Annotated in this window: 35 protein-coding genes and 1 pseudogene; 4 read left to right on the forward strand and 32 right to left on the reverse strand. The window is 60.7% G+C overall.

Annotated elements, in window-relative coordinates; genetic code table 11:
- Positions 1–874: 874 nt before the first annotated feature.
- Positions 875–2,269, reverse strand: coding sequence for a uracil-xanthine permease family protein (locus tag ACTQWD_RS07255; RefSeq protein WP_441559630.1), 1,395 nt, complete (start codon positions 2,267–2,269; stop codon positions 875–877).
- A 351-nt stretch (positions 2,270–2,620) separates the two neighbouring features.
- Here ACTQWD_RS07255 and ACTQWD_RS07260 point away from each other — a divergent pair, with 351 nt between their 5' ends.
- Positions 2,621–3,277: a helix-turn-helix transcriptional regulator gene (locus tag ACTQWD_RS07260; protein ID WP_441559631.1), complete on the forward strand. Its 657-nt coding sequence runs from the start codon at positions 2,621–2,623 to the stop codon at positions 3,275–3,277.
- 244 nt (positions 3,278–3,521) lie between these two features.
- Here the strand turns inward: ACTQWD_RS07260 and ACTQWD_RS07265 are convergent, their stop codons facing one another.
- Entirely contained in the window at positions 3,522–3,899 is a 378-nt protein-coding gene (locus ACTQWD_RS07265) for a RidA family protein (protein ID WP_152077077.1), read from the reverse strand.
- A 299-nt stretch (positions 3,900–4,198) separates the two neighbouring features.
- Here ACTQWD_RS07265 and ACTQWD_RS07270 point away from each other — a divergent pair, with 299 nt between their 5' ends.
- Both ACTQWD_RS07270 and ACTQWD_RS07275 read left to right on the forward strand, forming a co-directional pair.
- The gene (locus ACTQWD_RS07270; protein WP_441559632.1) at positions 4,199–6,694 is read left to right on the forward strand and encodes a DUF3656 domain-containing U32 family peptidase; all 2,496 of its coding nucleotides are present in this window, start codon (positions 4,199–4,201) and stop codon (positions 6,692–6,694) included.
- 15 nt (positions 6,695–6,709) lie between these two features.
- Positions 6,710–7,369, forward strand: a complete 660-nt coding sequence (locus ACTQWD_RS07275) for an RluA family pseudouridine synthase (RefSeq protein ID WP_441559633.1) — start codon at positions 6,710–6,712, stop codon at positions 7,367–7,369.
- 444 nt (positions 7,370–7,813) lie between these two features.
- On the opposite strand, the gene ACTQWD_RS07280 is transcribed toward ACTQWD_RS07275, so the two are convergent.
- The 26 genes and pseudogenes from ACTQWD_RS07280 to ACTQWD_RS07405 all read right to left on the reverse strand — a co-directional run bounded on the left by ACTQWD_RS07280 (position 7,814) and on the right by ACTQWD_RS07405 (position 34,615).
- On the reverse strand, positions 7,814–8,560 hold the full coding sequence (locus ACTQWD_RS07280) for a DeoR/GlpR family DNA-binding transcription regulator (protein WP_427717633.1): 747 nt from the start codon (positions 8,558–8,560) through the stop codon (positions 7,814–7,816).
- A 3-nt stretch (positions 8,561–8,563) separates the two neighbouring features.
- Entirely contained in the window at positions 8,564–9,643 is a 1,080-nt protein-coding gene (locus ACTQWD_RS07285) for a Gfo/Idh/MocA family protein (protein WP_441559634.1), read from the reverse strand.
- Between the two features lie 579 nt (positions 9,644–10,222).
- Positions 10,223–10,528, reverse strand: coding sequence for a 50S ribosomal protein L24 (gene rplX, locus ACTQWD_RS07290; RefSeq protein ID WP_006235043.1), 306 nt, complete (start codon positions 10,526–10,528; stop codon positions 10,223–10,225).
- Positions 10,529–10,541: 13 nt separating this feature from the next.
- The gene (gene rplN, locus ACTQWD_RS07295; protein WP_117734331.1) at positions 10,542–10,910 is read right to left on the reverse strand and encodes a 50S ribosomal protein L14; all 369 of its coding nucleotides are present in this window, start codon (positions 10,908–10,910) and stop codon (positions 10,542–10,544) included.
- Between the two features lie 118 nt (positions 10,911–11,028).
- Positions 11,029–11,289 carry a 30S ribosomal protein S17 gene (gene rpsQ / locus ACTQWD_RS07300; RefSeq protein WP_006235040.1) on the reverse strand — a complete coding sequence of 87 codons (261 nt, stop codon included), beginning with the start codon at positions 11,287–11,289 and terminating at the stop codon, positions 11,029–11,031.
- Positions 11,290–11,305: 16 nt separating this feature from the next.
- Positions 11,306–11,521: a 50S ribosomal protein L29 gene (gene rpmC / locus ACTQWD_RS07305; protein ID WP_006235039.1), complete on the reverse strand. Its 216-nt coding sequence runs from the start codon at positions 11,519–11,521 to the stop codon at positions 11,306–11,308.
- A gap of 86 nt (positions 11,522–11,607) precedes the next feature.
- Positions 11,608–12,024, reverse strand: a pseudogene (gene rplP, locus ACTQWD_RS07310) (50S ribosomal protein L16); the annotation flags it as partial.
- Positions 12,024–12,734 (reverse strand): 30S ribosomal protein S3, encoded by a 711-nt coding sequence (gene rpsC, locus ACTQWD_RS07315; protein ID WP_441559635.1) that lies wholly within the window; start codon positions 12,732–12,734, stop codon positions 12,024–12,026. The gene rpsC and the pseudogene rplP, both read right to left, overlap by 1 nt.
- 6 nt (positions 12,735–12,740) lie before the next feature.
- Positions 12,741–13,112, reverse strand: a complete 372-nt coding sequence (gene rplV / locus ACTQWD_RS07320) for a 50S ribosomal protein L22 (protein WP_006235036.1) — start codon at positions 13,110–13,112, stop codon at positions 12,741–12,743.
- 14 nt (positions 13,113–13,126) lie between these two features.
- Positions 13,127–13,387, reverse strand: a complete 261-nt coding sequence (gene rpsS, locus ACTQWD_RS07325; RefSeq protein WP_006235035.1) for a 30S ribosomal protein S19 — start codon at positions 13,385–13,387, stop codon at positions 13,127–13,129.
- Between the two features lie 32 nt (positions 13,388–13,419).
- Positions 13,420–14,250 carry a 50S ribosomal protein L2 gene (gene rplB / locus ACTQWD_RS07330; protein ID WP_117583062.1) on the reverse strand — a complete coding sequence of 277 codons (831 nt, stop codon included), beginning with the start codon at positions 14,248–14,250 and terminating at the stop codon, positions 13,420–13,422.
- Positions 14,251–14,429: 179 nt separating this feature from the next.
- Positions 14,430–14,717, reverse strand: coding sequence for a 50S ribosomal protein L23 (rplW, locus tag ACTQWD_RS07335; RefSeq protein WP_006235033.1), 288 nt, complete (start codon positions 14,715–14,717; stop codon positions 14,430–14,432).
- Positions 14,718–15,344 (reverse strand): 50S ribosomal protein L4, encoded by a 627-nt coding sequence (gene rplD / locus ACTQWD_RS07340; protein ID WP_006235032.1) that lies wholly within the window; start codon positions 15,342–15,344, stop codon positions 14,718–14,720.
- A gap of 46 nt (positions 15,345–15,390) precedes the next feature.
- A complete protein-coding gene (gene rplC / locus ACTQWD_RS07345) occupies positions 15,391–16,011 on the reverse strand; it encodes a 50S ribosomal protein L3 (protein WP_089572481.1) in 621 nt (206 codons plus the stop codon).
- 459 nt (positions 16,012–16,470) lie between these two features.
- A complete protein-coding gene (locus tag ACTQWD_RS07350) occupies positions 16,471–17,091 on the reverse strand; it encodes a histidine phosphatase family protein (protein WP_441547204.1) in 621 nt (206 codons plus the stop codon).
- 39 nt (positions 17,092–17,130) lie between these two features.
- Positions 17,131–18,285, reverse strand: coding sequence for a cation diffusion facilitator family transporter (locus ACTQWD_RS07355; RefSeq protein ID WP_441559636.1), 1,155 nt, complete (start codon positions 18,283–18,285; stop codon positions 17,131–17,133).
- Between the two features lie 140 nt (positions 18,286–18,425).
- Positions 18,426–18,734 (reverse strand): 30S ribosomal protein S10, encoded by a 309-nt coding sequence (gene rpsJ / locus ACTQWD_RS07360; protein ID WP_427717612.1) that lies wholly within the window; start codon positions 18,732–18,734, stop codon positions 18,426–18,428.
- Between the two features lie 60 nt (positions 18,735–18,794).
- Positions 18,795–20,894 (reverse strand): elongation factor G, encoded by a 2,100-nt coding sequence (gene fusA, locus ACTQWD_RS07365; protein WP_154514697.1) that lies wholly within the window; start codon positions 20,892–20,894, stop codon positions 18,795–18,797.
- Positions 20,895–20,913: 19 nt separating this feature from the next.
- Positions 20,914–21,387 (reverse strand): 30S ribosomal protein S7, encoded by a 474-nt coding sequence (gene rpsG, locus ACTQWD_RS07370; RefSeq protein WP_006235013.1) that lies wholly within the window; start codon positions 21,385–21,387, stop codon positions 20,914–20,916.
- A 73-nt stretch (positions 21,388–21,460) separates the two neighbouring features.
- Complete coding sequence (rpsL, locus tag ACTQWD_RS07375) at positions 21,461–21,838, reverse strand: 30S ribosomal protein S12 (RefSeq protein WP_154514699.1); 378 nt, start codon at positions 21,836–21,838, stop codon at positions 21,461–21,463.
- 438 nt (positions 21,839–22,276) lie between these two features.
- On the reverse strand, positions 22,277–26,752 hold the full coding sequence (locus ACTQWD_RS07380) for a DNA-directed RNA polymerase subunit beta' (protein WP_370450532.1): 4,476 nt from the start codon (positions 26,750–26,752) through the stop codon (positions 22,277–22,279).
- A gap of 6 nt (positions 26,753–26,758) precedes the next feature.
- A complete protein-coding gene (rpoB, locus tag ACTQWD_RS07385; RefSeq protein ID WP_229770619.1) occupies positions 26,759–30,187 on the reverse strand; it encodes a DNA-directed RNA polymerase subunit beta in 3,429 nt (1,142 codons plus the stop codon).
- 559 nt (positions 30,188–30,746) lie between these two features.
- Positions 30,747–31,655 (reverse strand): UTP--glucose-1-phosphate uridylyltransferase, encoded by a 909-nt coding sequence (locus ACTQWD_RS07390; protein WP_368136490.1) that lies wholly within the window; start codon positions 31,653–31,655, stop codon positions 30,747–30,749.
- A gap of 313 nt (positions 31,656–31,968) precedes the next feature.
- Positions 31,969–32,346: a 50S ribosomal protein L7/L12 gene (rplL, locus tag ACTQWD_RS07395; protein WP_154514707.1), complete on the reverse strand. Its 378-nt coding sequence runs from the start codon at positions 32,344–32,346 to the stop codon at positions 31,969–31,971.
- Between the two features lie 103 nt (positions 32,347–32,449).
- Positions 32,450–32,971: a 50S ribosomal protein L10 gene (rplJ, locus tag ACTQWD_RS07400; protein WP_117646079.1), complete on the reverse strand. Its 522-nt coding sequence runs from the start codon at positions 32,969–32,971 to the stop codon at positions 32,450–32,452.
- A 507-nt stretch (positions 32,972–33,478) separates the two neighbouring features.
- Positions 33,479–34,615: a pyridoxal phosphate-dependent aminotransferase gene (locus ACTQWD_RS07405; RefSeq protein ID WP_441559637.1), complete on the reverse strand. Its 1,137-nt coding sequence runs from the start codon at positions 34,613–34,615 to the stop codon at positions 33,479–33,481.
- Between the two features lie 93 nt (positions 34,616–34,708).
- Here ACTQWD_RS07405 and ACTQWD_RS07410 point away from each other — a divergent pair, with 93 nt between their 5' ends.
- Positions 34,709–35,368 carry a hypothetical protein gene (locus ACTQWD_RS07410; RefSeq protein ID WP_441559638.1) on the forward strand — a complete coding sequence of 220 codons (660 nt, stop codon included), beginning with the start codon at positions 34,709–34,711 and terminating at the stop codon, positions 35,366–35,368.
- Between the two features lies 1 nt (position 35,369).
- Here ACTQWD_RS07410 and ACTQWD_RS07415 read toward each other — a convergent pair whose 3' ends face one another.
- From ACTQWD_RS07415 to feoB, 4 genes are all read right to left on the reverse strand, one after another.
- Positions 35,370–35,933, reverse strand: a complete 564-nt coding sequence (locus ACTQWD_RS07415; protein WP_441559639.1) for a uracil-DNA glycosylase family protein — start codon at positions 35,931–35,933, stop codon at positions 35,370–35,372.
- A gap of 3 nt (positions 35,934–35,936) precedes the next feature.
- A complete protein-coding gene (locus ACTQWD_RS07420) occupies positions 35,937–37,313 on the reverse strand; it encodes an alpha-amylase family glycosyl hydrolase (RefSeq protein WP_441559640.1) in 1,377 nt (458 codons plus the stop codon).
- Between the two features lie 153 nt (positions 37,314–37,466).
- Positions 37,467–38,663, reverse strand: coding sequence for an MFS transporter (locus tag ACTQWD_RS07425; RefSeq protein WP_441545444.1), 1,197 nt, complete (start codon positions 38,661–38,663; stop codon positions 37,467–37,469).
- 123 nt (positions 38,664–38,786) lie between these two features.
- Complete coding sequence (feoB, locus tag ACTQWD_RS07430; RefSeq protein WP_441559641.1) at positions 38,787–41,198, reverse strand: ferrous iron transport protein B; 2,412 nt, start codon at positions 41,196–41,198, stop codon at positions 38,787–38,789.
- Between the last annotated feature and the right edge of the window lie 376 nt (positions 41,199–41,574).

The following is a 41,574-nucleotide window of genomic DNA, read 5'->3' on the forward strand; positions in this document are numbered from 1 at the left end:
GGACGGAGAATCGAAATGCGGTGGGGTGCGCGGACATACCGGGCTGACCGCCGGCAGCGCGCCCGCAAGAGCCCGCGGATATTAGCTTGCCAGGCAAGCGTCGACTAAACGCGCAGCGTGCGCGGGCCCTCCCGACGGGAAACGAAAAAGCCCGGTTTAAAACCGGGCCCGAACAAACACGCCTATTGACAATGGCTTTCTCATATTAAAAGAGGGGTCGACGCCGTTAAGGCATTGACCCCTTGATCAAAGCAACGGCGCTGCCCAGCTATCACCCTTGGGCTGCCGTCGACTTTATTCTACCCACGGTTGCCAGGTTTAACAAATGAATTTTCAGTAACGAGGCCTCGGCGCCCGCTCCTGCGTTCGCTCAACTCGTCGCTCTACTCCAGCCACCACTCAACATCCACGGAGCACTCAACCGCAAATGCTAAAGACCACGCGATCGGGCAAAGCCCCGTCACCAACAACACAGGACGGACCCTCAGCTTCCTTTACGTTATAGCTAGCTATATTATACTTTCCGATAATATAGCTAGCTATAACGTAATTCGACAAGCGGCGCACGCAAAAGGGGCGGTACACCACCGCACACGGACCGTTCCGGAAGCTCCTGACCGCTCTGGTCTCGCTCCTCACAGCGCTCATCGGACTTTCCGAGGCACTCAAGCAGCGTACGAAGCAAAAGAAGAGGGGTCGACGCCGTTAAGGCATCGACCCCTTAATCTAAACAACGACACTGCCCAGCTCTTCACCACTTGGGCTGCCGTCAGCCTTATTTTACCCACGGGACAAGCCCTTTGAAGTGCGGCTTGGCGCCGCATGACGTCGGCGGACGAGGCGATGCGTCCGCCGACGAATAGCACCGAATTGGTTACTTCTTGCTCTCGGGCAAGACCAGATCCACGGCAGCGTCTTTGGCGGCATCGATGTGCTGAGCCACGACCAGCGTCTGCGGAAGGATCAGGTTGAGCACGATGGCCATGATGGCGGTGGGGGTTACGGCATTGGAGCCGATGACGGTGGACACCCAGGTGGGCATACCCTCGCCGGCAAGGCAACCGCTGGCCATCCAGATACCCAGGCCAAAGACGACGGAGGTACCGACGATGGTGGTAGTGCGCTGCGTAAGGCCCTCGCGGGTGAACATGCGCACGCCGTTCATGGTGATGGTGCCAAAGACGCCGACGGTCGCGCCGCCGATGACGGGCTGCGGGATGGCGGAGAGCACGGCAGAGAGCTGCGGGAACAGGCCGGCGATGGCAAAGACGGACGCGATGATCACAAAGACCCACTTGTTGACGACTTTGTTGGAGCAGATGATGCCCACGTTCTGGCCAAGGGCGCTGGTGGGAAGACCGCCCAGCAGGCCGCCGGCCATAGAAGTGAGGCCCTGGGACACGATGGCGCCGGAGAGCTCGCGCTCGGTGGGCATGCGGTCGATGGAGCCCAGGCAGGCGGCGGAGACATCGCCGATAACCTGGATGGCAACCATGGGGAACACGACGGCGAGGGTAATGCAGACCTCGGGATCAAACTCGAGTGCGTAGGGCATGAGCTTGGGAAGGGCGAAGACCTGAGCGGTGGCGACGCTGGAGAAGTCGATCATGCCAAAGGGAATGGAGACGATCATGCCAACGATCATGCCAAAGAACACAGATCCCAGCTTGAACGTGCCCTTGCCAAAGTTGGCGAGCGCGAAGACCACGGCGAAGGTGACAAGAGCGACGCACCAGGCCTGCGGGGTGCCCCACAGCGGCGTGCCCATACCGCCGGCCATATACTTGACGGCCGTGGGATACAGGGAGACGCCGATGGAGAAGATGACCGTACCGGTCACGACGGGCGGGAACAGCCACTTAATCTTGCTGTAGGCCAGACCAAAGAGGACCGCGACGGCACCGCCGACAATCTCGCCGCCCAGCAGAGCACCAAAGCTAAAGCCCGAGGCACCCATAGCCTGCAGGGCCGGCAGGAACGCGAACGAGACGCCCATGACGATGGGCAGGCCGCCGCCGATGCGGCGGAAGGGAGCGAAGGCCTGAAGGGCCGTGTCGATTGCCGAAAGAATGAGCGCCACCTGAATGATGTCGGTGCTCTGCTGGCTGTTAAAGCCGTAAACGCCGGCCATGATGACCGCCGGGGTAATGATGCCGGCAAACGATGCCAGTACGTGCTGAAGGGCACACGGAATCATTTCCTTAACGGGCGGCATGCCTTCGCGAGTGAACAGGGCTTCAGTGCCGTTCGTAACCGTCTCCTGGGCCATTTGACCACCAATCCTCGAAGTAGTTGTTTTCGCATCTAGCGCTCTATTGTGACGCAGTGCGGGGTTGAGGTTGTGCCTTCGGTGAATATCGTATTAAAGAATTTTCTCATTCTCAATAATAATTTTTTGTTATCAGACTATTTTTCAGCTGAGACAACTCATTTCCGCAGGTCAGGAAAGTGTCTGGTCAAAATAACATCTAACTTTTCTTTTGGTCGACCGCTTACCGCCAAAATCCTACCGTTCGTCTGTATTACGCAATGTACCTGCGAATATACGAGTCAATAGACACCGTGTTACCATGAGAAAAAATTGTTATGAAACTTCCGATTTCATCCAAAGGAGTTGCCCGTGAACGAGACTGTACGTCGCTTTTTGCCGATGGTCGATTTCCTGGAGCAGATACTCGGCAAAAACAGCGAAATCGTGCTGCACGATTTCTCGGATCCCGACCACGCCATCGTCGATATCCGCAACGGCATCGTGAGCGGCCGCAAGGTCGGCGGTCCCGCCACCGATCTGGCACTCAAGATCATGCACGATCCCAAGTATCGTGACCTGCCGTTTATTACGGGCTACGAGGGGCGCGGTGCCGGTGGCAAGACGTTGGAATCTGCAACGTACTTTATTCGCGAGGATAACGAGATCGTCGGCATGCTCTGCGTCAACACCGATCTTTCCACGGTACGCTCCATCAACGCCATGGCTCAGCAGCTCATGGCCTGCTTCGACGCTGCGCCAAGGCAGGCGGAGCCCGCGTCTATCGAGGTCGAAATTCTTTCGGAGTCTACACAGGAGCTCATCGACCGCAGCATTTCCGAATTGCTCGAAAGCCGCGGCCAGGATGTCGCCTCGCTTGGGCAGGCCGATCGCGTGGACGTTATTCGCCACCTTAACGGCAACGGCGTATTTATGCTCAAGGGCGCTGTTGCCTGCGCTGCCACCTCGCTGGGCATCTCGGAGCCCAGCGTCTACCGCTACCTGCAAAAAGTTCGCAAGGAGGGCTAACGAGCAAAATGGAGCGCGGGCAGTCTTTTTGGGACGGGGCTCTTTTAGCTACCCTCCCTCTGCCCACGATTTCGATGAGCCGCAAGTAAAATCAATCCTGCATATAGGGGTAGCTAAAATGGCCCCGTCCCAAAAAGACTGCCCTTGGTGGCTCCGCAAGCGATCCGTCACGTGACAAAAGACCCTGCAGCTCACACGCGCTGCAGGGTCTTTTTGCATGTCATGTTTAGTTGTTGCCAACGCCTTAGAGAGCGGCGACGACCTCGATCTCGACCAGACCGCCAGCCGGAAGAGCGGCAACCTGGAAAGCGCTGCGCGCGGGGAACGGGGCCTCAAACTTGGAGGCATAAATCTCGTTCACGGCGGCAAAGTCGGCGATGTCAGCCAGGTAGACCGTGGTCTTGACGACATCGGCAAACGTAGCGCCGGCAGCGGTCAGCAGGGCCTCGACGTTGGCGAGGGACTGCTTGGCCTGGGCCTCGATGCCCTCGGGCAGCTTGCCGGTCGCGGGATCGATGCCCAGCTGGCCGGACAGGAACACCATGTTGCCGGTCTGGATACCGGGGGAATACGGGCCGATGGCTGCGGGCGCGTTATCGGAAGACACGACGGTCTTGCTCATGTTTTTCTCCTTACGATCAAATAGAGAGCGTGAGCGCGGCGTTCGCACCGGGAGGCACAGTTCGGTCTGAATACCGCGCTTGATTGGGATAGTAGGGGATGATTTTGCCCGCTGCAAGATAATTATCAGAATGCGAGAATATTTTATCGCCCAACGGTTTCCCCGAACCGCTGAACGGTTCTCCACGGGGTCAGCCAGCCCAGGCTGCTGAAGACTTTGTCCTGCTTAGGCTGCGGGCATCGCCCATCGCGACGGTGCCACTATACTTTTGAGTATCTGAGCATTTTGAAAGGCAGGATATGACCGCAACCGCCAGCCGAACCACCAACCGCAGGCCCGAGCTTCTGGCCCCCGCCGGAGGCCCGGAGCCCTTTGCCGCCGCGCTCGCCGCCGGGGCAGACGCCATCTACTGCGGCATGGGCAGCTTCAACGCCCGCCGCAAGGCCACCAACTTTACCGATGAGGCCTTTGAGCAGGCCTGCCGCGCCGCGCACCTGGCCGGCTCGCGCGTCTACGTCACGGTCAACATCGTCATCAAGCAGTCCGAGATGAGCGATGCACTGCAGCTCATCCACCGCTGCTCCACGCTGGGCGCCGACGCTTTTATCATCCAGGACTGGGGCCTGTTCTTTGAGGTCAAGCGCACCATGCCCGGCATCGAGACCCATATCTCGACCCAAGCGAACATCCACGATGACCGTGGAACCATCTGGTGCCGCGAGCAGGGCGCCGACCGCGTGACCCTCTCGCGCGAGCTTTCCATCGACGAGATCGCCGCCATCCACGACGCCGCGCCCGACGTTGACCTGGAGGTCTTTAGCCACGGCGCCATCTGCTTTTGCTACTCGGGCCTGTGCCTGCTCTCGAGCTTTGCCATGGCGGGCCGCTCGGCCAACCGCGGCATGTGCGCCCAGCCCTGTCGCCTGCCTTACGAGCTAATTGACGAGAACGGCCGCACGCTCTCCCCCGCCGGTCGCGAGCGCGCGCTATGCCCGCGCGACACCAACACTTCACAGCTTGTTCGCCGCCTGTATGACGCCGGCGCCGCATCGCTCAAGCTCGAGGGCCGTATGAAGGCGCCCGATTACGTGTACTCCATCGTCGATGTGTATCGTCATCAGATCGATGACATGCTGGCCGGGGCCGTCGTAGATAAGGACGAGGACGCCGCTCGCCAGCGCCAACTCAAGCGCTGCTTTAACCGCGACTTTACGCACGCCTATCAGGACGGCACCTCGGGCGACGAGATGATGAGCTACGGGCGCTCCAACAACCGCGGCCAGATCGTGGGCACGGTGCTGGGCAGCCGTATGGCCAACCGCGACGTGCGCGGGCTCAAACCCGACGACCGTCGTCGCCGCGCCGCCATCGCCCGCATTGAGCTGTTTGAGCCCGTGGGCAAGGGCGACCTGTTGGAGCTTCGTCACGACGATGAGTTCGACCAATTCCTGACTACCATCGCCGCCGATGATGCCGCCGCCGGCGACATCATCGAGTGCCGCGTTCCCCGTAGTATGCCCGAGGGCTGCCGCGTGCGTGTGATTCGCAGCCAGCGCGCCATTGACGCTGCCGGCGCTGCGCTCAAGCGCGACGTGCTACGCCGCCGCGCCGTAGACGTGTCCGTCGTGGCGCGTCTGGGCGAGCCGTTTACCGTCACGCTCACCTGCTGCGACGACCCCACGCTCACCGCCACCGCCACCGGCTTTACCGTCGAGGCCGCCAAGACCCGCGCGGTTGAGGCGTCCGATCTGGTGGAGCACGTCGGCCGCATGGGCTCCTCGCCCTTTGAGGCCGCGAGCTTTGACGTGGCGCTCGATGAGGGCTGTGGCATGGGTTTCTCCGCTGTGCACAAGGTTCGCGCCGCCGCTTGCAAGGCGCTCGAGGAGGCCATTTTGGCGCCGTATGACGAGCGCGCCCACACGCTCGAGCTGCCGGCGATTGTCACCAGTGATTCCCGCCCCGCGCCCGAGCACTACCGCGATGAGCCGCAGATCTGCGCCACCGTCACCTCGCTCGAGGCCGCCGAGGCCGCTCGTACTGAGGGAGCCGTGCGCATCTATATGACCACCGACGCGCTCGATGCGGCCGAGCTCTCCCCCGCCGATGCGTTTGAGCAGGGTATTGTTCCCGTGCTCGATGAGGTCTGCCGCGCCGTCGACCACGCACGCGTCGACCCGTGGGTCGTTGCCGGTGCCACGGTCGCTATTGGCAACATCTCTGAGCTTGCCCTGGCCGCCCAGGTTGGTGCCACGGCCGAGATTCGCTCTTGCCTGCCCGTGCACAACACGCCTTGCATGGAGGCACTCTCCGAGCGCGGAGCCGGGGCGTTTTGGCTCTCGCCCGAGATCACGCTCGACGAGATTATCTCGCTTGGCACCTCCGCGCCCGCAGCCCTGGGCATCACCGTTTTCGGCCGCCCGCGCGTTATGACGAGCGAGCACTGTATCCTGCAGGTGGCCAACGGTTGTATCCACGATTGCGCCCACTGCCGCCTGCGCGCCCGCAAGCTGTCGCTCAAGAATATCGACGGCAAGGTCATGCCGGTGCGTACCGACATCCACGGCCGCTCGCGCCTGTACGACGCCTACCCCATCGACCTCACACCGCAGGTTCCACAGCTGCTCGACGCCGGCGTGCGCCGTCTCATGGTCGACGGAACCCTGCTCGAGGCCGATGAGATTGGCCGCGCCGTCGCACGCGTCCGTCGAGCCGTCGAGGCCGCGCAGGTCGGCCGTAAGCCCGCCGCCCGCCTGCGCGGCGCCACTTCGGGCTGCATGTTTGTGGGAATTAGCTAACCGAAAGGCTTACACGTGAACGAAGAACCTCAAGTCCTCTACTGCGACGCCTGGCTCATGGCCATCGATAAGCCCGCCGGCATGATCGTCCACGGCGACGGCACCGGCGAGCGCACGCTTACCGACTATGCCAGCGACCTTTTGCTGGCGATGGGCGACGGCTTTGCCGCGACCGACATGCAGCCGCTCAACCGCTTGGACCGCGACACTACCGGCGTGGTGTTGTTCTCGCTCGACAAGCAGACGCAGCCCGCCTTTGACCAGATGGTCATCGACCACGCCTTCGAAAAGCACTATCTGGCGCTCGCCGAGGGCAAGATCGACTGGAACGAAAAGCTCATCGACAAGCCCATCGCCCGCGACCGCCACGATAGCCGCAAGATGCGCGTCGGCGCCAGCGGCAAGCCGTCGCAGACGCACGTCAAGGTGCTCAAGCGCCTTAAGAGCCGTCGAGGCCTGCCCACCCGTTCGTATATCGATGTTGAGCTGCTCACCGGCCGCAAACACCAGATCCGCGTGCACCTGGCAAGCGAGCGCCATCCCCTGGTTGGCGACGACCTGTACGGAACGCCGCGCCCCTGTGGCCTCATGCTCCACGCCCACAGCGTATCCTTTACCCATCCCGTAACCGGCGAGCGCATCCACATCGAAGCCCCCTGCCCCTGGGAGCCCTAAAACCTGCCAAAAAGGGACAGGTTTATTTTGGCAGGTTTTATCTGGGCAAACGTCAAGCCGCCACGATGGCTCAGCCGCGGCGCCAAAACGTCTCGATCTGTAACAGTTAGAACCCATTTTCCGGTCTATCTGTTACAGATTGAGACATTCAAATCCCCCTCTAGGGAAAATCTCGATCTGTAACAATAACTCGGTAAAATCGGTCCCAGATGTTACAGATTGAGACAAAGGGATGGCGCGGTTCGGAAGTATCTCAATCTGTAACATCTAGCCCACTTTTAACGGTCCAGTTGTTACAGACTTAGACAAACCGGCGGACAACGAAAGCGGCAACGCCTGTGATGGACGTTGCCGCTTTTCTATTGAGAAAACTACTCGGTTTTCGTTACGAACCACCACAATGGGGACAGGCACCTTTGTGATGGTTTTGGCCTTGTCCCGTCGCTAGACCGTGATGACGTTGTCCATTGCCCGATACTTGGCGGGCACCTCGCCCGCGGTAATGATTGTAGCGTCGCGAAAGTCCGCGAACTTGACGGGCGCCACCATGCCAAATTTACTGGCGTCCGAGATTACAAAGCGTTTGGCCGTATGGCGCATCGAGATGCGCTTTACTTGCGCCTCCTCGATATCGGGCGCCGTGAAGCCCTGCTCGGCGGCAATGCCGTTAGAACCCCAAAAGCCACAGTTGAAGTTGTAGCGGTCTAAGGTTGCCAAGGCATCGGGGCCAACGAGTGCTTCGGTCTCGGGCTTGAGCTCGCCGCCCAGCACCACGGTACGCATGCCGCGCAAAGCGAGGTGCTGAGCATGGAGCACGGAATCGGTCACATAGGTGACATCTTCTAGGTGTGGAAGATGCTCGATGAGCTTGAGCGTCGTCGAGCCCGAATCGATGTACACAAAGCTCTCGGGCTCCACCAGCGCCGCCGCACGGGCGCAGATACGCTCCTTATCGTCGTTATGGAGGTCGCTGCGCTCATTGAGCGTTAGGTCGCGCGTCACGTGCGCACGCTCAAGACTTGTCGCTCCGCCGTGGACCTTGGCGATACGGTGTGCTCGATCGAGCGTCTGCAGGTCGCGCCGAATGGTAGACGCCGTTACGCCCAGGGTATCGGCAAGCTCTTGCACAGTAACCGAGCCAGCCTGCTGGACCATCGACACGATCGCGTTGAGCCTATCCTCCGCAAGCATCGCTTACTCCTCCTCGGGGTACACGACTCCCCAGTCGGCGCGGAGCTTGGTCATAAGCTCCATGACATCAGAAGCATAATCCAGAAGCTCGCGCTTCGAATCATCGCCGGCAACGGCCTTCTCCAGGTCGGCCATCTCGTAGCACAGAGCGTATGCCTCGGTGCCGGTGTGGACCTCCTCACGGTGCCCGTCCGCAGTCCACACGATGGTCGCGTGATCGGCGCGGGGATACTCGTTGACCTCGATATAGCACTTGTCAAAGCTGATGACCGAGCGCTTGGGCTGCTTGGAGTGAAGTGTAAGGCTCACCACGCCCAGCTGCTGCTCGGCATTACGGCAGACGATGCCACCCGCAACGTCAACGCCGGTCTCGCAGGTGTTGCCGAGCGAAACGACCTCAACAGGCTGGCTTGTCATAAAGAGGCGCATGACGGACAGGGCATACACGCCAATATCGAGCATGGCACCGCCGGCGAGACTACGGTTGTAGAACCGGTTGGTCAGGTCCCCGTATTCCTTGTAGCTGCCAAAGTTGAGCTGAGCGAGGTTCATGCGGCCAAACTCGCCGGCATCCATGCGGCGACGCAGCTCCCGATACAAGGGCATGTGGAGCACCGTGGTGGCGTCCATAAGGACCACGTTATGCTCGTCGGCAATGGCACGCGCTTCGTCGAGCTCGGCGGAGTTGAGGGTGACGGCCTTTTCGCAAAGCACGTGCTTGCCAGCTGCCAGAGCGGCGCGCAGGTAGGTGATATGCGTGTTATGCGGCGTGGTGATATAAACGGCGTCGATGTCGGGATCGGCGTAGAGGTCCTCAACCGTCTCGTACACCTTCTCGACGCTATACTGCTCGGCAAAAGCCTGGGCCTTGGAAAGCGTACGGTTGGCGACGCCCGCAAGCTTTCGGCCGGCAAGGGCGAGAGACTGGGCCATCTGGTTGGCGATAACGCCGCAGCCGATCACAGCCCAGCGAAGCTCGGGAGCCGTAAAGATGTCGTTAGGGAACGGCTTGTCCTGGACCGAGGCAAACGCCGCCTTAGCGGCTGCTTCGGCGTCGAGCGGAGCCTGTTTGGAATCTGTCATCATGTGCCTCCTGAGTCACCGGAAGTTCTTCATTTCCAACAGCCTTATATTCGCACAAATTTACGCGCATTTGCTTGTATTTGCGTGTTTATTTGTTTATCGGTTATTATTAAACCATAATTAGCAGATATTTGCGCGGCTATGCGCATTATCGCGCAAGACTCTGTGCGTAAATACGCATGCATCGATCGTTATGATGCAGAAAAAGGCGGAACACCAAAACCCCTAAAGGCAAAGCAGGCTGTCTTACTCTGCCCTCTAGGGGCATCAGACATCAAAAGACCATCCCTAACTGCCGGCACATAGGGACTGTCCCAGGCTGCCGAAACCTGGGGGCGTTTCCCGTACGACGCTTTCGTGGCAAGACTGTCCCCATCAACTAGCCGTTAAAGAACGTCCCCAACGACTAGTCATTTATGTCTGTCCCCAATGAGTATGGCCACTCATTTAAGTCTGTCCCCAATGAGTATGTCAGTATGTCTGTCCCCAATGAGTCTGTCCCCAATGAGTAGGGATAGAAAAAGGCCCGGGTGCCGTGGCATCCGGGCCTTTGCTAGCAACTTAGATGTTGCGGGCAGCTTAGAACTTGTGACCGCACTTCTTGCAGACGCGCAGCTTGTTCTTGCCGTCCTTCTCGTGACCGACGCGGGTAACCTTACCGCACTCGGGGCAAACGAGATTGACGTTGGAGGCATCGATAGGAGCCTCCTGCGAAACGATGCCGCCCTGCTGGTTGGCAGCGTTGGGCTTGACGGCCTTCTTGACGACCGAAACGCCCTCGACAACGACCTTGTTCTCGGCAGGGAGAGCACGCAGGACAACGCCCTGCTTGCCGCGATCCTTACCAGAGAGAACCTGGACCTTATCGCCCTTCTTGATATACATATATCTCCCCTAACTACAGGGTCTCGGGAGCGAGCGAGACGATCTTCATGTACTTCTTGTCACGAAGCTCGCGAGCGACGGGCCCGAAGATACGGGTGCCGACGGGCGAACCATCGTTGTTGATGACAACGCAGGCGTTATCATCAAAGCGAATGTAGGAGCCATCCTTGCGGCGGATCTCCTTAACGGTGCGAACGACGACGCAACGGACAACGTCCTTCTTCTTGACGTTGGCGCCAGGGGTAGCCTCCTGGACAGCACCGATGAACACATCGCCGATGCCTGCATAACGACGCTTGGAACCGCCAAGCACCTTGATGCAGCGAATCTTGCGAGCGCCGGAGTTGTCGGCGACGTTCAGCATGGTTTGCATCTGAATCATGGTAGATGTTCCTCCGAACTAAGAACCGAAGAGAGGTGCGCAGCCTTTATGCGGCCCGTGGTATGCAAGCCAGGCATACGCACATCTTCGGAAACGTACAAGTCGTAAGAGCGACTGCTTATTTAGCGCGCTCGACGACCTCGATGAGGCGCCAACGCTTCATCTTGGACATAGGACGGGTCTCCATAACGCGGACGGTATCGCCCACGCCAGCCGTGCACTCCTCGTCGTGAGCGTGCAGCTTCTTGGAGCTGGTCATCATCTTGCCGTACTTGGGGTGACGCTTGCGCTCGGTGATGGTGACAACGATGGTCTTGGCACCGGAGACGGAGGTAACGACACCCGTACGGACCTTACGCGAGTTACGCGAATCAGTCATGTTCTCTCCTTAGGTCCTACTCGGCGACAGCGGACTTCTCCGCTGCGATCTCGCGGGCGCGCTGCTCCGTGAGGACGCGAGCGATGTCCTTCTTCACGGTGTTGACGCGAGCGGTGTTGTCCAGCTGGCTGGTGGCCATCTGGAAACGAAGGTTAAAGAGCTCGGCGCGCATTTCCTTCAGCTTCTCAACGAGCTGAGCGTCCGAGAGCTCACGAATCTCTGCGGGCTTCATTAGTTCTCCTCCTTGGCGGCGGCGGCGTCCTCAGCAGCCCACTTGGTCTCGAGAGCGGCCTCCTCAGCCATCTCCTTCTCGATGCGCTGCTCGGCGTTCTTGGCAGCAACGATCTTGGTCTTGATGGGGAGCTTGTGCTGCGCAAGACGCAGAGCCTCGCGAGCGACCTCCTCGGGAACACCCTTGACCTCGAACATGATGCGGCCGGGCTTGACGACGGCCACCCACTCCTCGGGGTTACCCTTACCAGAACCCATGCGAGTCTCGGCAGGCTTCTTGGTGATGGGCTTATCGGGGAAGATCGTGATGTAGACACGACCGCCACGCTTCATGTAGCGGGTCATGGCAATACGAGCGGCCTCGATCTGACGGTTGGTGATCCAATGGGCCTCGAGAGCCTGGATACCAAACTCGCCGAAATGCAGCTCGGTATTACCCTTGGCCTGGCCCTTCATGGAGCCACGCTGCACCTTGCGGTGAAGAATACGCTTAGGGGCAAGCACTACTGACCCCTCCTCTCGGAGTTACGACGACGAGGACGGGAAGAGCCCTCGAGTGCAGGGTTGGGAACAGGCTGGCCCGGGAGCTTCTCGCCCAGGTAGATCCAGACCTTCACGCCGCAGGCACCCATGGTGGTGCTGGCGACAGCCGTGCCGTAGTCGATCTTGGCACGGAGGGTGTGCAGAGGCACGCGACCCTCACGGTACCACTCACGACGGCCCATCTCGGCACCGCCGAGACGACCGGAGCACTGGATACGGATGCCCTTAGCGCCGGCCTTGCGGGCGGACTGGACAGCCTTGCGCATAGCGCGACGGAAGGCAACGCGGCCCTCGAGCTGCTCAGCGATAGACTGAGCAACGAGGTTGGCGTCGAGCTCGGGGCGCTTGATCTCGACAACGTCGACGCAGAGCTGGCCCTTGGAGACGCCAGCGACCTTCTCGAGCTCGGTGCGGAGGGTATCGATCTCGGCACCCTTCTTACCGATGACAACGCCGGGGCGAGCGGTGAAGATGATGACCTTCACCTTGTCGCCAGCGCGCTCGATCTCAACGCGGGAGACAGCTGCGCGGGAGAGACGCTTCTCGAGGTACTTGCGGATCTCGAGATCGTTACCGAGGGTCTTAGCGTAATCCTTCTCTGCGAACCAGCGGGAGCGCCAGTTCTCGGTGATGCCAAGACGGAAGCCGGTGGGGTAGACTTTCTGACCCATACAGCTTTACGCCTCCTTTCGAGGAGCAACGACGACGGTGATGTGGGAAGTACGCTTCAGAATGCGAGAAGCGGAACCCTTGGCGCGGGGACGGATGCGCTTAAGCGTCGGACCCTCGTCAACATAGGCAGCAGCGACAACCAGGTTGTCGGCACGCAGACCGTTGTTGTTCTCGGCGTTCGCAACGGCGGAACGGAGAACCTTCTCGACATCCACGGCGACGGCGCGGTCGCAGAAGTGGAGGATGTCGAAGGCCTGAGCGACAGGCTTGCGGCGGATCAGATCGACCACCAGGCGGGCCTTGCTGGGGGAAACACGCACGTACTTAGCGACGGCGCGAACCTCGGTGGCCTCAGTTTCAATAGACTTAGTTGCCATTTACGGTTAACCCCCTATTTGGCCTTGTGGCCACGGAACGTACGAGTCGGCGCGAACTCGCCGAGCTTGTGACCAACCATGGACTCGGTAACATACACGGGCACATGCTTGCGGCCGTCGTGGACGGCGATGGTGTGACCAACCATCTCGGGGAAGATGGTGGACGCGCGGGACCAAGTCTTCACGACGTCCTTCTTGCCAGCCTCGTTCATCGCGGTGATACGCGAGAGAAGGCGAGTCTCCACGAACGGGCCCTTTTTGAGACTTCTGCTCATAAGTGCTTTCTCCTAAAACTCGGTATCCGAAATTACTTCTTACGGCGACGAATGATGTGCTGGTTCGAGACCTTCTTCTTCTTGCGCGTACGAAGGCCCTTCGTCGGCTTACCCCAGGGGGTAACAGAGGGACGACCAGAGGTGTGGTTCTTGCCCTCGCCACCGCCGTGCGGGTGGTCGACAGGGTTCATAACGGTACCGCGGACGGTCGGGCGCACGTTCATGTGACGCTTACGGCCGGCCTTGCCGATGACGATGTTGGCGTGATCAGCGTTGCCGACCTCACCGACGGTGGCGCGGCAGGTAACGAGGATGCGGCGCATCTCAGAGGAAGGCATACGGACGATGGCGTACTTGCCCTCCTTACCCATCAGCTGGCAGGAGTTACCGGCGGAACGGGCGATAGCGGCGCCCTTGCCCGGCTGGAACTCGACGGCATGGATGAGCGTACCGACGGGGATGTCGGCGAGGGGCAGAGCGTTGCCCGGCTTGATGTCGGCGTCAGAACCGGACATGACGGTCTGACCGACCTCGAGGCCCTTGGGGGCCAGGATGTAGCGCTTCTCACCGTCAGCATAGTGCAGCAGAGCGATGCGAGCGGAACGGTTCGGATCGTACTCGATCGTGGCAACCTTGGCGGGCACGCCGTCCTTGTTGCGCTTGAAGTCGATCACGCGGTAACGACGCTTCACGCCGCCGCCCTGGTGGCGGGTGGTGATGCGGCCGTTGTTGTTACGACCGGCCTTCTTGGGCAGGGGCTCGAGAAGAGACTTCTCGGGCTTGGTGCAGGTGATCTCGGAGAAGTCGGAGATCGTCTGCCAACGCCTACCAGCGGAGGTCGGCTTAAGGTGCTTTACAGCCATTACAATCCCTTTCAATAGGTATCCGTTAGCCATCGCAGACAGGGATTCGAGGTTCTGCCTCGGGTGCGATGACACCGGACGTATACACGGTTCCGGGCGTGTCCATTTTATACGCCCAAAACCTTGAGCTCTCGCCTCCCCTATTTGGGAGGCATGAGCTCACTCAACAGCAGCGAGTCTTAGGCCTGGTTGCCAAAGACCTCGATGGTGTCGCCCTCGGCCAGCGTAACGATGGCCTTCTTCCAAGAACGGGTCTTGCCGGCGACATAGCGCACGCGCTTGGTCTTGGGCTTGACCGTCAGGGTGTTCACGCGAACGACCTTGACGCCGAAGATCTCCTCGACAGCGTCCTTGATCTGATACTTGTTAGCATCCTTGGCGACCTCGAACGTGTACTTGTTCTGCTCCATGCCGGAGAAGGAACGCTCGGACACGATCGGACGGATGATGATCTCGTGGGCGGTCATTTATGCAAGCACCTCCCCGAAGTGAGCGGCGATGTCGGCGGGCATCAGCACAGCGTTGTTGTTGACGAGATCATAGGTGTTGGCCTCGTCGGCAGTGATGATGAACGTCTTGGGAATGTTGCGGAACGACAGGTAGGCGTTGACGTCCTCATCGCGAACGATGATGGTCAGACGCTTGCCCTCAAGGCCAAGAGCCTTGAGCATGGCAACGGCAGCCTTGGTGGAAGGCTTCTCGAAGCCGTAGTCGTCGACGAGCACGAGCTCGCCATCGGCCAGCTTGGCGGACAGCGCAGAGCGCATAGCCAGCTTGACCTCCTTGTTGTTCATACGCTTAGCGTAGGAACGGGGCTTGGGGGCGAAGACAACGCCACCGTGACGCCACTGGGCAGCACGGATGGAACCCTGGCGGGCACGACCGGTGCCCTTCTGACGCCAAGGCTTCTTGCCGCCACCGGAAACCTCAGAGCGGCCCTTAGCGGACTGGGTGCCCTGACGCCAAGAGGCCATCTGGCACTTGACGATGTGGTGCATAACGTGGATGTTCGGCTCGATGCCGTACACCTCAGCGGCGAGCTCGGCCTCGGCGACCTTCTTGCCCTCGCTGTTCTTTACTTCAAACTTTGCCATTTAAGTGTTCTCCTTGGTATGACGCTGGGCTAAATGGGCTGGGCCCTTAGGCCATACGGATGGCGACGAGACCATTCTTGGCACCCGGGACAGCGCCCTTGACCAAGATGAGGTTCTGCTCGGCATCGATGCGGACAACGGAAAGGTTCTTGACGGTAACGCGCTCGTTACCCATGTGGCCGGCCATCTTGACGCCCTTGAGGACGCGCGCAGGATAGGCGCACTGACCGATAGAACCGGGGTGACGCTGGAAGTGAGAACCATGCGTCATAGGACCGCGGCGCTGACCCCAGCGCTTGATGCGACCCTGGAAGCCCTTACCCTTGGAGGTACCGATGACGTCGACCTTCTCGACATCAGCGAAATCAGCGACGGTGACGACCTCGCCGACCTTGTGCTCCTCGCCGTTCTCGACGCGGACCTCACGAAGGAAGCGGACAGGCTCGACGCCGGCCTTGGCGAAGTGACCAGCCATGGGCTTGTTCACGTTCTTGGCCTTGATGTCGCCGAAACCGATCTGGACGGCGTCATAGCCGTCGGTTGCCTGAGTTTTAACCTGCGAGACAGCGCAGGGGCCAGCCTGGATGACCGTGACGGGAACGACGTTGTCGTTCTCGTCCCAAACCTGGGTCATGCCAATCTTGCGGCCGAGAATCATGCTGATCAAGATATGATCCCAACTCTCGCGTGGTCTTGGGACAATGCGTACACCACCGAGCGTACGCCCCTAGAGGACCACTACTTACACGACGTGCTCCCCAGCCTTGTATTGCGTCCGGACTACCTGACAACCCTATTAAGCAGGCATTTTGTCCAGCCAGAATACTCCCCTGGTTTCACACAGCTGTTTAGTATACACGGCTGCGGGCGTATCCATCGAGATTCATATTTCACTCACATTGTTTACGCAGGTAAAGCGCGTGGCACGTTCCCAGTGTGCGGCGGAGGGGGCGGGCCTGAGACATATTAAGTTTGCTGCTCTACAGTCCTGCGCAAGACGGAAAGCACATTTAGTGCTTTCCTTTGCGTGCGGAACTCGCGACAACCTTAATATGTCTCAGGCCCGCCCCCTCCGCCGCACACTGGGAACGCCACGTTGATGTCTGCTAAACCTTGCTCGCTCAGGCTAATGACTTTGTTGGGGATCCACAATTTGCTGCAAGGTGAACTTGCATTGGGGCGTATCGTCCTCTTCTCGCGCATCGTCGAAATCGAAGATCATAATGGCGCAGTTGGGGAGTTTTGCTGGGAGCTCGAAGCCCTCTGGAGCTGCAGCCTTGATGAATTGGCGGCTGGCGCTGCCGTGGCTTACTGCTAGAAGGGTTTCGATGCCCTCGGCGCCCATGAGATTGGTGAGGGTGTCTACCATGCGTTCTTGCAGCGCGCGGCTTCCTTCTCCTCCGAAGGGGACCAAATCCTCGCCCGGATCCCAAACGTCGGTAGGCAATGCGTCGTGCGGGCCTTCCTCAAAGGTCCCATAGCCGCGCTCGATGATGCCTTCGCAGGGCTCGACAGCCGCATCCGGACCGAGGATCTCGCATGCGACGAGACTTGCCGTGTCCATAGCTCGGCCTAAAGGCGATGAGACCACTTTGTCGGGGACGACGCCGTGGGCTTTGAGCCATTCGGCTGCCGCTTGGGCCTGTTGACGGCCCAAATCGGTAAGCGGTGAATCACAGCGACCCTGGACGAGCTTTTTGACGTTGAATTCCGTCTGGCCGTGGCGGAGCAGATACAGCCTCTTCATATTCTCCCCTTCTGTATAACGTGCTTTGCCGGCGCAGACCTACTCGTGGGTATGCCCTACGTAGTCATCGTCGATCGTAATCTTGGCAATCGACTTGGGAAATTCCGATTCGACCCTCTGGGCCAACGCGTGCTTGAGCTCATCGGACCCCATGCCCAAATCCGAGGGACGCACGCAGTCAAAGATCACGTTGGTGTGCGTAGGACCCGGCACACAGCGCAGGTCATGAATCGAAAGGCGGCTATCGATCTGTTGGGCCATGGCGTGAATGCGCAAGCGCATGCTCGCCACCTTGGGGTCATCGGTCACGATGGGATCGTAGTGAAGCGTGACAATCATGTCGTCTTCGTCCCTAAATGCCTGTTCAATGTTGTCGAGCGTGTCGTGACTTTCCAGCGGGCTGGCCTCGGCCGCCATCTCGGCGTGAGCGCTTGCGAACTTCCTGCCCGGGCCGTAGTCGTGAACCATTAGGTCATGAACGCCCAAAACGCCAGGGTAGCTCATGATCTTGCCGCGAATATATTCGACCAGCTTGGGATCGGGCGCCTGACCCAAAAGCGGGCTCACCGTATCCTGGATGAGCTCAAAACCGCTCCAGCCAATATAGGCGCCAACGGCAAGGCCGACCCAAGCATCAAGATTGATATGCGTCACCTGCGAAACAATTGCGCACGCTAACACGGCGCCTGTAGCAAGGACATCGTTCTTGGAATCCTGCGCGGTCGCATGCAGCGTCTCAGACTCAATACGGTCACCGAGCTTTTGGTTGAGGGCCGCCATCCACAGTTTAACAACCATCGAAAGCGCCAAGACTGCCACCAGGGCAAGCGAGAACTCGACGGGTTCGGGGTGGACGATACGCTCAAACGAGGACTTCACCAGTTCGAGACCGATGAGCAGCACGAGCGCCGCCACGACCAGACCCGAGAGATACTCGTAGCGGCCATGGCCGTAAGGATGCTCGGGGTCTGCCGGCTTGCCAGCCAGCTTAAAGCCAAGCACGCTCACGATGTTTGAGCTGGCATCGGACAGGTTGTTCATGGCGTCCGCCACAATCGAAACCGATCCCGACAGCACGCCAATTGCACCCTTCGCAGCGCATAGCGCCACATTGGCGAGAATACACACCACGCCCGCCAACGTGCCCACGCGCGCACGGTCGCCCTGCGCACGACGAACGATCCACTCGACCATCTATATCTGCCCCCAACAGTTTTACTCATACACCCGTTTGTCGAATAGCTCAGTAGTGTAGACCCTTTACCCCATCGATACAAAATAGGCCGCAACCCTTAGGGCTGCGGCCTAACAAATCGCACTATCGAGCAAAAAGCTTAGAGCTTGATGTCGATGTCGACGCCAGCGGGGAGGTCGAGACGCATGAGCGAATCAACGGTGCCCGAGGTGGGGTCGAGGATGTCGATGAGGCGCTTGTGGGTGCGCATCTCGAACTGCTCACGGGAGTCCTTGTCCTTGTGCGGCGAGCGGATGACCGTGTAGAGGTTGCGCTCGGTGGGCAGGGGGACAGGACCGGAAACGCGAGCGCCGGTCTTCTGAGCGGTCTCGACAATGAGCTTCGCGGACTGATCGACGACCTCGTGATCATAGCCCTTGAGGCGAATGCGGATCTTCTGGGTAGCCAACTTAAACCTCCAAAGAGTGCGAGAAATGTTCTCGCGGATTACGTAACAGGGAGCTCGAACTTAGGCGTTCTTGCTCATGACCTCGTCCACGATGGACTTGGGCGCAGGCTCATAAGAGTCGAACTGCATCGTGTAGGATGCACGGCCCTGGGTCTGGGAGCGAAGGTCGGTAGCGTAACCGAACATCTCGCCCAGCGGCACCTTGGCACGGATGAGCTTGGTGTTCTTGCGATCCTCCATGCCCTCGATCTTGCCGCGGCGACCGGAGAGGTTGCCCATAACGTCGCCCATGTACTGCTCGGGGGTCTCGACCTCGACAGCCATGATCGGCTCGAGCAGCTGCGGATCGGACTTCTTGAGGGCGTCCTTGATAGCCATGGAACCGGCGATCTTGAAGGCGGCCTCGGAGGAGTCGACCTCGTGGTAAGAACCGTCGAACAGGGTGACCTTAACGTCGAGGACCGGGAAGCCGGCGATAACACCGGTGTTCAGGGCCTCCTGGATGCCCTTGTCGATGGACGGGATGTACTCCTTGGGCACGACGCCGCCGACGATAGCGTTGACGAACTCGTAGCCGAAGCCCTCCTCCATCTTCTCGAGCTTGATGACGGCGTGGCCGTACTGACCGCGACCGCCGGACTGACGGACGAACTTGCCCTCAGCCCTCTCGACGTCGTGACCAGCGGTCTCGCGGTAGGCAACCTGGGGCTTACCGACGTTAGCGTCAACCTTGAACTCACGGAGCAGGCGGTCAACGATGATCTCGAGGTGCAGCTCGCCCATGCCGGCGATGATGGTCTGGCCGGTCTCGTGGTTGGTGGACACCGTGAAGGTCGGGTCCTCCTCGGCGAGCTTGGTCAGAGCCAGGGACATCTTGTCCTGCTCGGCCTTGGTCTTGGGCTCGATGGCAACGTCGATAACGGGCTTAGCGAACTCGATCTTCTCGAGGACGATCTCCTTGCCCTCGGCGCACAGGGTGTCACCGGTGGTGGAGTTCTTGAAGCCGACGCAGGCGACGATGTCACCGGCGCAAGCGTCGTCACGGTCGATACGCTCGGCGGCGTTCATCTCGAGGATGCGGCCGAGGCGCTCGCGCTGACCGTTGGAGGCGTTGACCACGTAGGAGCCGGACTCGGCGCGACCGGAATAAACGCGGACGTAGGTGAGCTTACCGACGAACGGGTCGGTCATGATCTTGAAGACCAGGCCGGAGAAGGGCTCGTCGAAGGAGGGATGACGCACGATCTCCTCGCCGGTTTCCGGATCGGTACCGGTGACGGCCTCAACGTCGAGGGGGCTGGGCAGGTAGTCGACGACAGCGTCGAGCAGCTCCTGAACGCCCTTGTTCTTGTAGGCGGAGCCCACAAAGACGAGGTTGAGCTCGTTGGCCAGAACGCCCTTGCGCAGAGCAGCCTTGAGCTCCTCGACGGTGAAGTCCTCCTCCATGAGGATCTTCTCCATGAGCTCGTCGTCAAAGCTGGCAGCGGCGTCGAGGAGCTCCTCGCGCTTGGTGGCAGCGATGTCGGCGAACTCAGCCGGGATCTCATCCATCGGCTCGGGGTAGGTCATGCCCTTCTCGTCGGCCTTGAAGTCCCATGCAGTCATGGTGACCAGGTCGATGACGCCCCAGAAGTTGTCCTCGGCGCCCATCGGGACCTGAGCGGCCACGGCGTTGGCGTCGAGACGATCCTTCATGGTCTCGATAGCGTTGAAGAAGTCAGCGCCCACGCGGTCATACTTGTTGATGAAGGCGATGCGGGGAACGTTGAAGGTAGAAGCCTGACGCCAAACGGTCTCAGACTGGGGCTGGACGCCGGCAACGGCGTCGAAGACGGCGACAGCGCCATCGAGGACGCGCAGGCAGCGCTCGACCTCGGCGGTGAAGTCAACGTGGCCCGGGGTGTCGATGATCTGGATGCGGTAGTCCTTACCGTCCTTGTTCCAGAAGCACGTGGTAGCAGCGGAGGTAATGGTTACGCCGCGCTCCTGCTCCTGAACCATCCAGTCCATGGTGGCAGCGCCCTCATGGACCTCACCGATCTTGTGGGTCTTACCGGTGTAGTAAAGAATACGCTCGGTCGTGGTGGTCTTACCGGCATCGATGTGGGCCATGATGCCGATGTTACGGGTATCGGAAAGCTTGTGCTTAGCCTTAGCCATATTAGTTCCTTACCTTAACTTACCAACGATAGTGAGAGAACGCGCGGTTGGCCTCGGCCATCTTGAAGACGTCCTCACGCTTCTTGACGGAAGCGCCCAGGCCGTTGGAAGCGTCCAGAATCTCGTTTGCGAGACGCTCAGCCATGGTCTTCTCCTTGCGAGCGCGGGAGAAGTTGACGATCCAGCGGATGCCCAGAGCGGTGGAACGACGGGAGTTGACCTCCATCGGGACCTGATAGGTAGCGCCACCGACACGCTTGGGCTTAACCTCGAGCGTGGGCTTGACGTTGTCCATAGCCTTCTTGAAGGTAGCGAGAGCGTCGCCACCCTCGGACTTCTCGGCAACGATCTCGAAAGCGGTGTAAACGATGCGCTCAGCGGTGGCCTTCTTGCCGTCAAGAAGGACCTTGTTGATGAGCTGAGTCACCAGGCGGTTGTTGTAAACGGCGTCAGGCTGAACCTCACGACGATTAGCTGCTGCACGACGCGGCATGTGAAATCTCCTTAAGTGTCTACCGTGCGGCGCTTAGGCGGCACACGGCGAAAGTATCAAAACGTTATCTGGCTTATTTGGCCTTGGGGCGCTTAGCACCGTACTTGGAACGGGCCTGCATACGGTTCTGGACCGGAGCAGCATCGTAGGCGCCACGGATGACGTGATAACGGACACCAGGGAGGTCACGAACACGACCGCCGCGGACGAGCACGATGGAGTGCTCCTGCAGGTTGTGGCCCTCACCCGGAATGTAAGCAGTAACTTCGATGCCGTTGACGAGGCGAACACGGGCAACCTTACGAAGCGCCGAGTTCGGCTTCTTGGGGCTCGTGGTGAAGACGCGGGTGCACACGCCGCGCTTCTGGGAGTTGTGCTGCAGAGCAGCGTTCTTGGACTTCTTGGGCGCGGAACGACGGCCCTGGCGAACCAGCTGGTTAATAGTAGGCAAAGCGTACTCCTTCTCGAATGATTCCAGCTTTCTGTAAAGTGCAACGGCTTGAATCGAGGGGTCAGCATCCCCCTACGAAACACGCAGTTCGATAGGATACGTGCCGTTAGCTGTGTCGTCAACAGACCACGCCGCCGGGCGTATCCTAAAATGGCCACATTTCCGCAAAGCCTACACAAAAGGAATCCCCTCCTGTGCGCGAGGGCGGATTTCCGGGACGGGCGGCCCAGGGGTTAAGTTTGCTGCTCTACAGTCCTGGCTCGCACGGAGGCCACATTAAGTGGCCTCCGGCTCGTGCGGAACTCGCGACAAACTTAACCCCTGGGCCGCCCGTCCCGGAAATCCTACGTGCTCGTCAGGGCAACGTTCCTCGACAAAAAAGACCCGCTTCCCTGTTGGGAAGCGGGTCTTTGGAAGGGCGGTTAACGTACTGGGAAATTACTCCCCGTCGTTATCCTTGGCCTCTTCGGCGTCGTCGGTGTCCACGAGCTGGTTGAGCAGCTCGTCGAGGGAAGCCATGTCCTCGTTGATGGCACCGTTGGCGGAAGCCTTCTTGTCGTCGATCGGGGCGCCCAGGAGCTCCTCGTCGGCATCGGCGTGATGCGTCGGAGCGGAGGTGCCCAGCAGGATGTCGTCCGGACCGTCGGGGCTAAAGACCATCTGCAGCAGCTGCGAGAGGTCTTCCTCGTCGGCAACGTCGTCGTTGTTCTCGAGGATGTAGAGCAGGTCGTGGGCCTCGAGGCCGTCACGGAGCTCCTCGATCGCCTTGGCACCGATGCCATCGATGCGCAGCAGATCCTCCTCGGACTTGCCAACCAGGTCGCCGACCGTCTCGATGCCGACCTCGCTGAACTTGTTGGTCCAGCGCTGCGACACGCCCAGGTCGTCGAACAGGTACAGGCGAGCCTTCTCGGCGGAGATGGTGTGGCCGTTGCGGGTGAACGAACCGTCAGCACCGCCAAACTCGTCGTAGCCGGCCCAGTCGAGCTGCTGTGGGAGCCGCTCGTCCAGGTCCTTGAGCTCCACGGGAGCCCACTCGGGCAGTGACTTGGCGTTGGGCGAAGCCGGACCATCGATGTCCACGTAGCCGTCGGCCGTGCGATACGTCAGCTTGGCGTTAGCGTACGGCTTGAGGCCGGTACCAGCCGGGATCTTCTTACCGACGATGACGTTGGACTTAAGGTCGAGCAGGTGGTCGACCTTGCCCTCAATAGCAGCCTCGGTAAGGACGCCGGCGGTACGGATGAACGAAGCGCTCGACAGCCAGGAGTCGATGTTGGACGCAACCTTGAGCGTACCCAAGATGACGGGCTCAGCCACGGGAGCCTGACCGCCCAGACGGGCAACGCGCTCGACCTCGTCGGCGAACTCGTAGCGGTCGACGTACTGACCAAGCAGGTACTTGGAGTCGCCGGGGTTGGTGATCTGAACGCGACGCAGCATCTGACGTGCGAGCACCTCGATGTGCTTGTCGTTCAGGTCGACGCCCTGGCTGGTGTAGACGTCCTTGACGCTCTCGACGAAGGTGTGCATCGTCGACTCGATGTCGGTCAGCTTGCGCAGGTTGCGGAAGTTGACGAAGCCCTTGGTGATCTGGTCGCCGGCGCGGACCTCGCAGCCGTCCTCGATCTCGGGCATAAAGCGCACCGAAGCGGGGACGCGACGCTCGTCGAGGACACGGGTGTGATCCTCGGAGTCGGTGAGCGTCAGCACGTACTCGGACTTCTCGGGCTTAATCGAGAGGTGGCCGGAGTACGGAGCAAGCTCGGCCTCGCGACCCAGGATCTTCTCGTTGACGTTGCCGACGATATCGAACATACGGCTGACCGTAGGCAGACCCTGCGTAATATCGTCGACGCCAGCGACGCCGCCGGAGTGAATGGTACGCATCGTAAGCTGCGTACCGGGCTCGCCGATGGACTGGGCGGCAATAATGCCGACTGCGGTACCGATGGCGACCGGACGACGGGTGGAAAGATCCCAGCCGTAGCACTTCTGGCACACGCCGTACTTGGAGCGGCAGGTGAGCAGCGCGCGAAGCTTGACCTTCTTAAGGCCCGCATCGACCATCTTCTGGATGTCGGCGACCTTCTCGATATAGCCGTCCTGCTCAAAGAGCACGGTGCCATCGGGAGCCACGACGTCCTCAATAAAGCAACGGCCGACAAGATCGGTGTTGAGGTCGGTGGTGCCGGGGATGATGAGGTTGTAGGTGACGCCCTCGTGCGTACCGCAGTCCTCCTCGCGGACGATGACGTCCTGGGCCACGTCGACCAGACGACGGGTCAGGTAGCCAGAGTCCGAGGTGTGGGATGCGGTATCGACCAGGCCCTTACGGGCGCCGTAGGTCGAAATGAAGTACTCGAGCGGCAGCAGGCCCTCGCGGAAGTTCGCCTTAATGGGAAGGTCGATCGTCTCGCCGGACATATCTGCCATCAGGCCACGCATGCCGCCGAGCTGACGCAGCTGGGTCTTAGAACCACGGGCGCCGGAGTCGGCCATCATGTACAGCGGGTTCTCCTCGTCGAACATGTCGAGCATGAGCGCTGCGACCTTGTCGGTACAAGCGGTCCACTCGTTAACGACTTCGATGTGGCGCTCCGTCTCGTTGATGAAGCCCTCCTCGAAGTACTCGTTGATCTGGTCGACGTTGGCCTGGGCGCGGTCGAGCAGCTCCTGCTTCTCGGCAGGGATGAGAGCGTCCCACACCGAGATGGTGAGGCCGGCGCGGGTAGCGTAGTGGAAGCCGGAGTACTTGATAGAGTCGAGGATCGGGCCGACCTTGGCCTCGGGGTAACGATCGCAGCAGTCGGCAACCAGCTTGGCCACATCGCCCTTGACCATCTTGTAGTTCATGAACTCGTAGTCTTCGGGCAGGCACTGGCGGTTGAAGATGATGCGGCCGATAGAAGTCTCGAAGCGTGCGGTCTTGTTACCGGTGACATCGTAGTCGACGAACTCGTTCTTGCCGTTCTTGACGCGGAAGATACGGGTACCGTCCTCGTTGATGACGTTGGCGTTCTCGGCGGACACGCGGACCTGAATCTTGGCCTGCATGTCGACTTCGGAGCGGCAGTCATAGGCGTGCAGCGCGTCGTCGAAGCTCGAGAACACGTGGTTCTCGCCCGGCAGACCGTCGCGGACCTGGGTCAGGTAGTACACACCAATGATCATGTCCTGCGAGGGGATGTTGACCGGCTTGCCGGATGCCGGCGAGCGCAGGTTGTTCGCAGAGAGCATGAGCACGCGGGCCTCGGCCTGAGCCTGGCTGGACAGCGGCACGTGGACAGACATCTGGTCGCCGTCGAAGTCGGCGTTGAAGGGCGCGCAGACCAGCGGGTGCAGGTGGATAGCCTTACCCTCGACCAGCACCGGCTCAAAGGCCTGGATGGACAGACGGTGCAGGGTCGGTGCACGGTTGAGCAGCACGACACGACCGTCGATGACCTCTTCGAGGATGTCCCACACAAAGGTGGCGCCGCGGTCGATAGCGCGCTTGGCGCCCTTGATGTTCTCGACCTTGCCAAGCTCGACCAGGCGCTTCATGACGAAGGGTTTGAAGAGCTCCAGCGCCATGGTCTTGGGCAGACCGCACTGGTGCAGCAGCAGCTTGGGGTCGGTAACGATTACCGAACGGCCGGAGTAGTCGACACGCTTGCCCAGCAAGTTCTGGCGGAAACGACCCTGCTTGCCCTTGAGGGCCTCGGCGAGCGACTTGAGCGGGCGACCACCACGGCCAGAGACCGGGCGCCCACGGCGGCCGTTGTCGAACAGGGCGTCCACGGACTCCTGGAGCATGCGCTTCTCGTTGTTCACGATGATCGCAGGGGCGTCCAGGTCGAGCAGGCGCTTGAGTCGGTTGTTACGGTTGATCACGCGACGATACAGGTCGTTGAGGTCGGACGCGGCGAAGCGGCCGCCGTCGAGCTGGACCATCGGGCGCAGATCGGGCGGAATGACCGGGATGACATCCAGAATCATGTTCGCGGGGCTGTTGCCGCCCTTCAGGAAGGCGTCAACGACCTCGAGGCGCTTGACGGCCTTCTCGCGCTTCTGCTTCTGGGAGTCCTCGTCGGCGATGATGGCCTTGAGCTTCTCGGCCTCGGAGGGGAGGTCGATGGCAGCGAGCAGGTCGCGGACGGCCTCGGCACCCATGCCACCCTTGAAGTACATGGAGTAGTAACGGGTCATCTCGCGGAACAGCGGCTCATCGGAGATGAGGTCGCGCTCGGTGAGCTTCATGAAGGCGTTGAAGGCGTCCGTGCGGAGCTGCTTCTCGTCCTTGCACTCTTCCTCGATGTCGACGATGCCGGAGGCGATCTCCTCGGGGGTCAGCGGCTCCTCGTCGGAGAACTCGTCAAAGTTCTCGGGGTTGCCCTGCTCCTTGAGGGACTCGATCTGGCGGGCGCACTCGGCATCGATCTCTTCCAGATCGGCGGCGAGCTCCTCACGCAGATCGTCAGCGTCGGCCTCGCGAGCCTCGTAGTCGACCTCGGTGATGATGTAGCTGGCAAAGTACAGAACCTTCTCGAGGTCCTTGGACTTGATGTCGAGCATACGGCTCATCGGGAAGCTCGTGGGGCTCTTGAAGTACCAGATGTGGGACACGGGAGCGGCGAGCTCGATATGGCCCATGCGGTCGCGACGCACCTTGGCCGAGGTGACCTCGACGCCGCAGCGCTCGCAGACGATGCCCTTAAAGCGGATGCCCTTGTACTTGCCGCAGGAGCACTCCCAGTCCTTGGCGGGACCGAAGATCTTCTCGCAGAACAGGCCGTCCTTCTCGGGCTTGAGGGTACGGTAATTGATGGTCTCCGGCTTCTTGACCTCACCGTGCGACCAGGAACGGATCTGGTCGGCGGAGGCAAGGGAGATCTTTACCGAGTCAAATTCAGTAGCTTCGAAATCTGCCACAGTCAACTACTCCTTATCAGTGGTCGTGGCGGCGACAGCCTCGGGTGCCTCGGCGGTCTCGGCATCCTGGGCCTCGACGTCGGCGTCAACGCCGGCGAGCGCAGCCAGGTCATCGAGGGCAGAGGTCTCCTCGGCGGTCACGGGGGCGGAGGCGTCCTCGTCGGCATCGCGCATGGGCTCGATGTCCAGTGCGAGGGAACGGATCTCCTTGACGAGAACCTTGAAGGACTCGGGGATACCCGGAACCGGGACGTTCTCGCCCTTGACGATGGACTCGTAGGTCTTGACGCGGCCCACGGTATCGTCGGACTTGACGGTCAGGATCTCCTGCAGGACGTTGGAAGCACCGTATGCGTACAGTGCCCAAACTTCCATCTCGCCGAAGCGCTGGCCGCCGAACTGGGCCTTGCCGCCCAGCGGCTGCTGGGTAACCAAGCTGTAAGGGCCAGTCGAACGGGCGTGGATCTTGTCGTCGACCATGTGACCGAGCTTGAGGATGTAGGACGTACCCACGGTAATGGGCTCGCGGAACTCCTCGCCGGTACGGCCGTCAAACAGGCGGGTCTTTCCGCGCTCGTCAAGCTGGGTGACAAACTCGGGGCGCATGTGATCGCCAAAGGCAGCGGTGGCCTTGTTGAGCATATTCTTGTTGGCACGACGGATGACCTCGGCGATCTCGTCCTCCTTGGCGCCGTCGAAGACGGGCGTCGCGGTAAAGAACGGACCGGGGACGTACTTGTCGGAATCGGCATCCTCGGTATCCCAACCGCAGGCAGCAGCCCAGCCAAGATGGCACTCGAGCAGCTGGCCGACGTTCATACGCGAAGGAACGCCCAGCGGGTTGAGGATAACGTCGATCGGGGTACCGTCAGCCATGTAGGGCATGTCCTCGACCGGCAGAACGTTACAGATAACACCCTTGTTACCGTGGCGGCCGGCAATCTTATCGCCCTGCTGGATCTTACGACGCTGGGCGACGTAGACGCGCACCTGCTCGTTGACGCCGGGGGCCAGGTCGTCGCCGTTCTCGCGGCTAAAGCGGACGACGTCGATGACGCGGCCGTAAGCGCCGTGAGGCATCTTAAGGGAAGTGTCGCGAACGTCATGAGCCTTGGCACCGAAGATGGCGCGCAGCAGGCGCTCCTCGGCAGTCAGAGCGCTCTCGCCCTTAGGGGTAACCTTGCCGACCAGGATGTCGCCAGGGCCGACCTCAGCGCCGATGCGGATGATGCCGTCCTCGTCGAGGTTGGCAAGCATGTCCTCGGAGAGGTTCGGGATCTCGCGAGTGATCTCCTCGGGGCCGAGCTTGGTATCGCGGGCGTCGATCTCGTGACGGGTGATGTTGATGGTCGTCAGCAGGTCCTCGGCCACCAGGCGCTCGGACACGACGATACCGTCCTCGTAGTTGAAGCCTTCCCACGGCATGTAGGCCACGGTGAGGTTCTGGCCCAGTGCGAGCTCGCCGTGATCGGTCGAAGGACCGTCGGCCAGAGGCTCACCCTGCTCAACGGTGTCGCCGACGCGCACGAGCGGGCGGTGGTTGATGCAGGTGGACTGGTTGGAGCGCTGGTACTTGGCCAGGTGATACTCGTCCATGCCGCCGGCATGCTTGACGATAATCTTGGAGGCGTCGGCAAAGATGACCTCGCCGGCGTTCTTGGCCAGGGTGACCTCACCAGAGTCCAGGGCGGCGCGGCGCTCCATGCCGGTACCGACATAGGGAGCGGCGGGGTGAACCAGCGGCACGGCCTGACGCTGCATGTTGGCGCCCATGAGCGTACGCTTAGCGTCGTCGTGCTCGAGGAACGGGATCAGCGTGGCTGCGACGGAGAGCATCTGGCGCGGCGAGACGTCCATGTAGTCGACGTCCTCGACGGGCACGTCGGCGGGAGCGCCGAAGGAGCCGTCGAAGTCGCGGGTACGGGCGATCACGGAATGCGGACGGACGATCTTGCCCTCGGCATCGGTCGTGATGAACTCGTTGGTCTTGGGATCGAGCGGCGTGTTGGCCGGCGCGATAACGTGCTTCTCTTCCTCGTCAGCGGTCATCCAGTCGATCTGGTCGGTGGCAACGCCGTTCTCGACGCGGCGGAACGGGGCCTCGATGAAGCCATACTCGTTGACGCGGGCGTAGAGGGCAAGCGAGCCGATCAGGCCGATGTTGGGGCCTTCGGGGGTCTCGATCGGGCACATGCGGCTGTAGTGCGAGTTGTGAACGTCGCGGACGGCCGTCGGCACGTTGGTGCGGCGGCTGGAGCCCGACTTGTGGCCGGCAAGACCGCCAGGGCCGAGTGCGGACAGACGGCGCTTGTGGGTCAGACCGGTCAGGGGGTTCGCCTGGTCCATGAACTGCGAGAGCTGCGAGGAACCGAAGAACTCCTTGATGGAGGCCACGATCGGGCGGATGTTGATGAGCGACTGCGGGGTAATCTCGTCGATGTCCTGGGAGCTCATGCGCTCACGGACGACGCGCTCCATACGGCTCATGCCGATACGGAACTGGTTGGCGACGAGCTCGCCGACGGTGCGGATACGGCGGTTGCCAAAGTGGTCGATGTCGTCAACCTTGAAGCCCTGCTCGCCGGCAGCGAGGGACAGCAGGTAGCGTAGCGTAGCGACGATATCCTCGTCGGTGAGCACCGTGACCTCTTCCTCGGTGGTGAGGTTGAGCTTCTTGTTGACCTTGTAGCGACCGACGCGGGCCAGGTCGTAGCGCTGCGGGTTGAAGAGCAGGCCCTCGAGCAGACTGCGGGAAGCATCCACGGTGGGAGGCTCGCCCGGGCGCAGGCGACGGTAGATCTCGATAAGAGCATCCTCGCGGGTAAGGGCGGTATCGCGCTCGAGGGTGCGCTTGATCACATCGGAGTTGCCGAGCAGCTCGATGATGTCGTCGTTGGTGACGGCGATACCAAGGGCGCGCAGGAACATCGTGGCGCTCTGCTTGCGCTTACGGTCGATGGAGACCATGAGCTGGTCGCGCTTGTCGACCTCAAACTCAAGCCAGGCACCGCGGGACGGGATGATCTGAGCCTTGTAGATCTGCTTGCCCGAATCCATCTCGGAGCTGAAGTACACGCCCGGGGAACGGACGAGCTGCGAGACGACGATACGCTCGGTACCGTTGATGATGAAGGTGCCCTGATCGGTCATCATGGGGAAGTCGCCCATAAAGACGAGCTGCTCCTTGATCTCGCCGGTCTCCTTGTTGGTGAGACGGACGTCGGTCAAAAGCGGAGCCTGATAGGTCATATCCTTCTCGCGGCACTCCTCGACGGTGTGCGCGGGGTCGCCAAACTGATGCTCGCCGAAGGTAACCTCGAGAACATGGTTCTGGCTCTGGATGGGGCTGGATTCCTTAAACGCCTCACGAAGGCCCTCGTCCTTAAAACGCTCAAAGGATTCCCTTTGAACAGAGATAAGGTTGGGGAGCTCCATGGCCTCCGGGATTTTCCCGAAGCTGACGCGCTTGCGCTCAGTGGCAGTGTATGCGTAGGTCACCAGGTTTTTCCTCCTTCACGGAAATGCTCGGTGGGTTGGCGAGGCATAGCTTCGCCAGTTATCGCAACCTAATAGTTTATCAGGTACCGACCGTTGGGCAAGAAAAGCCTTGACGCGATTGAGTTTTTGGAGTAGCAAAGTTTTTCGACAGAAAATGCGCAGGTAGATTGGTATGCATCGAACACCTGTTCATATATTTTCTGTGAACAGAGTTGCTGATGCGCGTCGCTGAATGGCGGAATGGCGGCGAAGGCTGATCGGGCGGAAACTGCGTCCCGTTTTGAGGCCTCAAACTGGGTCGTAGTTTCCGATTGAGCCCTGTTTGGGAAACTGTATCCCGTCCTGAGCCGATATTCTGGGATGCGCTTTCCGCTAGGGTCCTCAGCCGGAAAGCGCATCCCAGAATTCGATCAAATTGTGGGTCGCACTTTCCGGAGCTAAACGGCAGTTCGCAAAAAAACGGGTGCAGACCGAAGTCCGCACCCGTAAGCGCTGTTTACTTGCGCATCAAGCCGCCGCGCTCGTCGATGGCATCCCAGAAGGCATCGGCAAAGCGAGGATCGCTTGCGGCCATAAGGGCGTTGGTGGCCATCCAGCCAGAAGGCGTGCCGGTGTCGTAGCCCGACAGAGGGTCGATGACGACGGCGTACATGGCCTCGCGGTCGAGCGAACGGGCCATGGCGTCGGTCAGCTGGATCTCGCCGCCCTTGCCGGCCTGCTGGTCGGCAAGCAGCTCCATGACCAGCGGGCTCAGCAGATAGCGTCCGACGATGTAAAGGTTAGAAGGCGCAGCCTCGGGAGCAGGCTTCTCCACCAAGCCGCCGATACGCCACACGGCGCCCGGCTCGGCATCGCCAACGCCCTCAGCGCCCTCGAGGGAGCCCACGCGCTCGCCGGCGATAACGCCATAGCGGCTGACCTCCTCGGGAGCACACGCGGCAACAGCGATAACCGAAGCGCCGCCATGCTCCTTGGAGACGGCAAGCATCTTGTCGCAAATGTCATGGTTGGGCACAACATAGTCGCCCAGAAGAACCAGGAAGTTCTCCCCCGCCACAGCATCGGCCGCCGAGCGAATGGCATGGCCGAGACCCTTGGGCTCGTACTGATAGCGGAAGTCGACCGGCATACCGCCAGCGTGGGCGACGGCATCGGCATAGGCGTTCTTGCCGCGCTCGCGCAGCAGGTTCTCGAGCGAACGGTCGGGCTGGAAGTAGCTCAGCAGCTCGGGCTTACCGGGAGAGGTAACGATGATGGCGTCGTCGACCTCCTCGGGGTCGAGTGCCTCCTCAACGACATACTGAATGACCGGCTTGTCGAGCACCGGCAGCATCTCTTTGGGCGTGCACTTAGTGCCAGGCAGAAAACGCGTGCCAAGGCCGGCGGCGGGGATGATTGCCTTCATGTTATTCAAGGATCCTTTCGCAGGCGCAGAATGCGCCCTATGCGTGCGGCACGGCAGCCGCAGACCAAATTGCGATACCGAAGTATCTTACCGCCGGAGACATACGTCGCCGTAAGGCAAACGCAATTCTTCAGCAGGTCAACGCAAATTATTGCTCGAATGGTGCAATTTTATGCCCCAGCGGTAACGGGATTGGCACGGCGAAGACAGCGGTGTTCTGCGTGCCGAGCAATGGGAATGAGGGGCCAAAACAAAAAAGACGGGGCTCGCAATGCGAACCCCGTCTGCAAAGAAATCTGGCGAGAAAGCCTGATTACTTGAGGGTGACAGCAGCGCCAGCAGCCTCGAGCTTCTCCTTGGCAGCCTCGGCGTCCTCCTTCTTGGCACCCTCGAGAACAGCCTTGGGAGCGCTCTCGACGACCTCCTTGGCCTCCTTCAGGCCAAGGTTGGTGAGCTCACGGACGGCCTTGATGACCTGGATCTTGTTGTCGCCGAAGCCCTCGAGCACGACGTCAAACTCGGTCTTCTCCTCGGCCTCAGCGGCGCCAGCAGCGGGAGCGGCGACAACAGCGGCAGGAGCAGCGGCGGAAACGCCGAAGGTGTCCTCGATAGCCTTAACGAGCTCGGAAGCCTCGAGAAGGGTCATTTCCTTAAGAGCATCGATGATCTCATCGGTGGTAAGCTTAGCCATTTCTAAGTCCTTTCGGTTTCCGTGTCTGTGCACGGAGATCAGTTAAAACACGGCGCGAATGCGCCAGGGGGTGCGGCGTTGCCGCCGCGGGTGAAAACAGCGACTAGGCTGCCTTCTGCTCGGAGACCTGCTGAATCGAACGAGCGAGACCAGAGGAAACGCCGTTGACGCAGACAGCGATGTCGCGAGCGAAACCGGAGATGAGACCGGCAATCTGGCCGAGAAGCTGGTCCTTGGTGGGCAGCTCGGCGATAGCCTTAACATCATCAGCGGAAACGGCCTTGCCGTCGGAGATACCGCCCTTGATCTCAAGGACGCCCTTGGACTTAGCGGAGAAGTCCTTAAGGGTCTTAGCGGCCTCGACCGGCTCGGTCTCGTAGAACACATAAGCGACGGGGCCGGCGAGGATCTCGTCGAGCTCGGGCTGCTCCTGGTTCTTGAGAGCGATCTTGACCAGGTTGTTCTTGTAGACCTTCATCTCGGCGCCGCACTCGCGAAGCTGATGACGCAGCTCCTGAGCCTGCTTAACCGTCAGACCGTTGTAGTTGACGACGAACAGACCGGCATTCTCGGCGATACGGGACTCGATCTCTGCAACCTTGTCGATTTTGTACTGCTGGGGCATGAATTACACCTCCTCGAATTCTTTCCGGGCACGGTCCGCCACAAGGACGTGACGGGGGCATGTCCAAAAAGAAAGCCCCCGCGCTGCATGAGCGACGGGGGCGAGAAGACATATCTACTCGACCACCTCGGCTGGCGGGATATCCCATTGAGCTCGCGGGCAATGCCCGTTTGCACCGGCTGTCTCTGGCAGCGGATTCGTGCGTGAACCGAAAGTATTATGGCGGGGACCCCGACGTCGGTCAACGGAAAACCGGGCTGCACACAATTCCACCATCCGGCACGCTCCGCCGAAGGCCAGGCGCAAGGTTTCCGCTCGGTCAGGTCCTGGGCTCGCTCGGAAAGCACATTTAGTGCTCTTCGGCTCGTGCGGAATCTACGAAAAGCTTGCGCCTGGCCTTTGGCGGCGCGACCTGTGTTGACTTTGGGGCAGCCAGGGTTGCCGTTGGCCGACGCGCCCCACTCACAATCCTTATGTCGGTGGGCTGATGTGTTGCATCCCTGAGGACTACAAAGTCGAAATGAAGGTGGACAGGCGGCGGAGGCCTTCGTCCAGATCTTGGTCGGAGACGCAGTAGCTTAAGCGGATGTGGCCTTCGGTGCCGAAGCAGTCTCCGGGGACTAGGGCTACGTTGGCTTCTTTGATGGCTTTGATGCAGAAGTCTTCGCTTGTTAGGCCGAATTGTTTGATGCTGGGGAAAGCGTAGAAGGCGCCGGCTGGTTCCACTACGTCGAGGCCCATGGTGTCTAAGGCTGCGAGCACGCGTTCGCGGCGGGCTCGGTAGACTTTGAGCATGGGGGTTGGATCGACGGTCAGGGCTCGGGCCGCGGCGTCCATCTCAAAGGAGACGGCGCTCGATACTAGGTATTGGTGAGCTTTTGCGATCTCGGCGATGACGGGGGCTGCAGCTGCGAGCCAGCCCAAGCGCCAGCCGGTCATAGCCCATGGCTTGGAGAAGCTCTCGATGACCACCGTCTGCTCGCGTAGCTCCGGGTGGCGCTGGGCAAAGCGCTCATAGCCATCCACATAGACCAGGCGGTTATATACGTCGTCGCAGATTACGTAGATGCCCGCTTGCTCTGCCACGTGTGCCACGGCGTCGAGCGATGCCGCGTCGAGGATACAGCCCGTAGGATTGTTGGGCGTGCAGATGACGATGGCCTTAGTCGCCGGCGTCACGCAGGCGCGAAGCGCGTCCTCGTCAATCTGAAATTGCGCGGGCTCCGTATCCAAAAAGACCGCTTTGGCGTGGTTGGCCACGACGATGCTCTCGTACAGGCCAAAGGCCGGCGTGGGGATAATAACCTCGTCGCCGGGGTTGAGCATGGCCATAAATGTTGCCGACAGGGCCTCGGTCGCGCCGTCGGTCAGGATGACCTCGTCGGCCGAAAACGTAAGGCCCGCGTCTCCCATGTAGGTAGACAGCGCCTCGCGCAGGGCGGGACGGCCGTTGTTGGGCGGATAGTGCGTGTCACCACGGCCCAGCGCAGCGGTCACCTCGGCGCTAATCACATCGGGCGTGGGAAAATCGGGCTCGCCAAGCGCGAGCGCAATGCACCCCGGGTGCTGGGCGGCGAGCGCGTTGATCCGGCGAATGCCGGAGGGCTTAAGCGTGGCAAGCGAGGTGTTCATGGGCAGTCGCATGGCATTCCTTTCGTAAGGGTTGCACTAGGATAGCGCGCCCGCGCGCCACCAGACGGTGTAACCTAAACGGAAACCAACCGGAAAGGAGGCGGCATGGAGACGACCGCGCGCGGCGATGTACCAAAAACGCTGCAAACCATTGCATATATCAGTATTCCCGAGAGCGCCGATCTTGAGTTTTTGCTTTGGGACCTGCAGGATGCCATCGCCGCCTATGCTCAGCTTTCCGGCACCGCGCTCCCCCGTTCGGTCGATTTGGAGGCGGATGATGCCGGTGTAGTCGATGGCATGGTGTTCGCTGTTGATGACGCATTTGATGATGAGGCGATAATCGCTGTCGAGCAGATACTCGATCGTCTTGGAATCGCGGAAATACGCGTCTACGCCGTCGTTCTTGCTGGGTCCGAGGACGCCGAACGGGCACACGAAACCGCCATGCGGCTGCGCCGGGCCTGTCGTCTACGTGACCTGCCATGGTGCGGTGGCGTTGTCATCTGCGCCGGCAGCGGTATTGCGGCGCTTCGCCACTCCCCGCGTATGGGTCTCTTACGCCGGCCATTTTCCGAAGCGATGGATAAGCTTGTAGGCGCCGTGCGCATGGGCTGCTCCATAGAGCATGCGCAGCTGCTTGGTGGCGGCGATGCCGATAGTGTCGATGTCGACGGCATGGTGCGCGTCAAGCCCGCCGTGCCCGCACCAATCTGGCATGCCATCATCAAACGCCTCGGCGCCCATGCTCAATCAAGGATCTAGATTACCGTGCGGTCCAGTCAACTGCCTCGCGCCAGCGCTCGACAAGCCGCTCCAGGCGCCAGGCCGCGTTAGCGGGACTAGTTGACGGCAATACGACAGCGGACAGACCCGTCCGCTCCTGTAGATAGCGCTTATAGAGGCGCCCCGCCGTACCTCCGTTGCATACCACCCGCTCGATGGGCGCAGCTCCAGTGATGCGTTCGATATATGCCGGCACAACGTTTTTGATGCTCGCGTCGCTCGACCCCTTAATGTCGCAGCTCTCGACCACATCCCACAGGGCCACACCACCGTTCAACAGCATGGATCGCTTGGCGGCAATAGAGGCGTCGAGCGTCGCGGGCTCGCCGCCCACCAAAGGGTCGCCCTCGTTGGGTGGTACAGGCACACCAAGGCACGCGGCCATCACACGCCAAAAGCGATTCTGAGGGTTGCCGTAATAAAAGGCATTGGCGCGCGAAAGCACCGAGGGAAACGACCCGAGCACCAAAACGCGCGAGTGCTGGTCAAACACGGGTTCAAACCCATGCTCAATATGTTGATAGCCCTCGTCTGACACCGCCATGACCTAGGCCCTCAACAGATAGCGCACCTCGTAGGGCGCAAGTTCAAGCGCACCCGTCAGCTCGACCGTGGGTGCATCGTCGGCAAGTAGGTCGACGAAGGAGCCGTTGAGTTCGCCGGCTCCAAAGGTATAAGGCTCGTTCACGGCATTGACCGCCACGAGCACCGTCGCGTCGTCGCAGGCGCGCTCGAACAGCAGCTGCTTGTTCTGGATCACCACGTTGCGATAGGCACCGTAGCTGAGAGCGCGTGCCGCCGCGTCGTCGGCCGAGCGCAGGTGCGCAAGCTGTGTGATGAAGGCCGTCAGCTCGTTGGGCACAGGCTCATCGAGCGCAGGGCGCAGCGCCCAGTCGCCATCGGGGCCGCCCTTTTCGCCAGCAATTCCCCACTCGCTGCCATAGTAGATGCACGGGATGCCCGGCATGCCAAAGAGCATGCCGTAGGCGGGACGCAGGCACGACTTGTCGGTAAGGATGCTCGCCAGGCGCGGCACATCGTGGTTGTCGACAAACGACAGCAGGTGCTTGCCGCGGTAGATGCACCACGGGTCGCCGCCAAACTGACGGTGCAGCGAGTGGGCGATCTCGAACATGTTGATCGAGTTAAAGCTGGAGTACAGTCCCTTGTAACACTCGTAGTTGGTGCAGGAGTCGAGCATCTCGTCGTTGACGATCTGGTTGTAGTCGCCGTGGAGCGTCTCGCCGATCAGCACAAAATCGGGTTTGAGCTCACGGGCAAAGGCGTGCAGGCGGCGCATAAAGTCGCGGTCGAGCATATAGGCGACGTCCAGGCGCAGACCGTCGACGCCATAGACATCGGCCCAACGGCGCACGGACTCGAGCAGGTAATCGACCACGGCGGGGTTTTGCAGGTTAAGCTTCACGAGCTCAAAATGGCCTTCCCAGCCCTCGTACCAAAAGCCGTCGCCGTAGCACGAGTCGCCGTCAAAGCTGATGTGGAACCAGTCCTTGTAGGGCGAGTCCCACTTGCGCTCCTGCACATCGCGGAAGGCCCAAAAGCCGCGACCGACGTGGTTGAAGACGGCGTCGAGCACCACGCGGATGCCGTGGGCATGCAGCGTCTCGCACACGGCGGCAAAGTCGGCGTCCCCACCCAGGCGACGGTCGATGTGGCGCAGGCTGCGCGTGTCGTAGCCATGGCTATCGGACTCGAGCGGTGGGTTGATGAGCACAGCGCCAATACCGAGTTCCTGCAGGTAGTCGGCCCATTGGGCGATTTTCATGATGGGGGCATCGGGGTTGGGCGCGTCGTTGGCAGCCTGGGCAAGCTCATCCTCGGCAACGGGCGCGGCGTTTTCGCGCGGAGCTCCACAAAAGCCCAGCGGATAGATTTGATAGAACGTCGTCTCGTATGCCCACATAGCAGCCTCCCGGTAAGCTCAACACAACGACATCCATTGTATGCCCGGCTTGCATCCTCTTCCCCAAAATAAGTTGCGGTGAAATAGTTCCTGCTTGGGCCTTCAGGGGCCTTAAACAGGAACTATTCCACCGCAACTGATGAGGAAACGTGATTAGGCGACGGGCTTTGCGCGGCGTATGGCCGGGAACATCACCGTGATGGCGAGGATGACGCCCACGACGGCAATCGCCCCGCCCACAAAGCCGATCCAGGCGATACCGGGGCCCGAAACCACGGCGCCGCCGATCGCGGTGCCCGTGCCGATACCCAGATTAAACAGGCCCGAGAAGATCGACATGGCGACAGCCGACGAATCCGCGGGCGTGTACTTGATAAGCTCGGCCTGGAATGCCACGTTAAAGGCCGTGGCGCAGCAGCCCCACAGCACGCAGACGGCAAGCACTGCTGCGAGCGACGATGCGGCCGAACCTATGAGCAGCAGGGCCGCTGGCACGCCGGAGAGCGTGATAGCCAAAAACGGGAAGCGATGCCCGTCGAACAGGCGGCCAAACAGCCAGCTGCCCACCAGACCGGAGCAGCCAAACGCCGTCAGCGTCATGGTAATGGCGCCCGCGTCGACGTGCGCGACCTGCGCCAGGAAGGGCTCGATATAGCTGTAGCCTGCGTAATAGCCGGTCGCCATAAAAACCGTGACCGCGTAGAGCGCGATGAGGAACGGGTTCTTGAGCAGCTCGGGCAGCTGTTTAACGGCAAAGCGCTCGCCCGCCGGCATGGCCGGGAACACCGCTGCCTGGTACACCACCGCGGCGGCAGAAAAGGCCCCGACCACAGCGAATGTCATGCGCCAGCCCACGGCCAGGCCGATGGCGCGGCCGATCGGCAGGCCAAAGATCTGCGCGATGGACGAGCCCGTGGCGATCATGCTGATGGCGAGCGCCCCGTGACGGGTGTCGACCAGGCGCGAGGCCATAATCGAGGCGACCGACCAGAACACGGCATGTGCGCAAGCGACCACCAGGCGTGCACAGACCAAAATAGGATAGGTGGGCGCCACGGCGGACAGGAACTGACCCAGAGAGAACACGGCGAGCACGCCGAGCAGCATACGCTTGAACTCAAAGCGCGAGGCAAACACCATAAGCGGCAGCGACAGCAGCATGACGCCCCAGGCGTAGACCGAAATCATGATGCCTGCCTGGGCCTCGGTGAGCGAGAACGATACGGCAATATCAGTCAGAAGGCCGATGGGCATGAACTCCGATGTGTTGAACACGAACGCGCAGCAGGCGAGCCCGATAAGCGGGAGCCACTGCTTGAGCGAGATGCCATCTTGTCTTGCCTGAGTCATGTAGGAAACCTCTCCGATTGTCTTGGGCGGTGGGCGATTATATAGCAACGGCCCCGCATCCGTCAGTACAGATGCGGGGCCGCAATCAACTCAATACACAGAGGTTGCGCCGTCAATAAATAGCTAAGCCAACCCCAGCAATATGCCCGCCGAATGCACGACAAACGCCACAATCCAGGCGACCATCACCTGAAACGCAAACACGGCAACGGCATAGCGCGCGCCCAACTCGCTCTTGACGGCACCGATTGCCGCCACGCAGGGCGGGTACAGCAGCGTAAAGACCAAGAACACGTAGGCGGTAAACGGCGAAAACATGGTCGACAGCGCCGCGGGTGACGTTGCATCCAAAAGCACGGTGAGGGTCGAGATGACGCTCTCCTTGGCGATAAGTCCGGTGACGAGCGCCGTGGATGCACGCCAGTCGCCAAAGCCAAGCGGCGCCAACGCCGGCGCGAAGATGCTACCCAGACCGGCAAGTAGACTCTGCGACTGATCGGCGACCACATTAAAGCGGATGTCAAACGTCTGGAGGAACCAGATGACCACGGTGGCGGCAAAGATGATGGTAAAGGCCTTGGTAATAAAGTCCTTGGCCTTATCCCACGCCAGCATCACCGTCGTCTTGATGCTCGGCAGGCGGTAATTGGGTAGCTCCATGATAAACGGCACCGGGTCGCCCTTAAATGCCGTGCGGTTGAGCACCAAAGCCGCGATGCAACCGACCGCAATGCCAATCAGATAGAGCGAGACCATGGCTGGGACCGTCGCCTGCGGGAAGAATGCTCCGCACAGCAAGCCGTAAACCGGCAACTTGGCCGAGCAGCTCATGAACGGCGTGAGCATGACCGTCATCTTGCGATCATGCTCGGATGGAAGTGTACGGGTCGACATGATAGCCGGCACGGTGCAGCCAAAACCGACGAGCATGGGCACAAAGCTGCGGCCCGACAGGCCAAAGCGACGCAGCACCTTATCCATGACAAAGGCCACGCGCGCCATGTAGCCGGAGTCTTCCAGAATGGAGAGGAACAAGAAGAGCACGACGATAATCGGCAGGAAGGTCAGCACGCTGCCCACGCCCGTAAGCACGCCGTCGACAGCCAGCGAGCGCACCACGTCGTTGGTTCCGAACGCCTTGAGACCCGCATTGGCCGAGGCGATGATGACAGCGATGCCGTCCTCCATAAGTCCCTGCAACGCCGCGCCGATCACGCCAAACGTCAGCCAAAAGACGAGGCCCATGATCACCAGAAACGCCGGGATGGCCGTGTAGCGACCCGTCAGGATGCGGTCGATCTTAACGGAGCGCACGTGCTCGCGGCTCTCGTGCGGCTTCACCACGCAGCGCCCGCACACGTCGCCGATAAAGCTAAAGCGCATATCGGCCAGCGCGGACAGGCGGTCGGTGCCAGCCTCGCCCTCCATCTGGGTAATGATGTGCTCGATAGCGTCAAGTTCGTTGCGATCCAGGTGAAGTGCCTCGGTCACCAGCTCGTCGCCCTCAACCAGCTTGGTCGCCGCAAAACGCACCGGAATGCGGGCCGTCACGGCATGGTCCTCGATCAGGTTGGCAATGCCGTGGATGCAGCGATGCAGCGCACCGCCGTCCGGGCCATCGGGCGCGCAGAAGTCCAGGCGACCCGGGCGCTCGCGGAACCGCGCCACATGCAGAGCGTGATCCACCAGCTCGCCGATACCCTCGTTGCGGGCAGCGCTAATGGGGACAACAGGCACGCCTAACAGGCTCTCGAGCAGGTTGACGTCCACGGCGCCGCCGTTGGCCGTCACCTCGTCCATCATGTTGAGCGCGATGACCATGGGGCAGTCGAGTTCCATAAGCTGCAGCGTCAGGTAGAGGTTGCGCTCGATATTGGTGGCATCGATGATGTCGATGATGGCGTCGGGATGCTCGTCAAGGATGAATTGACGGCTGACAATCTCCTCGCCCGTGTACGGCGACAACGAATAAATACCGGGCAGGTCGGTAACGCTCGCCTCGGGGTGGTTACGGACAGTACCGTCCTTGCGGTCGACCGTCACACCGGGAAAGTTACCAACATGTTGGTTGGAACCCGTCAGCTGGTTGAACAGCGTGGTCTTGCCGCAATTTTGGTTGCCGGCGAGGGCAAAGTGCAGCGGCGCGCCCTCGGGCACGGCCGTTTTTGCCGCGCGGGGCGAATACGTCCCCTCACCGAGCGCCGGGTGCTCCGTCGTGCCGATTGCGGCGTTAACGCGCGGGCTCGTATCGGTGTCGTGAATACCCACGAGCTCAATGCGGGCAGCATCGTCTTTGCGCAGCGTCAACTCGTAGCCACGCAGGCGAATCTCGAGCGGGTCGCCCATGGGGGCGTACTTCATCATGGTGACTTCGGTGCCCGGCGTTAAGCCCATGTCCAAAATATGCTGTCGGAGTGCCTGGTCGTCCGATGCCACCGATGCGACAACGGCGTCCTTTCCAATCTCGAGTGTATCGAGCTTCACGTCCGTGTTCCTCCCCCGACGCCCACAGGGCGTTGCATTTATGTTCACCATTGCTAACCGTTTGCCATGGCTAACCAATTTTAACCATGCATGATAGCGCGAACATACAGCGACGTTCAATCAACAGATTGTTGCAATGGGGACAGATCGCTTTGCCCAATAGATGCGATGCGGAACAACCAGGCGCGGGAGGGGATTCCGGGACACGGTTTCCCAGACGGCACCCTTTCGGAAACCGCACCCCACTATTCAGGCGAATTCCGGGATGCAGTTTCCCGATGGGGGCTCCTGGGGAAACTGCATCCCACTCCGAAACGGGACTGCGGACGATTTCTTGGACCGTTACGCGGCCCTTCCCAGCGCGGCGCGGAACTCGGCCGGCGTGCGGCCGCCGAGCGCATCGCTGCGCCTCTCCGTATTGTATCGG

Origin of the sequence: Collinsella sp. LCP19S3_B6 (assembly GCF_052121815.1) — a bacterium.
Classification (GTDB): Bacteria; Actinomycetota; Coriobacteriia; order Coriobacteriales; family Coriobacteriaceae; genus Collinsella.

Bases quoted from the DNA above. Each gene is read 5' to 3' on its own strand.
- rpsQ (WP_006235040.1), bottom strand. From the start codon at position 11,289: ATGACTGATTCGCGTAACTCGCGTAAGGTCCGTACGGGTGTCGTTACC.
- rplN (WP_117734331.1), bottom strand. From the start codon at position 10,910: ATGATTCAGATGCAAACCATGCTGAACGTCGCCGACAACTCCGGCGCT.
- ACTQWD_RS07420 (WP_441559640.1), bottom strand. From the start codon at position 37,313: ATGTGGGCATACGAGACGACGTTCTATCAAATCTATCCGCTGGGCTTT.
- ACTQWD_RS07425 (WP_441545444.1), bottom strand. From the start codon at position 38,663: ATGACTCAGGCAAGACAAGATGGCATCTCGCTCAAGCAGTGGCTCCCG.
- ACTQWD_RS07410 (WP_441559638.1), top strand. From the start codon at position 34,709: ATGGAGACGACCGCGCGCGGCGATGTACCAAAAACGCTGCAAACCATT.
- rpsS (WP_006235035.1), bottom strand. From the start codon at position 13,387: ATGAGCAGAAGTCTCAAAAAGGGCCCGTTCGTGGAGACTCGCCTTCTC.
- ACTQWD_RS07285 (WP_441559634.1), bottom strand. From the start codon at position 9,643: ATGACAGATTCCAAACAGGCTCCGCTCGACGCCGAAGCAGCCGCTAAG.
- ACTQWD_RS07415 (WP_441559639.1), bottom strand. From the start codon at position 35,933: ATGGCGGTGTCAGACGAGGGCTATCAACATATTGAGCATGGGTTTGAA.
- feoB (WP_441559641.1), bottom strand. From the start codon at position 41,198: ATGGTGAACATAAATGCAACGCCCTGTGGGCGTCGGGGGAGGAACACG.
- rplB (WP_117583062.1), bottom strand. From the start codon at position 14,250: ATGGCTGTAAAGCACCTTAAGCCGACCTCCGCTGGTAGGCGTTGGCAG.
- rpsC (WP_441559635.1), bottom strand. From the start codon at position 12,734: ATGGGTCAGAAAGTCTACCCCACCGGCTTCCGTCTTGGCATCACCGAG.
- rpmC (WP_006235039.1), bottom strand. From the start codon at position 11,521: ATGAAGCCCGCAGAGATTCGTGAGCTCTCGGACGCTCAGCTCGTTGAG.
- ACTQWD_RS07270 (WP_441559632.1), top strand. From the start codon at position 4,199: ATGACCGCAACCGCCAGCCGAACCACCAACCGCAGGCCCGAGCTTCTG.
- rplD (WP_006235032.1), bottom strand. From the start codon at position 15,344: ATGGCAAAGTTTGAAGTAAAGAACAGCGAGGGCAAGAAGGTCGCCGAG.
- rplL (WP_154514707.1), bottom strand. From the start codon at position 32,346: ATGGCTAAGCTTACCACCGATGAGATCATCGATGCTCTTAAGGAAATG.
- ACTQWD_RS07405 (WP_441559637.1), bottom strand. From the start codon at position 34,615: ATGCGACTGCCCATGAACACCTCGCTTGCCACGCTTAAGCCCTCCGGC.
- rplJ (WP_117646079.1), bottom strand. From the start codon at position 32,971: ATGCCCCAGCAGTACAAAATCGACAAGGTTGCAGAGATCGAGTCCCGT.
- fusA (WP_154514697.1), bottom strand. From the start codon at position 20,894: ATGGCTAAGGCTAAGCACAAGCTTTCCGATACCCGTAACATCGGCATC.
- ACTQWD_RS07390 (WP_368136490.1), bottom strand. From the start codon at position 31,655: ATGAAGGCAATCATCCCCGCCGCCGGCCTTGGCACGCGTTTTCTGCCT.
- rplV (WP_006235036.1), bottom strand. From the start codon at position 13,112: ATGGCAACTAAGTCTATTGAAACTGAGGCCACCGAGGTTCGCGCCGTC.
- ACTQWD_RS07255 (WP_441559630.1), bottom strand. From the start codon at position 2,269: ATGGCCCAGGAGACGGTTACGAACGGCACTGAAGCCCTGTTCACTCGC.
- rplX (WP_006235043.1), bottom strand. From the start codon at position 10,528: ATGTATATCAAGAAGGGCGATAAGGTCCAGGTTCTCTCTGGTAAGGAT.
- rplW (WP_006235033.1), bottom strand. From the start codon at position 14,717: ATGACCGCCCACGAGATCATCATCCGTCCGATCGTGTCCGAGCGTTCC.
- ACTQWD_RS07355 (WP_441559636.1), bottom strand. From the start codon at position 18,285: ATGGTCGAGTGGATCGTTCGTCGTGCGCAGGGCGACCGTGCGCGCGTG.
- ACTQWD_RS07265 (WP_152077077.1), bottom strand. From the start codon at position 3,899: ATGAGCAAGACCGTCGTGTCTTCCGATAACGCGCCCGCAGCCATCGGC.
- rpoB (WP_229770619.1), bottom strand. From the start codon at position 30,187: ATGGAGCTCCCCAACCTTATCTCTGTTCAAAGGGAATCCTTTGAGCGT.
- ACTQWD_RS07350 (WP_441547204.1), bottom strand. From the start codon at position 17,091: ATGAAGAGGCTGTATCTGCTCCGCCACGGCCAGACGGAATTCAACGTC.
- rpsG (WP_006235013.1), bottom strand. From the start codon at position 21,387: ATGCCGCGTCGTGCAGCAGCTAATCGTCGTGAGGTTCAGCCTGACGCC.
- ACTQWD_RS07280 (WP_427717633.1), bottom strand. From the start codon at position 8,560: ATGCTTGCGGAGGATAGGCTCAACGCGATCGTGTCGATGGTCCAGCAG.